The sequence below is a fragment of the Streptomyces sp. CNH189 genome, assembly GCF_000527195.1.
The window spans coordinates 1-56,607 of the sequence record NZ_AZUS01000002.1 but is presented as its reverse complement, the minus strand read 5'-3'; the positions used below and the strand labels follow the sequence as shown (position 1 = coordinate 56,607).

The 56,607-nt window shown below is 73.0% G+C and carries 53 protein-coding genes, 1 rRNA gene and 3 pseudogenes; 27 read left to right on the top strand and 30 right to left on the bottom strand.

Annotated features, from left to right (window positions below; translation table 11 throughout):
- Positions 1–13 precede the first annotated feature (13 nt).
- A complete protein-coding gene (locus tag B100_RS0103050; protein WP_024883001.1) occupies positions 14–469 on the top strand; it encodes a MarR family transcriptional regulator in 456 nt (151 codons plus the stop codon).
- Between the two features lie 50 nt (positions 470–519).
- Here the strand turns inward: B100_RS0103050 and B100_RS0103045 are convergent, their stop codons facing one another.
- Positions 520–2,463, bottom strand: a complete 1,944-nt coding sequence (locus B100_RS0103045; RefSeq protein ID WP_024883000.1) for an AfsR/SARP family transcriptional regulator — start codon at positions 2,461–2,463, stop codon at positions 520–522.
- Positions 2,464–2,574: 111 nt separating this feature from the next.
- On the opposite strand from B100_RS0103045, the gene B100_RS0103040 reads away from it, so the two are divergent.
- The 4 genes from B100_RS0103040 to B100_RS0103025 all read left to right on the top strand — a co-directional run bounded on the left by B100_RS0103040 (position 2,575) and on the right by B100_RS0103025 (position 6,772).
- The gene (locus B100_RS0103040) at positions 2,575–3,453 is read left to right on the top strand and encodes an alpha/beta fold hydrolase (RefSeq protein WP_024882999.1); all 879 of its coding nucleotides are present in this window, start codon (positions 2,575–2,577) and stop codon (positions 3,451–3,453) included.
- Positions 3,454–3,558: 105 nt separating this feature from the next.
- Positions 3,559–4,041 carry a DUF4396 domain-containing protein gene (locus B100_RS0103035; protein ID WP_024882998.1) on the top strand — a complete coding sequence of 161 codons (483 nt, stop codon included), beginning with the start codon at positions 3,559–3,561 and terminating at the stop codon, positions 4,039–4,041.
- 469 nt (positions 4,042–4,510) lie between these two features.
- Entirely contained in the window at positions 4,511–6,022 is a 1,512-nt protein-coding gene (locus tag B100_RS0103030) for a SulP family inorganic anion transporter (protein ID WP_024882997.1), read from the top strand.
- Positions 6,023–6,154: 132 nt separating this feature from the next.
- Positions 6,155–6,772 carry a VOC family protein gene (locus B100_RS0103025; RefSeq protein WP_024882996.1) on the top strand — a complete coding sequence of 206 codons (618 nt, stop codon included), beginning with the start codon at positions 6,155–6,157 and terminating at the stop codon, positions 6,770–6,772.
- Positions 6,773–6,892: 120 nt separating this feature from the next.
- On the opposite strand, the pseudogene B100_RS37450 reads toward B100_RS0103025, so the two are convergent.
- The 9 genes and pseudogenes from B100_RS37450 to B100_RS0102990 all read right to left on the bottom strand — a co-directional run.
- Positions 6,893–7,123 (bottom strand): annotated as a pseudogene (locus tag B100_RS37450) (CAP domain-containing protein); the annotation flags it as partial.
- An 83-nt stretch (positions 7,124–7,206) separates the two neighbouring features.
- Positions 7,207–7,284: pseudogene (locus B100_RS37445) on the bottom strand (hypothetical protein); the annotation flags it as partial.
- Positions 7,285–7,496: 212 nt separating this feature from the next.
- Positions 7,497–8,204, bottom strand: coding sequence for an AAA family ATPase (locus B100_RS0103020; protein WP_024882995.1), 708 nt, complete (start codon positions 8,202–8,204; stop codon positions 7,497–7,499).
- Positions 8,205–8,248: 44 nt separating this feature from the next.
- On the bottom strand, positions 8,249–9,514 hold the full coding sequence (locus B100_RS0103015; RefSeq protein ID WP_024882994.1) for an ArgE/DapE family deacylase: 1,266 nt from the start codon (positions 9,512–9,514) through the stop codon (positions 8,249–8,251).
- 74 nt (positions 9,515–9,588) lie between these two features.
- The gene (locus tag B100_RS0103010) at positions 9,589–11,037 is read right to left on the bottom strand and encodes a sensor histidine kinase (RefSeq protein WP_024882993.1); all 1,449 of its coding nucleotides are present in this window, start codon (positions 11,035–11,037) and stop codon (positions 9,589–9,591) included.
- The gene (locus B100_RS0103005) at positions 11,038–11,757 is read right to left on the bottom strand and encodes a response regulator transcription factor (protein WP_024882992.1); all 720 of its coding nucleotides are present in this window, start codon (positions 11,755–11,757) and stop codon (positions 11,038–11,040) included.
- A gap of 385 nt (positions 11,758–12,142) precedes the next feature.
- Positions 12,143–12,712 (bottom strand): annotated as a pseudogene (locus tag B100_RS0103000) (CE1759 family FMN reductase); the annotation flags it as partial.
- Entirely contained in the window at positions 12,709–13,827 is a 1,119-nt protein-coding gene (locus B100_RS0102995) for an LLM class flavin-dependent oxidoreductase (RefSeq protein WP_024882990.1), read from the bottom strand. The gene B100_RS0102995 and the pseudogene B100_RS0103000, both read right to left, overlap by 4 nt.
- A gap of 64 nt (positions 13,828–13,891) precedes the next feature.
- Entirely contained in the window at positions 13,892–14,389 is a 498-nt protein-coding gene (locus tag B100_RS0102990; RefSeq protein ID WP_037722408.1) for a MarR family winged helix-turn-helix transcriptional regulator, read from the bottom strand.
- A 114-nt stretch (positions 14,390–14,503) separates the two neighbouring features.
- Here B100_RS0102990 and B100_RS0102985 point away from each other — a divergent pair, with 114 nt between their 5' ends.
- The 4 genes from B100_RS0102985 (at position 14,504) to B100_RS0102970 (ending at position 16,569) form a co-directional block, all read left to right on the top strand.
- On the top strand, positions 14,504–14,839 hold the full coding sequence (locus tag B100_RS0102985; RefSeq protein WP_024882988.1) for a YnfA family protein: 336 nt from the start codon (positions 14,504–14,506) through the stop codon (positions 14,837–14,839).
- 152 nt (positions 14,840–14,991) lie between these two features.
- Positions 14,992–15,768, top strand: coding sequence for an SDR family NAD(P)-dependent oxidoreductase (locus tag B100_RS0102980; RefSeq protein WP_024882987.1), 777 nt, complete (start codon positions 14,992–14,994; stop codon positions 15,766–15,768).
- A complete protein-coding gene (locus B100_RS0102975) occupies positions 15,768–15,956 on the top strand; it encodes a hypothetical protein (RefSeq protein WP_024882986.1) in 189 nt (62 codons plus the stop codon). The genes B100_RS0102980 and B100_RS0102975 overlap by 1 nt, the downstream gene beginning before the upstream one ends.
- Before the next feature lie 49 nt (positions 15,957–16,005).
- Positions 16,006–16,569 (top strand): dihydrofolate reductase family protein, encoded by a 564-nt coding sequence (locus B100_RS0102970; protein ID WP_024882985.1) that lies wholly within the window; start codon positions 16,006–16,008, stop codon positions 16,567–16,569.
- A 19-nt stretch (positions 16,570–16,588) separates the two neighbouring features.
- Here the strand turns inward: B100_RS0102970 and B100_RS0102965 are convergent, their stop codons facing one another.
- Positions 16,589–17,782: an RtcB family protein gene (locus tag B100_RS0102965; protein WP_024882984.1), complete on the bottom strand. Its 1,194-nt coding sequence runs from the start codon at positions 17,780–17,782 to the stop codon at positions 16,589–16,591.
- A gap of 215 nt (positions 17,783–17,997) precedes the next feature.
- Between B100_RS0102965 and B100_RS0102960 the strand changes: the two genes are divergently transcribed.
- The 3 genes from B100_RS0102960 to B100_RS0102950 all read left to right on the top strand — a co-directional run bounded on the left by B100_RS0102960 (position 17,998) and on the right by B100_RS0102950 (position 21,161).
- Complete coding sequence (locus B100_RS0102960; protein WP_024882983.1) at positions 17,998–18,822, top strand: DUF3558 domain-containing protein; 825 nt, start codon at positions 17,998–18,000, stop codon at positions 18,820–18,822.
- 133 nt (positions 18,823–18,955) lie between these two features.
- Positions 18,956–19,783, top strand: a complete 828-nt coding sequence (locus B100_RS0102955; RefSeq protein WP_486585583.1) for a DUF3558 family protein — start codon at positions 18,956–18,958, stop codon at positions 19,781–19,783.
- An 88-nt stretch (positions 19,784–19,871) separates the two neighbouring features.
- Complete coding sequence (locus tag B100_RS0102950) at positions 19,872–21,161, top strand: DUF2637 domain-containing protein (RefSeq protein WP_024882981.1); 1,290 nt, start codon at positions 19,872–19,874, stop codon at positions 21,159–21,161.
- Positions 21,162–21,277: 116 nt separating this feature from the next.
- On the opposite strand, the gene lysS is transcribed toward B100_RS0102950, so the two are convergent.
- A complete protein-coding gene (lysS, locus tag B100_RS0102945) occupies positions 21,278–23,038 on the bottom strand; it encodes a lysine--tRNA ligase (RefSeq protein ID WP_024882980.1) in 1,761 nt (586 codons plus the stop codon).
- A gap of 234 nt (positions 23,039–23,272) precedes the next feature.
- Between lysS and argS the strand changes: the two genes are divergently transcribed.
- The gene (argS, locus tag B100_RS0102940) at positions 23,273–25,030 is read left to right on the top strand and encodes an arginine--tRNA ligase (RefSeq protein ID WP_024882979.1); all 1,758 of its coding nucleotides are present in this window, start codon (positions 23,273–23,275) and stop codon (positions 25,028–25,030) included.
- A 168-nt stretch (positions 25,031–25,198) separates the two neighbouring features.
- Here the strand turns inward: argS and B100_RS0102935 are convergent, their stop codons facing one another.
- Complete coding sequence (locus tag B100_RS0102935) at positions 25,199–26,410, bottom strand: aminotransferase-like domain-containing protein (protein WP_024882978.1); 1,212 nt, start codon at positions 26,408–26,410, stop codon at positions 25,199–25,201.
- A 105-nt stretch (positions 26,411–26,515) separates the two neighbouring features.
- A complete protein-coding gene (locus B100_RS0102930; protein ID WP_024882977.1) occupies positions 26,516–27,994 on the bottom strand; it encodes a transcriptional regulator in 1,479 nt (492 codons plus the stop codon).
- A gap of 212 nt (positions 27,995–28,206) precedes the next feature.
- On the opposite strand from B100_RS0102930, the gene B100_RS0102925 reads away from it, so the two are divergent.
- Entirely contained in the window at positions 28,207–28,962 is a 756-nt protein-coding gene (locus B100_RS0102925) for a DUF4232 domain-containing protein (protein ID WP_024882976.1), read from the top strand.
- Between the two features lie 13 nt (positions 28,963–28,975).
- On the opposite strand, the gene hemB is transcribed toward B100_RS0102925, so the two are convergent.
- The gene (gene hemB, locus B100_RS0102920; RefSeq protein WP_024882975.1) at positions 28,976–29,977 is read right to left on the bottom strand and encodes a porphobilinogen synthase; all 1,002 of its coding nucleotides are present in this window, start codon (positions 29,975–29,977) and stop codon (positions 28,976–28,978) included.
- 512 nt (positions 29,978–30,489) lie between these two features.
- Here hemB and B100_RS0102915 point away from each other — a divergent pair.
- The 8 genes from B100_RS0102915 (at position 30,490) to B100_RS0102880 (ending at position 37,393) form a co-directional block, all read left to right on the top strand.
- A complete protein-coding gene (locus B100_RS0102915) occupies positions 30,490–30,723 on the top strand; it encodes a hypothetical protein (RefSeq protein WP_024882974.1) in 234 nt (77 codons plus the stop codon).
- Positions 30,724–30,832: 109 nt separating this feature from the next.
- The gene (locus tag B100_RS0102910) at positions 30,833–31,792 is read left to right on the top strand and encodes a D-2-hydroxyacid dehydrogenase family protein (protein WP_024882973.1); all 960 of its coding nucleotides are present in this window, start codon (positions 30,833–30,835) and stop codon (positions 31,790–31,792) included.
- Positions 31,793–31,891: 99 nt separating this feature from the next.
- Positions 31,892–32,497 (top strand): LysE family translocator, encoded by a 606-nt coding sequence (locus B100_RS0102905; RefSeq protein ID WP_024882972.1) that lies wholly within the window; start codon positions 31,892–31,894, stop codon positions 32,495–32,497.
- On the top strand, positions 32,497–33,213 hold the full coding sequence (locus tag B100_RS0102900; RefSeq protein ID WP_024882971.1) for a phenylalanine--tRNA ligase beta subunit-related protein: 717 nt from the start codon (positions 32,497–32,499) through the stop codon (positions 33,211–33,213). Before B100_RS0102905 ends, B100_RS0102900 begins: the two co-directional genes overlap by 1 nt.
- A 14-nt stretch (positions 33,214–33,227) precedes the next feature.
- Complete coding sequence (gene pdxR / locus B100_RS0102895; protein ID WP_024882970.1) at positions 33,228–34,718, top strand: MocR-like pyridoxine biosynthesis transcription factor PdxR; 1,491 nt, start codon at positions 33,228–33,230, stop codon at positions 34,716–34,718.
- A 77-nt stretch (positions 34,719–34,795) separates the two neighbouring features.
- Entirely contained in the window at positions 34,796–36,025 is a 1,230-nt protein-coding gene (locus tag B100_RS0102890) for an MFS transporter (protein WP_024882969.1), read from the top strand.
- Between the two features lie 126 nt (positions 36,026–36,151).
- Positions 36,152–36,817: a DUF4232 domain-containing protein gene (locus B100_RS34760; protein ID WP_024882968.1), complete on the top strand. Its 666-nt coding sequence runs from the start codon at positions 36,152–36,154 to the stop codon at positions 36,815–36,817.
- 48 nt (positions 36,818–36,865) lie between these two features.
- On the top strand, positions 36,866–37,393 hold the full coding sequence (locus B100_RS0102880; RefSeq protein WP_024882967.1) for a hypothetical protein: 528 nt from the start codon (positions 36,866–36,868) through the stop codon (positions 37,391–37,393).
- A gap of 48 nt (positions 37,394–37,441) precedes the next feature.
- Here B100_RS0102880 and B100_RS0102875 read toward each other — a convergent pair whose 3' ends face one another.
- On the bottom strand, positions 37,442–38,350 hold the full coding sequence (locus B100_RS0102875) for a helix-turn-helix domain-containing protein (protein WP_486585582.1): 909 nt from the start codon (positions 38,348–38,350) through the stop codon (positions 37,442–37,444).
- A 589-nt stretch (positions 38,351–38,939) separates the two neighbouring features.
- On the opposite strand from B100_RS0102875, the gene B100_RS0102870 reads away from it, so the two are divergent.
- Together B100_RS0102870 and B100_RS0102865 are read left to right on the top strand one after the other, a co-directional pair.
- A complete protein-coding gene (locus B100_RS0102870; RefSeq protein WP_024882965.1) occupies positions 38,940–39,551 on the top strand; it encodes a DUF4232 domain-containing protein in 612 nt (203 codons plus the stop codon).
- A gap of 60 nt (positions 39,552–39,611) precedes the next feature.
- On the top strand, positions 39,612–39,809 hold the full coding sequence (locus tag B100_RS0102865; RefSeq protein ID WP_024882964.1) for a DUF397 domain-containing protein: 198 nt from the start codon (positions 39,612–39,614) through the stop codon (positions 39,807–39,809).
- Between the two features lie 225 nt (positions 39,810–40,034).
- Here the strand turns inward: B100_RS0102865 and B100_RS0102860 are convergent, their stop codons facing one another.
- The 5 genes from B100_RS0102860 to B100_RS0102840 all read right to left on the bottom strand — a co-directional run bounded on the left by B100_RS0102860 (position 40,035) and on the right by B100_RS0102840 (position 45,734).
- Positions 40,035–41,741: a bifunctional uroporphyrinogen-III C-methyltransferase/uroporphyrinogen-III synthase gene (locus B100_RS0102860; protein WP_024882963.1), complete on the bottom strand. Its 1,707-nt coding sequence runs from the start codon at positions 41,739–41,741 to the stop codon at positions 40,035–40,037.
- On the bottom strand, positions 41,738–42,697 hold the full coding sequence (hemC, locus tag B100_RS0102855) for a hydroxymethylbilane synthase (protein WP_024882962.1): 960 nt from the start codon (positions 42,695–42,697) through the stop codon (positions 41,738–41,740). The genes B100_RS0102860 and hemC overlap by 4 nt, the downstream gene beginning before the upstream one ends.
- Positions 42,694–44,403 (bottom strand): glutamyl-tRNA reductase, encoded by a 1,710-nt coding sequence (locus B100_RS0102850; protein ID WP_024882961.1) that lies wholly within the window; start codon positions 44,401–44,403, stop codon positions 42,694–42,696. The genes hemC and B100_RS0102850 overlap by 4 nt, the downstream gene beginning before the upstream one ends.
- Positions 44,400–45,173, bottom strand: coding sequence for a redox-sensing transcriptional repressor Rex (locus B100_RS0102845; protein WP_024882960.1), 774 nt, complete (start codon positions 45,171–45,173; stop codon positions 44,400–44,402). The genes B100_RS0102850 and B100_RS0102845 overlap by 4 nt, the downstream gene beginning before the upstream one ends.
- Before the next feature lie 288 nt (positions 45,174–45,461).
- Entirely contained in the window at positions 45,462–45,734 is a 273-nt protein-coding gene (locus B100_RS0102840; protein WP_024882959.1) for a glutaredoxin family protein, read from the bottom strand.
- Between the two features lie 116 nt (positions 45,735–45,850).
- Here B100_RS0102840 and B100_RS0102835 point away from each other — a divergent pair, with 116 nt between their 5' ends.
- From B100_RS0102835 to B100_RS0102825, 3 genes are all read left to right on the top strand, one after another.
- Positions 45,851–46,762: an HAD family hydrolase gene (locus B100_RS0102835; RefSeq protein ID WP_051489918.1), complete on the top strand. Its 912-nt coding sequence runs from the start codon at positions 45,851–45,853 to the stop codon at positions 46,760–46,762.
- A gap of 356 nt (positions 46,763–47,118) precedes the next feature.
- Positions 47,119–47,898, top strand: coding sequence for an ECF subfamily RNA polymerase sigma factor, BldN family (locus B100_RS0102830; RefSeq protein WP_024882957.1), 780 nt, complete (start codon positions 47,119–47,121; stop codon positions 47,896–47,898).
- Between the two features lie 247 nt (positions 47,899–48,145).
- Positions 48,146–49,387 carry a DUF5667 domain-containing protein gene (locus B100_RS0102825; RefSeq protein ID WP_024882956.1) on the top strand — a complete coding sequence of 414 codons (1,242 nt, stop codon included), beginning with the start codon at positions 48,146–48,148 and terminating at the stop codon, positions 49,385–49,387.
- A 62-nt stretch (positions 49,388–49,449) separates the two neighbouring features.
- Here the strand turns inward: B100_RS0102825 and B100_RS0102820 are convergent, their stop codons facing one another.
- From B100_RS0102820 to rrf, 9 genes are all read right to left on the bottom strand, one after another.
- Positions 49,450–50,511 carry a lysophospholipid acyltransferase family protein gene (locus B100_RS0102820; RefSeq protein WP_024882955.1) on the bottom strand — a complete coding sequence of 354 codons (1,062 nt, stop codon included), beginning with the start codon at positions 50,509–50,511 and terminating at the stop codon, positions 49,450–49,452.
- Between the two features lie 14 nt (positions 50,512–50,525).
- On the bottom strand, positions 50,526–51,587 hold the full coding sequence (locus tag B100_RS0102815) for an NAD-dependent epimerase/dehydratase family protein (protein WP_024882954.1): 1,062 nt from the start codon (positions 51,585–51,587) through the stop codon (positions 50,526–50,528).
- A 210-nt stretch (positions 51,588–51,797) separates the two neighbouring features.
- Entirely contained in the window at positions 51,798–51,896 is a 99-nt protein-coding gene (locus B100_RS35195) for a 30S ribosomal protein bS22 (protein WP_003948845.1), read from the bottom strand.
- Between the two features lie 154 nt (positions 51,897–52,050).
- Complete coding sequence (locus B100_RS0102805) at positions 52,051–52,263, bottom strand: helix-turn-helix domain-containing protein (protein WP_004984898.1); 213 nt, start codon at positions 52,261–52,263, stop codon at positions 52,051–52,053.
- Positions 52,264–52,392: 129 nt separating this feature from the next.
- Complete coding sequence (locus B100_RS0102800) at positions 52,393–53,208, bottom strand: phosphatase (protein ID WP_024882953.1); 816 nt, start codon at positions 53,206–53,208, stop codon at positions 52,393–52,395.
- Between the two features lie 92 nt (positions 53,209–53,300).
- Positions 53,301–54,473: an acetoin utilization protein AcuC gene (locus B100_RS0102795; RefSeq protein WP_064751461.1), complete on the bottom strand. Its 1,173-nt coding sequence runs from the start codon at positions 54,471–54,473 to the stop codon at positions 53,301–53,303.
- Positions 54,424–55,689, bottom strand: a complete 1,266-nt coding sequence (locus B100_RS0102790; protein ID WP_024882951.1) for an MFS transporter — start codon at positions 55,687–55,689, stop codon at positions 54,424–54,426. Before B100_RS0102790 ends, B100_RS0102795 begins: the two co-directional genes overlap by 50 nt.
- 60 nt (positions 55,690–55,749) lie before the next feature.
- Positions 55,750–56,415, bottom strand: a complete 666-nt coding sequence (locus B100_RS0102785) for an HAD family hydrolase (RefSeq protein WP_024882950.1) — start codon at positions 56,413–56,415, stop codon at positions 55,750–55,752.
- A gap of 63 nt (positions 56,416–56,478) precedes the next feature.
- Positions 56,479–56,595 (bottom strand): 5S ribosomal RNA (gene rrf, locus B100_RS0102780).
- Positions 56,596–56,607 lie beyond the last annotated feature (12 nt).

Here is a 56,607-nt window from a genome sequence, read left to right as displayed (position 1 = left end):
CGAGGGAGTGCGCATGGACGAGCGGGGTCCGGCCATGGAACTGGTGCATCTGCTGCGGGCGGTGACCGTGGAGTTCGACCTGCTGGGGGCCGAGTTCGCCGCGCGCCACGGTCTGCATCCCACCGATGTGCGCGCGCTGATCCACCTGCTGGACGCGGCACGGTCCGGCACCCGGGCCACGCCCGGCCGGCTCGGCGAGCAGCTGCGCCTCAACTCGGCGGGGACCACGGCGCTGGTGGACCGTCTGGAGCGGCTGGAACTGGTCCGGCGCAGCAGGGACACCGTCGATCGCCGGCGCGTGCTGCTGGAGGTGGAGGAGAAGGCCACCCGGCTCGGGTGGGCGTTCTTCGGCCCGGTGATCGACGAGGTGGTGGCGGCCTCGGACGACTTCGACGCGGGCGAACTGGCCACGGTGCGCCGCTTCCTGACCTCGGTGCTGGAGTCCGTCCGGGCCACACGTACGCCCTGACGTGGGCCAGGCCGGCCACACTCCCGTCGGGTGAACGGTCGTGGAGCGGGTCAGGCTGGTGGCCCCGCGCAGTCCCGCGCCTCGGCCAGGTAGGACGTCACCGGGCCGAGGGTGAGCAGACCGGAGGCGCCGCCCGCCTGTTCGGGGCGGGCGTGCGCGAGGGCCTCGGCGACGCGGGCCGCGGTGGTGCGCTCGCCCAGGCGGGCGGCGGCGCGGGCGGTGAGGCACCACAGGGCTTCCTGGAGGTGGTCGGGCGGTGGGGCGGGCGCCGCGGCGAGGGCGGCGCGGGCCTCGTCGGCGCGGCCCGCGTCGAGGAGGAGCAGGGGCTCCGCCCAGGGGCGGTACGGGCCCCAGTCGAGGCGGGGGTCGGCGGGCGCGGGCCGGCCGTGCAGCAGGCGCAGGCCCAGCAGGGCGAGCGGGAGCAGGCCGCGGTGCAGCCCCGGCATCCCGGCCGTCCGCAGGACCTCGTCGGCGTCCCGGTACCGCGCGGCGACCGTGGCGGCGGACGGTCCGCCCGGCTCGGTGCTGCGGGTGGCCGCGGCCCGGGCCCGGTACCAGCGGGTGAGGACGGGCACGAGGGGCGCCTCGGTGGTGGCGGCGAGCCGTTCGGCTTCCTCGGCGTGCGCGAGCGCGGCGTCCAGGTCGCCGAGGGCGGAGGCGGACTGCAGCCGTACGAGCCGGCCGAGCACGGCGAAGGCCGGCAGCCCGTGCCGGGTGGACAGGTCGAGGATCTCGGCGCCGACACCGTCGCGTTCCGCCGCGCCTCCGGGGCGGGTGAAGGACTGCAGGAACACGCCGTTGAGGGCGAACACCAGCAGGGCGGGGTCGCCCAGGTCACGGGCCAGCGCCTCGGCCCGCCGTGCCGCGTCCCGCGCGCGTTGCCGCTGCGGCCCGGACACGTCGGCGCTGCGGCTCTCGACCGCGACCGTGGCCAGGAGGCGGGCCGTCAGGTCGGCGGGGCCGTCGGGGCCGAGCGCGGCAAGGATGCGCTCGGCGGCCGCGACGACCTCCCGGGACTGCGCGGGGTCGTCGGCCCGGCTCCACAGGGCGGGCACGTCGTAGGCGCCGATGATCCGCGCGGTGAGGGTGAGGTCACCGGTGCGTTCCGCCGCGCGGACGGCGGCGAGGCGGTCGTGCCGGGCGCGGACCAGCGCGTCGCCGCCCGCCAGGGCGAGGGTGCGGGCCAGGTCCACGGTGGTGCGCGGGCCGAGCCGCACGCCGGGGCCGGTCCAGGTGGTGGCGGTGGCGCCGGACGGGGCGGCCCCGCCCAGGATGTCCGTCTCCAGGCGCCGGAGCTCGTCGCCGGGGTCGAGTCCGAGCCGGTCGGCGAGCATCACGCGGGCGCGGCGCAGGGTGTCCAGGGCGTCGGCCCGGCGGCCCGCGCGGTGCAGGGCGCGGGCGAGGAGCGTCCAGGCGGGCTCGCGCCACGGGTGCGCGGCGGCATGGTCGCCCAGCTCGGCGACGAGGCCGGCGCCCTCGCCGTGGTCGAGGAGGGCGCGGGCGTGCAGTTCCACCGCCTCCGCCCGCAGCTCCTCCAGCCGTACGCGCTCGCGCTCCGCCCACGCGGCGCCGGTCACGTCGGCGTAGGCGGGTCCGCGCCAGGCCGTGAGCGCCTCACCGAGTGCGGTCACCGCGCCGGGGGTGTGCCGGGCGCGGGCCAGGGCGTCCTCGAAGCGGTGGACGTCCACGTCCTCGCGCGGCAGGCGCAGGGCGTAGCCGGGACCTTCGGTGACCAGGACGCGCGACGGGGTGCGGGGCGTGCGGCCGGGTTCGAGGGCCCGGCGCAGCGCGGCGACGAACGTGCGCAGGGCGCCCACGGCGCGGGCCGGCGGCTCGTCGCCCCACAGGTCGTCGACGAGGGTGCCGGTAGTGACCATCCGTCCCTCGGCGGCGACGAGCCGGGCCAGGACCTCGCGGTGGCGGGGCCCGCCCAGGGCGGCCGGGGCGCCGTCGTCGCCGAAGGCCCGTACGGCACCCAGCACGTCGATTCGCATGCCCCCATCCTCGCGGCCCGGGCCGGTCCGGCCCAGCCGTACTGATCGGCTGCTGATCGCGGTGGCCGACGCTTCCCGGGTCAGTGCCCCACCAGGAAAGACGGCTCCGCCATGACCCTCTCCCTCCCCGGCTTCGACCACGTCCGCCTGCCCGGCGCGGACGGCGTGGAACTGGCCGCCGCCGTCGGCGGCGCCGGCGGCCCGGTCGTGCTCCTGCACGGCTTCCCCCAGACGCACCTGATGTGGCGGCACGTCGCCGAGCGGCTGGCCGCCGAGCACACGGTGATCTGCCCCGACCTGCGGGGCTACGGCGCCAGCGGCAAACCGGCCGCCGACACCTCCGACGTCTACGCCAAGCGCACCATGGCGGCGGACGTCGTCGCCGTGGCGGCGGCGCTCGGTCACGACCGCTTCGCCCTCGTCGGCCACGACCGGGGCGCCCTGGTCGCCTTCCGGGCCGGTCTCGACCACCCGGACACCATCACCCACCTGGGCATTCTCGACGTCGTGCCGACGCTCGACATGTGGAACGTCCTGCACGGCGTCTCGGCGGCGGTCGGCTACCACCTCTTCCTCATGGCCCAGCCGCCCGGTCTGCCGGAGGCGATGATCGCGGGCAGCGCGGACGCGTTCTTCGGTTCGTTCCTCGACGCCTGGGCTGCCGACCCCGCCGCTCTGCCGCCGGAGGTGCGGGCCGAATATCTACGGGCGAGCGCGGCGGCGGTGCCGTCGATCGTCGCGGACTACCGGGCCTCGGCGGGCATCGACATCGCGCACGACCGGGCCGACCTGGACGCGGGATCGCAGCTCGCCATGCCCGTCACGGTCGTCCAGCAGGACTGGGGCGCGCAGCTGGGCTACGACGCGGCCGAGGTGTGGCGGGCCTGGGCACCGGACCTGGACCACCGGCTGACCCGGGCGGGGCACTTCATGGCGGAGGAGGCGCCCGACGAGGTCACGGCGGCAATCCGGGACCTGCTGGCCCGCTGAGTCCACCGGAAAGCCCCCACGACGGAATACCCCTGGGGGGTATATTGTTGCGGCGCGTGGGGGCACACGGTCCCCGTGGCAGCACCTCGAAGGGGGATGAGGTTCATGGACCACGCCATGCACCACCCGGGGCACCACTCCGGCACCGCGCACGGCGCCACCTGGACGATGGCGGTGCGGGCCACGCTGCACTGCCTGCTCGGGTGCGCCCTCGGCGAGATCCTCGGCATGGCCATCGGCACATCGCTGATGTGGGGGAACGTCCCGACGATGGTCCTGGCCATCGCCCTGGCCTTCGTCTTCGGTTACTCCTTCACCCTCTTCGCCGTGGTGCGCGCCGGGGTGTCGCCGAGGGCGGCGGTCAAGATCGCGCTGGCCGCCGACACCGTCTCCATCGCGGTGATGGAGCTGGTCGACAACGCGATCATCGCGCTCACCCCGGGCGCGATGGACGCGCAGCTGTCCGAGGGGCTGTTCTGGTACGCGCTGCTCGGCGGGTTCGCCGTGGCGTTCCTGATCACCACCCCGGTCAACAAGTGGATGATCGGCCGGGGCAAGGGCCACGCGGTGGTCCACGCCCACCACTGAGCCGTCGGGCGCCCCTGCCCGTCCGGGCGCCCGCTTCCGTCCGTGCCCACCGGACGTCCGGTGGGCACGGCGGCCGGCCGTGGGCAGGCCGAGGGTAAAGTGGGCGGGTCTGCCGGGTCGGGGCCGACGAAGCCCCCGGCGAAGACCGCAGTCGATCCGCAGTCCGTTCCGGCATCCGGTCAGCAGTCCCTTCCGGAGTCCGGTCAGGAGTCCGAACCGGAGTCCGGGCAGGAGTCCTGTCCGCAGTCGCAGTCCGCAGGAGAGAGCGTGCGCATGTCCGTCAGGCCGGGCGCCGCCGCCTTCCCCCCGTGACCCTCCGTCCCCGGGCGGCATCCGGCGTACGTCCGCGCCGCCTCACCGTGGTCCACGGGACCCGCGGCCACCGGACCCGTACGGGACTGCCGCGCCCAGCCCCCTCCGCGAGCCCGCCCGAACAGGGCGCGCCCGAGCACGACAGGTTGCCCTTCTCTTGTCCACGCCCTCCGTCCCGTCCCCGTCCGCCTGGCTGCGCGGCTCCCGGCGCCCGTCCTGGCTGTCCGACCCGAAGGTGCTGCGCACCGAGGTGCTCGGCGGCCTGGTCGTCGCGCTGGCGCTGATCCCCGAGGCGATCTCCTTCTCGATCATCGCCGGGGTCGACCCGGCGGTCGGTCTTTTCGCCTCGTTCACAATGGCGGTGACCATCGCGGTCGTCGGCGGCCGGCCCGCCATGATCTCCGCGGCGACCGGCGCCGTCGCGCTCGTCATCGCGCCGCTCAACCGGGAGCACGGCTTCGGGTACCTGGTCGCCGCGGTGATCCTCGCCGGGGTGTTCCAGATCGTGCTGGGCGCGATCGGCGTGGCCAAGCTGATGCGGTTCGTGCCGCGCAGCGTGATGGTCGGGTTCGTGAACTCGCTGGCGATCCTGATCTTCATGGCGCAGGTGCCGGAGATGACGGACGTGCCCTGGCCGGTCTACCCGATGATCGCCGCCGGGCTGGCGCTGATGGTGTTCTTCCCCAAGCTCACCACCGTGGTCCCGGCGCCGCTGGTGTCGATCGTGATCCTCACCGTGATCACGGTCGCGGCCGGGATCGCCGTGCCCACCGTGGGCGACAAGGGCGACCTGCCGTCCTCGCTGCCGGTGCCGGGACTGCCGGACGTGCCGTTCACGCTGGACACGCTCACCACCGTCGCGCCGTACGCCTTCGCCATGGCGCTGGTCGGGCTGATGGAGTCGCTGATGACGGCCAAGCTGGTCGACGACATCACCGACACCCGCTCCTCCAAGACCCGCGAGTCGCTGGGTCAGGGCGTCGCCAACATCGTCACCGGCTTCTTCGGCGGCATGGGCGGCTGCGCGATGATCGGCCAGACGATGATCAACGTGCGGGTGTCGGGCGCCCGGACGCGGCTGTCGACGTTCCTGGCGGGCGCGTTCCTGATGGTGCTGTGCATCGTGTTCGGGCCGGTCGTCTCGGACATCCCGATGGCGGCGCTGGTCGCGGTCATGGTGATGGTGTCGGTGGCCACGTTCGACTGGCACTCGATCGCCCCGAGGACGCTCCGGCGGATGCCGCTCGGGGAGACCGTCGTCATGCTGGTCACGGTCGCCTGCGTGGTCGCCACCCACAACCTCGCCGTCGGTGTCGTCGTCGGCTCGGTCGCCGCGATGGTCGTCTTCGCCCGCCGCGTCGCCCATCTGGCCGAGGTCACCGCGGTCACCGACCCCGACGGCGGCACGGTGGTCTACCGGGTCACCGGCGAGCTGTTCTTCGCCTCCTCCAACGACCTGGTCGGCCGGTTCGCCTACGCCACCGACCCCGGCCGGGTGGTGATCGACCTGTCCGCCGCCCACATCTGGGACGCCTCCTCGGTGGCCGCGCTCGACGCCATCGAGACCAAGTACGCCCAGCGCGGCACGACCGTCGAGATCGTCGGGCTGAACGAGCCCAGCGCCCGCATCCACAAGACGCTCAGCGGCGAACTCACCGGCGGTCACTGAGACGCCGGGGCGGCCGGAGGGGCGCCCCGGCGGACTTGTCAGGCCGCCCCGGTGCCGGTCGGCGGGACGCGCCCCGGCACCGGTCAGTTTCCGAGAAGCGCGGGCGGCCCGTGCGCCCCTACCGTCGTCGGCATGAACTCCATCGACTCCGTCACGCTGGAAGTGGACGACCCCACGGCCGCCGCCCGCTTCTACTCCGACGCCTTCGGCCTCGGCGGGGACCGGGTGCGCCTGCGCGCGTCCGCCGAGCCCACGAGCGGCTTCCGCGGTTTCACCCTGTCCCTGATCACGTCCCAGCCCGGTGACGTGGACGCGCTGCACCGGGCCGCCCTCGACGCGGGCGCCACCCCGCTGAAGCCCGCCGAGAAGTCGCTGTGGGGCTACGGGGGCGTCGTCCAGGCCCCCGACGGCACGGTCTGGCAGCTCGCGACGTCGTCGAAGAAGGACACCGGCCCCGTCACCCGGACGGTCGACGAGATCGTGCTGCTGATCGGCGTCGAGGACGTGAAGGCGACCAAGCGGTTCTACGTCGAGCGCGGCCTCACCGTCGGCAAGAGCTTCGGCGGCCGGTACGTCGAGTTCGCCTCCGACCCCGGCACCGTCAAGCTGTCGCTGTACAAGCGCCGGGCGCTGGCGAAGGTGGCGGGGGTGTCCGCCGACGGCACCGGTTCCCACCGCGTCGTCCTGAGCAGCCCCGTCGGCCCCTTCACCGACCCGGACGGCTTCGTCTGGGAGGCGCCCGGTCGGTAGCCGAGGGGGACACGGCGCCCGGTCAGTACCCGAACGGGACACGCCCGGTCGGTAGCCGAAGACCTGGGTCCAGGTCCAGTCCTTGCTGACCACGCCGACGCCCGGGCTGGTCAGCGAGCAGTTCAGGATGTTGGCGCGGTGACCGGGCGAGTTCATCCAGGCCTCCATGACGCCCGCCGCGGAGCCCTGGCCCCGGGCGATGTTCTCCGCACCCGGGCTCCGATGTCCCTGCGCCTGGGCGCGGTCCACGAACGTGCTGCCGTCGCGCCCGGTGTGGGAGAAGCAGCCGTTCGCCCACATGTCCTCGCTGTGCGCCTGGGCCGCCCTGGCGAGCCGGTCGTCGAGTTCCACGGGAGCGCGGCCCGCCTGGGCCCGCTGCGGACCAGCCAGGACCTGAAGCGGGCCGGATCGTCCAGCGACCCGAGGGAGCCCAGGACGCGCAGCATGGTCTCCCGCACCACGTCGTCGACGTCGGGGTGTCCGTCGAGGGCCCGGCCGACGACGTTGTACACCAACGGCAGGCAGGCGGCGACCAGTTCGTCCTGCACCCGCCGGTCACCGCGCCGTGCCGCCTCGACCGTCCCGCGGCTCGGGTCGCCGCCCCGTCCCCCGCCGGGTGCTGTGCTCGCGGCCACGCTCGTCCACGCTCCTTCTCGGTCCGGGCCGTCCGCCCGTCATGGCAGGAGAGCCACCGCCCGGGTCCGGATAACGGAAGGTCCGGACGTCAGTCCAGGACGTGCCGGAGGTAGGCGGCCGGGTCGGTGAGGTAGCGGCGCCAGTGGTCGACCAGGGCGAGGTCCTGCCAGGCGGTGCGCCGCAGTCCGTGGTCGCCGACCTCGACGATGTCCGCGCCGGGAAGGGCGGTCAGCAGCGGGGAGTGGGTGGCGCACACGATCTGCGCGCCGGCCCGGGCCAACTGGTCGATGTGACCGAGGAGTTCCAGGCAGGAGGAGAAGGACAGGGCGGCCTCCGGCTCGTCCAGGACGTACAGGCCGGGCCGCAGGAACTTGTCGCGGAACGCCGCGAGGAAGCCCTCGCCGTGGCTGCGCTCGCCGGGGGCGAGCCCCTCCCGGTCGAGGGCGTCCAGGGCGGTCTCGGCGCGCAGGAAGAAGCCCTGGCGGGCGGACCAGGAGGCGAGCATCCGGCGGCCGCCGGGGGCCGCGTCGAAGCGGATGTGCTCGCCGAGCACCGACTTGGCGCGATGGCTCGCGTAACGCCACTCGTGGGAGCCGCCCCACGAGTCCAGGCCGAAGCCCTCGGCGAGCGCCTCGACCAGGGTCGACTTGCCGGAGCCGTTCTCACCGACGACGAAGGTCACCGGCGCGGTGAAGCGCAGGCCGCCGTCGAGGAGCGCGCGGACGCAGGGCACGGACCAGGGCCACTCCCCCGCGTCGTACACGCCCACATGTGCGTACGCACGTTCGATGATCACGGGTCGAGTGTGTCACGCCCTCCCCGCGCGGGCAGCCGGGCGGATCACTTCGTCCCCACCGTCCGCAGCACCGTCAGCACGAGGGTCCGCGCGGCCTCCACCACCTCCCGCACGCTCACGTGCTCCCGCTCGCTGTGGGCCACCGCGATGTCGCCCGGACCGTACTGCAGGGCCGGTATCCCGGCGCCGGTGTAGTGCCTGAGGTCGCTGCCGTACGTCGCCCCGCGCCGCCGGGGTGCCGGGCCGCCCGTCGCGTCGGTGTGCGCGCCGGCGACCGCGTCGGCGAGCGGGTGGCCCTCCGGCAGCATGCCGCTCGCGAACTGCCCGCCCGGCCAGGTCACCGTGGCCGGATGTCCGCGCAGCCAGGGGTCGGCGGCGCACGCCTCGGCCACGCACCGCTCCAGCGCGGCCCGCGCCCGCGCGGGGTGCTCGCCGAGCCGCACGCCGAACCTCCCCTCGGCGACCAGCAGGTCGGGCACGCTGCTGGCCCAGTCCCCGGCCCGCAGCGTGCCCACCGACAGGCCGTACGGGATCGGGTACTCGGCGAGCAGCGGGTCCGGGTCCCGGTTCCGTTCGGTCTCCAGCGCGGCCAGCGCCCGGTGCAGCGGGAGGTAGGCGTCCACGGCGCTCACCCCCTGCTCCCGGGAGCTGCCGTGCGCGGCCTTCCCGGGCACGGCGAGCCGGAACGTCAGCGCGCCCGCGTTGGCGGTGATCAGGGTGCCGGCGGTGGGTTCGGCGATGACGCAGGCGTCACCGCCGTGGCCGCGCCGCAGCGTGCCGAACGCGCCGAGGCCGCCGTCCTCCTCGCCGACCACGAAGTGCGCGGCGACCCGGCCGCGCAGCCGGATCCCCGCCGCCCGTATCGCGGCGAGCGCGGCGAGGTGCGCCGCGAGCCCGGCCTTCATGTCGCACGCCCCGCGCCCGTGCACCACGTCCCCCGTCACCCGCGGCACGTACGGGTCCCCGGCCCACGCGGCCAGGTCTCCCGGCGGTACGACGTCGACGTGCCCCTGGAGGATCAGCGTGGGCCCGTCGCCCCCGTCGGGCGTGGTGCCGACCAGCCCCCAGGCCTCCTCGCGCGGCGCCTCCGTGCCGGGGAACTCCGGGTCGGCGCGCAGCGCGGGCAGGTCCATCGACCACAGGTCGACGTCCATCCCCAGCCACTCCAGCCGCCCGGCGAGCTGATGCTGCAGCTCGGACTCGGCGGCGCTCCCCGTGACGCTCGGTACGGAGATCAGTTCCTTCAGCGTCCGCGCCGTGGCCGCCTCGTCGACCGCCGACAGTGCCGCGGCCTCGTCGTCCGTGAGCATGCGCCCCTCCCCTTCCTCCCCCGGGGCGACCCGTCACCGCCCCCGCATCCATACCTGCGCCGGGCGCGGACCGGCTACGCCTCCGAGTGCACCCGGTCCGCCGTCGCCCCGGCGACCGTGAACCCGGTGACCGTGCCGCCGCCCTCCCGCCGGAAGGCGTACGGCGCGCCGCCGTGGGCGAGGGCGACCTCGCGGACGATGGACAGGCCGAGACCCGAGCCGGGCAGGGAACGGGCGTCGGCGGCGCGGTAGAAGCGGTCGAAGACGCGGGTCAGGTCGTCGTCGGCGATGCCCGGCCCCCGGTCGCGCACCTCCACCCGGACCGTGCCCGGGCGGGCCGGGCCCGCGATGCGGATCTCGACCGGGGCGCGGCCCTCCCGGTCGAACTTCACCGCGTTCTCGACCAGGTTGGACAGCGCCCGGGTGAGCATCCCGGGCCGCCCGTCGGTCGTGGTGTCGCCGCTGGCGTGCACCACGACCTCCCGGCCCGTGCGCCGCCGCGCGGTGCCCGCCACGTCCTCGGCGACGTCCGTGAGGTCGACCCGCTGCGGCGGCTCGGTGTCGGACTGCCCGGCGGCGAGGTCGACCAGCTCGTTGACCAGGTCGGTCAGCTCGCGGGCCTCCTCGGCGAGGTCCGTGACGAGTTCCTCGCGGCTGTCCGGCGGGAGTTCGTCGATGCGGCGCAGCAGCGAGATGTTGGTGCGCAGCGAGGTGAGCGGGGTGCGCAGCTCGTGCCCCGCGTCCTGGACCAGCCGGCGCTGGTCCTCCTCGGACTGGGCGAGCCGGCCCAGCATCCGGTCGAAGGCGCGGCCGAGGCGCCCCACCTCGTCGTAGCCGGCCACCGGCACCTGGATGCCGAGCCGGCGGGTGCGGGCGACGGCCTCGGCGGTGTGGGTGAGCACCACCAGGCGGCGGGTGATGCGCCGGGCCAGCCACCAGCCGAACAGGCCCGCGCCGACCACCACGGCCGCCATCAGCAGCAGCGTGCGCCGCTGCAGCGCCCGCAGCAGGTCCTCGGTGTCGCTGAACTCCTGCGCGACCTGCACCGCGCCCCTGCCGCCGCCCAGGGAGACGGTCGCGACCCGGTAGACGTCGTCGCCGACGTCGACACCCGCGTGCACGACCACGTCCCCGGCGTCGGCGGAGCCCGCGATGCGGCGGTCGGCGTCGACCACCGGCAGCCCGGGGTCGCCCGGGTCGACGATCCCGCCGTCCGGCCCGAGCACCTGCACGTCGGTCCGCGCCGGGCGCACCAGGTCGTGGCCGGGCGCGGCGGAGGAGAAGTCGTGCGGCGACATCCGGTTCGTCCGGACCTCGCCCCGCAGGTCCCGCACCACCTCGTCGAACACGGACTGCTGGTCCACCCGCACCAGCCGCGCGGCCGCGTTGTACGACAGGAAGCCGATGAGCAGCGTGACGGTGGCGGTCACCGCGGCGAACGCGACCGCGAAGGTGGTGCCGAGCGACAGCAGGCGCAGCCGGTGGCGCGGGACGGCCGGTCCGCGCGCACCGCCGGCGGTCACTCAGCCCTCCCGCAGGACGTAGCCCACGCCGCGGACCGTGTGGATCAGCTGGGGGGCGCCGGGCTCGTCGAGCTTGCGGCGCAGGTAGCCGACGTAGACGGCGAGGTTCTTGGAGCCGGGGCCGAAGTCGTAGCCCCAGATGCGGTCGTAGATGGTGGAGTGCTCGAGGACGACGCCGGCGTTGCGGATCAGCAGCTCCAGCAGCTCGAACTCGGTGCGGGTCAGCTCCAGCTCGCGGTCGCCGCGCCAGACCCGGCGCGCCTGCGGGTCCATACGCAGCCCGGCCGCCTCCAGGCAGCGCCCGGAGGGTGCCGGTCCGGGGGCCTCCGGCTGCTCGGGCTCCGCGGTCACGGGCGCCGCGCGGCGCAGCAGGGCGCGCAGCCGGGCGAAGACCTCCTCGACGTCGAAGGGCTTGACGACGTAGTCGTCGGCGCCCGCGTCGAGTCCGGCGATCCGGTCGGCGGTCTCCACCAGCGCGGTCAGTATCAGCACCGGGGTGCGGTCGCCCTCGGCGCGCAGCACCCGGCACACCTGGAGGCCGTCGATGCCCGGCATCATCACGTCGAGCACCAGGACGTCGGGCCGGGTGCGGTGGGCCTGCGCGAGGGCCTCGACGCCGTCGGCGACGGCCGTGACGTGGTAGCCCTCCAGGGTCAGCGCGCGCTCCAGCGCGTTGCGGATGGCGCGGTCGTCTTCGGCGAGCAGAACGGTGTGCGGCACCCGCACAGTGTGCCAAGCCGCCGGGGCCGGGCGGCCCCGGCGGCGGCCGGGTGGCGTGCTTCTTACCGCTGTCTCACCCGCCGGGACGCAGCGCGGCGAGCCGCTCCTCGAAGGGGGTCACGCTCTCGAACGTGTCCTTCCTGGGCACCGGAGCACCCGCCCCGCCCCCCTGCCGCCCCGGCCCCCGGCCGGTGGGCGGTCCCTGCCGGGACCCCGCGTCACCGGGGCCGGCGGCCGCCCCCGCCGACGGCTGACCCTCGGCGGTTTCCGACCCGGCCCCCGCCGACGGGTGACCGTCAACGGTTCCCGACCCAGCCGGGCCCCGGCCCACCGGCGCCTGCGGGAACCTCGGGCCGCCGGGGACGGGCGACGGACGGCCCGCCGCAGGCGTCTGGCGCGGGAAGGAACGGGCCGCCGAGGTGGCCGACATCAGCGCGGCCAGTTCACCGGCCGCCCGTTCGATCCGCCCGTCGAGACCCTCGGCGCCCCAGTCCTCGGAGGCCGCGTAGACCCCGGTCGGGACGACGACGGCCCGCAGGTAGGCGAAGAGCGGCCGCAGCGCGTGGTCCAGCACCAGCGAGTGCCGTGCGCTGCCGCCGGTCGCCGCGATCAGCACCGGCGTGCCCGCCAGGGCGTCGGCGTCGGTGGAGCTCAGCGCGTCGAAGAAGGACTTGAACAGCCCGCTGTACGACGCGGAGAACACCGGGGTGACCACGATCAGCCCGTCGGCCCCGGTCACCGCGTCGAACGCCTCCGCGAGCGCCGGGCCGGGGAAGCCGTTGGTGAAGGTGTGCGCGATCTCCACGGCGAGGTCCCGCAGCTCGATCACGCGGACGTCGGCGCGGCCCGGCTCGGGGGCGGTCGCGGCCGGGGCGGCGACCGCGGCGAGCCGGTCGCCGAGCAGCCGTGTGGAGGACGGCACGCTCAGCCCGGCCGACACGACGACGATCCTCATGTCCGCGCTCCTTCCCGGTCCTTCGCGGTGTCCTCGGCGGTGTTCCTCCCGCCGGCGAGCAGCGAGGCGTGGGTGGGCGCCTCGGGCACGTCCGCCGGGCGGTCCTTCGCGAACTCCTTCCGCAGCACCGGCACGACTTCCTCGCCCAGCAGGTCGAGCTGCTCCAGCACCGTCTTCAGCGGCAGACCGGCGTGGTCCATCAGGAACAGCTGGCGCTGGTAGTCGCCGGCGTAGTCGCGGAAGGACAGCGTCTTCTCGATGACCTGCTGCGGGGAGCCCACGGTCAGCGGGGTCTGCGCGGTGAACTCCTCCAGCGACGGCCCGTGCCCGTAGACCGGGGCGACGTCGAAGTAGGGGCGGAACTCGCGCACCGCGTCCTGGGAGTTCTTCCGCATGAACACCTGACCGCCGAGGCCGACGATCGCCTGCTCGGGGGTGCCGTGCCCGTAGTGGGCGTAACGGGCCCGGTACAGCTCGACCATGCGCTTGGTGTGGTCGGCCGGCCAGAAGATGTTGTTGTGGAAGAAGCCGTCGCCGTAGTACGCGGCCTGCTCGGCGATCTCCGGCGAGCGGATGGAGCCGTGCCAGACGAACGGCGGCACGCCGTCCAGCGGGCGGGGCGTGGAGGTGAAGCCCTGCAACGGAGTGCGGAACTTCCCCTCCCAGTCGACGACGTCCTCGCGCCACAGGCGGTGCAGCAGGGCGTAGTTCTCGACGGCGAGGTTGATGCCCTGGCGGATGTCCTGGCCGAACCAGGGGTAGACCGGGCCGGTGTTGCCCCGGCCCATCATCAGGTCCACCCGGCCGTCGGCCAGGTGCTGGAGCATCGCGAAGTCCTCGGCGATCTTCACCGGGTCGTTGGTGGTGATCAGCGTGGTGGAGGTGGAGAGGATCAGCCGCTCGGTGCGGGCCGCGATGTAGCCGAGCATGGTGGTCGGTGAGGACGGCACGAACGGCGGGTTGTGGTGCTCACCGGTCGCGAAGACGTCCAGGCCCACCTCCTCGGCCTTCAGCGCGATGGCGACCATGGCCTTGATCCGCTCGCGCTCGGTCGGCGTGCGCCCCGTCGTCGGGTCGGGGGTGACGTCCCCGACGCTGAAGATTCCGAACTGCATGGCCGCTCACCCTCCAGGTTGTTTACGCTTCAACTATACCCCTGGAACGACACCCCGGCCCGTCCTATTCCATCCGTCGCGGCTCCCCCGCCCGCAGCCGGGCCGCCTGCTCGGCGCCGTACTCCGTCGTGCGCCGCATGTGCTCCACGAACAGCTCCAGCTCACCGTCGTCCAGGTCGTCGAACAGCGCGAACCAGCCGTCCCCGACCCGCTCCCACATCCGCCCCACCTCGGCGGCCCGCTCCGGCACCGGCGCGACCAGCACCAGCCGCCGGTCGGCCGCGTCCCGCTCCCGGACCACGTACCCCGCCCGCTCCAGCCGGTCCACCAGCCGCGTCGCCGACCCGGTGGTCAGACCCGTCAGCTCCGCGATCCGGCCCGTGGTCACCGGGCCGCGCTCCAGGGTGAGCAGGTTCAGACACTGCAGGTCCGTCGGATGCAGCCCCAGACGGTCGGCGAGGGCCTGGTTGAACAGGGCGTACGACGCCATGTACCGCCGGGCCACCACGCCGAGCTCCGCCAGCAGCCGCGACCGCGCGTCCGTGGGCGACCCCGTCCCCATGACACCCCTCACCCGTCCGTCCGCTCCGTCCGTCACGGGGCATGTATCCCCGGCGCACCCGGTCCCAGGCACCCTCCAACAGGTGACACGGTCCGGACGTGCGAGGCTGCGGCCATGCTGATCCTCCGCTCCGCCGCCCTGTTCGTCCTCGCCGCGATCCTGGAGATCGGCGGCGCCTGGCTGGTCTGGCAGGGCGTCCGCGACCACCGCGGGTGGATGTGGGCGGCCGGCGGGGTCCTCGCCCTCGGCGCCTACGGCTTCGTGGCCACCTTCCAGCCCGACGGGCAGTTCGGCCGGGTGCTCGCCGCGTACGGCGGCATCTTCGTCGCCGGCTCGATCCTGTGGGGCGTGGTCGCCGACGGCTACCGCCCGGACCGCTGGGACATCACCGGCGCCCTGGTGTGCCTCGCCGGGATGGCCGTCATCATGTGGGCCCCGCGGAGCGGCTGAACCGGCTCGCGCACGGGCTCCGCGCACCGCCCCCGAGGACTCCCCGGCCCCCGCTTATGCTGGCCGGGCGACGGCCCCGCCCGCGCCCGCTGCGCGCCCGCGCCGGCCGTCCGCCCGTCCGCCCTCACCACCGCTCGCCCGAGGAGCAGCCCATGGCCACCGCCGTACCGCCCGCCGCGTCCCGTATCGCCGTCGTCACGGGAGCGAGCAGCGGGATCGGTGCCGCCACGGCGCGCCGGCTCGCCGAGGCCGGGTACCGCGTCGTCCTCACCGCCCGCCGCAAGGACCGCATCGAGGCGCTCGCCGAGGAGCTGACCGCGGCCGGCCACTCGGCGACGGCGTACCCCCTCGACGTCACCGACCGCGCCGCCGTGGACGAGTTCGCCACCGCGTTCAAGACCGTCGGCGTGCTGGTCAACAACGCGGGCGGCGCCCTCGGCGCGGACCCGGTCGCCACCGGCGACCCGCAGGACTGGCGCACGATGTACGAGACCAACGTCATCGGCACCCTCAACCTCACCCAGGCCCTGCTGCCCAAGCTGGACGCGAGCGGCGACGGCACGGTCGTGGTCGTCTCCTCCACCGCCGGCCACGCCACCTACGAGGGCGGCGCGGGCTACGTCGCCGCCAAGCACGGCGCGCACGTCCTCGCCGAGACCCTGCGCCTGGAGATCGTCGGCCGCCCGGTGCGCGTCATCGAGATCGCGCCCGGCATGGTGAAGACCGAGGAGTTCGCCCTGACCCGGTTCGGCGGCGACGCCGAGAAGGCCGCCAAGGTCTACCAGGGGGTCGCCGAGCCCCTCACCGCGGACGACGTGGCCGAGACCGTCACCTGGGCGGTGACCCGCCCGCCGCACGTCAACATCGACCTGCTGGTCGTCCGCCCGCGGGCCCAGGCGTCCAACACCAAGGTGCACCGGGAGGCGTGATGACCACGGACGGCGGGACGGCCGAGGGCGCCGCCCCGGACGGCGGCGGGACCACGGACGGCGAGCGCCGCCGCCTCGCCCTGGAGAAGAAGCGTGAGCGCTACGTCTGGTACTACCTCGGCTACTTCCTCTTCGGCATCCACATCGTGGCGTTCGTGATGATCTACGCGGTGAAGCACGCCAAGTAGGCCCATCCTGTACGGGTACGGGGGACCCCGACACCGAGGAGGACGGGCCATGCGCGACGTGACCTACGCGATGAGCATCTCGCTCGACGGCTACATCACCGGGCCGGACGGCGGCCTCGACTGGTCGGCGCCCGACCCGGACGTCTTCCGCTTCTGGATCGACGAGACCCGAAAGCTCGGCGTCCATCTGCTCGGCCGGCGGCTCTACGAGACGATGCTCTACTGGGAGACCGCCGCCGACGACCCGTCACTCGGTGACGCGGAGCGCGAGTGGACCGACGTGTGGAACCCCCTGCCCAAGGTGGTCTTCTCCCGCACGCTGACAGAAGTGAGGGGCAACGCCCGCCTGGCCTCCGGCAGCGTCGCCGAGGAGATCGCACGACTGCGGAAGGAGCCGGGCGAGGGCGAGATCGCGATCGGCGGACCGACCCTCGCCGCCGAGGCCGCCGCGGCGGACCTGATCGACGAGTACCGCACGGTGGTCCACCCGGTCCTGGTCGGCGGCGGCACCCGTTACTTCCCCCACGACGAACGCCGCGTCACCCTCGACCTCGTCGAGACCCGCGCCCTCACCCCGAACGTGCTGTACACGCGCCACCGCGTGCGGAGGTGACCCCGCACGCGGCGGACGCTCAGCCCTTGACGCACACAACCTGCTTCAGCTTCGCGACGACCTCCACGAGGTCCCGCTGCTGGTCGATGACCTGCTCGATCGGCTTGTAGGCGGCCGGGATCTCGTCGACCACGCCGGAGTCCTTACGGCACTCCACGCCCCGCGTCTGCTCCTCCAGGTCCTTCGCCGTGAAGCGCCGCTTCGCCGCGTTGCGGCTCATGCGCCGACCCGCGCCGTGCGACGCGGAGTTGAAGGACGCCGTGTTCCCCAGACCCTTCACGATGTACGAGCCGGTGCCCATCGAGCCCGGGATGATCCCGTACTCGCCGGACCCCGCGCGGATCGCGCCCTTGCGGGTGACGAGCAGGTCCATGCCGTCGTAGCGCTCCTCGGCCACGTAGTTGTGGTGCGCGCTGATCTCCTGCTCGAAGGTCGGCTTCGCCTTCTTGAACTCCTTGCGGACCACGTCCTTCAGGAGCGCCATCATGATCGAGCGGTTGTACTTCGCGTACTCCTGGGCCCAGAACAGGTCGTTACGGTACGCCGCCATCTGCGGGGTGTCCGCGACGAAGACCGCGAGGTCGCGGTCGACGAGGTTCTGGTTGTGCGGGAGATTCTGGGCGACCCCTATGTGGTGCTCGGCCAGTTCCTTGCCGATGTTGCGGGAACCGGAGTGCAGCATCAGCCAGACGGAACCGACCGTATCGGTGCACACCTCGACGAAATGATTCCCGGACCCCAGTGTTCCCATCTGCTTCGTCGCCCGCTCCTCGCGGAACTTCACCGCGTCCGCGACCCCGCCGAAGCGGGTCCAGAAGTCGTCCCAGCCGCCCGTCGCGAAGCCGTGCAGCCGGCCCGGGTCGACCGGGTCGCCGTGCATACCCCGGCCGACCGGGATGGCCTGCTCGATCCGCGAGCGCAGCCGGGACAGGTCGCCCGGCAGGTCGTTCGCCGTCAGGGAGGTCTTCACCGCGGACATGCCGCAGCCGATGTCGACGCCCACCGCCGCCGGGCACACCGCGCCCCGCATCGCGATGACCGAGCCGACCGTCGCACCCTTGCCGTAGTGCACGTCCGGCATGACGGCCAGGCCCTCGATCCAGGGCAGGGTGGCGACGTTGCGCAGCTGCTGGAGCGCGCCCTCCTCCACCGTCGCCGGGTCCGTCCACATGCGGATCGGCACCTTCGCACCCGGCAGTTCCACGTACGACATGAGGTCCCCATTCCCCCGGAAAATGTACAGAAGTCGAAAACCGCAAAACCGGCGCCAAGGTCGACGAAAAGGGATGACGGACCGGCGTCCACGGCAGTGCGTGCGATACACATTGTCTGCGAACGGCGCCCCCCTGCGGCAAGCGATTAACCAGCGGGGACACTGGACAGACCCGGCGGGCCGCGGCCCGCACCCACCGTCGAGAGGACCCGACCGTGCAGCGGAAGGCGTACGTACCCGGCGTCGCCGCGCTCCTGATGGCCGTACTGGCCGGCTGCACCGGAAGTTCCGACAGCGGAGGGCAGTCGGACAACTCCAACCCCGGCAGCGCCGGTACGGCGTCGCAGGCGGCGCAGCCCGGCAGGTACGCCACCCTTCCCGAGCCGTGCGGCGCGGTCGACGCCCGGACGCTGGAGGAACTCCTGCCCGGCCTCACGGAGTTGACGGACGAGCAGCTGCGGGAGAAGGCGTACGGGGGCGAGGCGACGCTCACCTACGACACCGACCGCAAGGTGGGCTGCCGTTGGAAGGTGGAGTCGACGGCGGCGACCGACCGGCTGCTGGTCGACCTGGAGCGGGTCGTGTCCTACGACAACGCGGTGAGCGACGACGCCCAGGCCGAGGAGCTGTTCGCGCGGATGCAGACGGCGGCGCGGCTGCCCGTGCCGACGGTGACGGGGTCGGGCTCGCCCTCCCCGTCGGCGACCGGTCCGACGGGCCCGGCCGCCACCGGCACGCCCGCGGCGCCCGGTTCGTCCCCGGCCTCCTCGACCGCCTCGCCGTCCGTCGCGCCGTCCGATCTCCAGCCGCGGGTGCTGGAGGACCTGGGCGACGAGGCGTTCCTCGACGACGCCCTCGACAGCTCCGGTTCGACCGCTCAGGAGCGCACCGTGACTGTGGCGTTCCGCACGTCCAACGTCATCGTCACCATCGAGTACGCGGAGCAGCCGGTGACCGTCGGCGCGGTGCCGGACAGCAAGGAAATGCAGGACAGAGCCCGGAAACTGGCCGCCGAGCTGTCCGACTCGCTGGGCGGCTGAGCCTCGTTCACCGCCCCTTCACCCTCTGCGCGAAGCCCCCGAAGTACGGCCGTACGGGTGACGGGGCGCGTACCGTGACCCCTCGGACACCGTTCCGACCGCAGGGAACACGAGCGTCATGAGTGAAGGAACCATGCAGCGACGAGCACAGCGAGAGCAGCCCGAGCGAGCCAAGCGCCTGACCCGCGTCCTTGTCTGCGCGGCAGCCGTCCCCGTGATGCTGGTCGCCTCCGGCTGCTCCTCGGACTCCGGCTCCGAAGGCGGCGGGGACAAGGCCGCGAGCGCCTCCGCGTCGGCGAGCCCGTCCCCGACCGTGCAGGCGGCGGCGTACCGGACGCTGCCCGAGGCGTGCGGCGTGCTGACGAAGAAGACCCTCAAGGATCTGGCGCCGAAGGCCAAGTCGGGCAAGGAGGGCGGCTCCGACGACGTGGCCTCGCGGGCCAGCTGCTCCTGGAGCAGCCTGGACAACAACGGGGTCAAGGGGTCGCAGTTCCGCTGGCTGAACGTGTCGCTGATGCGTTTCGAGTCGGACACCACGCGCGGCCCGGGCGAGAAGCTGGCCGAGGAGTACTACGACAAGCAGGTGCGTGCCGCCCGGGTGGTGGAGGGCGCGAAGGGCGTCCGCGCGGTGCCGGTGGCCGGCACCGGGGACGAGGCGACCTCGGTGAGCTACGACCTGAAGAAGAAGGAAGGCACCTTCAAGCAGCAGACGGTCGTGGCGCGCGTGGAGAACGTGGTCGTCACCCTCGACTACAACGGCGCGGGTCTGGCCGGCGACAAGACGCCGGACGCGGCGGCGCTGCTGTCGGACGCCAAGAAGGCGGCCAGGGAGGCCGTCCTCTCGGTGACGAGGGCGAACGGCTCGGCGTCGGCGAGTGGTTCGCCGTCCGCGCCGGCGTCGGGGAAGCCGTCCGCACCGGCCTCCGGGTCGGCCTCGGCGTCGACCGCCGGCAAGAGCTGAGCCGCCTCATCAGGAACCGGCCACCCGTTCCCCGCACACATGTGCCACTCTGTTGCGCGCAACAACATGCACTGGGAGGGGAGTACGGGTGGCCGCGCCACTGCAGCTGACACGGATGCACCGGGTTCTCATCGGCGTGGTCGTCACCGGTGCCGTCGTCATCGCCGGGATCGGCTTCGCCGGTTCGTACGCGGCGGTCCGTGAACTGGCCCTGCAAAAGGGCTTCGGCAACTTCAGCTACGTCTTTCCGATCGGCATCGACGCGGGTATCTGCGTGCTGCTGGCGCTGGATCTGCTGCTGACGTGGATCCGTATCCCGTTCCCGCTGCTGCGGCAGACGGCGTGGCTGCTGACGGCCGCGACGATCGCGTTCAACGGTGCCGCCGCCTGGCCGGATCCGCTCGGTGTGGGCATGCACGGCGTGATCCCGGTGCTGTTCGTGGTCTCCGTGGAGGCGGCCCGGCACGCCATCGGCCGGATCGCCGACATCACCGCCGACAAGCACATGGAGGGCGTCCGGCTGACCCGCTGGCTGCTCTCGCCGGTGCCGACGTTCCTGCTGTGGCGCCGTATGAAGCTGTGGGAGCTGCGCTCCTACGAGCAGGTGATCAAGCTGGAGCAGGAGCGGCTGGTCTATCAGGCCCGGCTGCGGTCCCGTTTCGGCCGCGCCTGGCGGCGCAAGGCCCCGGTCGAGTCCCTGATGCCGCTCCGCCTCGCCAAGTACGGCGTCCCCCTGGCCGAGACGGCCCCGGCGGGCCTGGCGGCGGCGGGCATCGAGCCGGCGCTGCTGCCTCCGGCGCCCGAGCGGTCCGAGCGGTCCGAGCAGGCCCGGTCCGGTGTCCCCGCGGAGCCCGCCCGCGCGGCGACACCTCCCGGCGAGCAGCGCCTGGAGCTGGAGGGGAACCAGCGCCCCGGGGACGAGGAGGCGGCCCCCAACAACCCGTGGCTGCACGCCCGCGACCCGCAGACGGTCGAGTACCACGGCGGCTACGACCCCTCGTACGACCCGGACGAGGAGTACGTCCGCTGGATGGCGGAGCAGCAGCAGGCCGAGCAGTACGCGGACCAGTTCCAGGAGGAGCCCCCGCTCCAGGAGCCCGCTCCGGAGGAGACCGGCACGTTCCCGATCCCGGTGATCCCGGGCGGCCGCACCCGGGAGCTCGGGGAGGGCGGCAACCCGTCCGCCGACCCGGACGAGGAGGAGTACTACCAGGTGTTCCGCCAGTCCATAGACGGCAGTTACCCCACTCCCCGCGTCCTCGGTGACAACATCCAGACGACCTACGGCACGTCGCTGGCCCCCGGCGTCCTGAAGGACCTGGTGGAACGTTTCCAGAAGCGCCACATGGCGGAGCTGGAGGAGGACCACATCGCCTGATGTCAGGAGCCGGGCCGGCCGTACGGCCCGGCGGCTCGCAGCGCGAAGGGGGCGCCCGGCATGTCGCCGGGCGCCCCCTTCGTCGTCGGTGCGTGGTCCGCGTCCGCGCGTCCCCGTCAGTCCCCGAGGAGGGTCCGCACCCGCTCCTGGCCCACGGCGAGGAGCAGCGTGGGCAGACGCGGGCCGGTGTCGCGGCTCACCAGGAGCTGGTAGAGCAGCGCGAAGAAGGACCGCTGGGCGGTCTTGATCTCCGGCGGCAGCTCCTTGGGCGTGGCGTCGGCGGGGAAGCCCGCCTGGACCTTCGGGACGCCGTAGACGAGGTGGGTCAGACCGTCCAGGGACCAGTTGGCGGCGAGGCCCTCGAGCAGCAGCCGCAGGGACTGCCGCGCCTGCTCGTCGAGCGACTTCAGCAGTTCCGCGTCGGGCTCGTCGCGGACGATGGTGCGCTGGTCGGCGGGGACGTGGGTGTTGATCCACGCCTCGGCCTTGTCGTAGCGCGGGCGGGCCTCGTCGAGCGTGCCGAGCGGGTTCGCCGGGTCGAGGTCGCTGAGGATGCGCAGCGCCTGGTCCTCGTGGCCGGCGGTGATGTCGGCCACCGAGGCCAGCGTGCGGTACGGCAGCGGCCGGGGCGTGCGCGGCAGCTCACCGCTCGCCGTGCGCACCGCGCGGGAGTGCGCGGCGGCGTCGGCGGGCAGCACGGAGCCGTCGGCCACCTTGGCGTCCAGGCGGTCCCACTCGTCGTAGAGGCGCTGGATCTCCTGGTCGAAGGCGATCTTGAAGGACTGGTTCGGCCGGCGGCGGGCGTACAGCCAGCGCAGCAGCTGCGGCTCCATGATCTTCAGGGCGTCGGCCGGGGTCGGCACACCGCCCTTGGACGACGACATCTTCGCCATGCCGCTGATCCCGACGAAGGCGTACATCGGGCCGATCGGCTGCTTGCCGCCGAAGATCCCGACGATCTGCCCGCCCACCTGGAAGGACGAGCCCGGCGAGGAGTGGTCCACGCCGCTGGGCTCGAAGATCACGCCCTCGTAGGCCCAGCGCATCGGCCAGTCGACCTTCCAGACCAGCTTGCCGCGGTTGAACTCGCTCAGCCGGACCGTCTCCGAGAAGCCGCAGGCGGTGCAGGAGTAGGTCAGCTCGGTGGAGTCGTCGTCGTAGGAGGTGACGGTGGTGAGGTCCTTCTCGCAGTTGCCGCAGTACGGCTTGTACGGGAAGTATCCGGCGGAGCCGGAGCTGCCGTCGTCCTCGGCGGCGGCGCCGGAGCCCTCGGCGGCCTCCAGCTCGGCCTCGTCGGCCGGCTTCTGCTGCTTCTTCGCCGGGGCCTTCTTGGTGCGGTACTGGGCGAGGATCGCGTCGATGTCGCCGCGGTGCCGCATGGCGTGCAGGATCTGCTCGCGATAGGTGCCGGAGGTGTACTGCTCGGTCTGGCTGATCCCGTCGAACTCCACGCCCAGCTCGGCCAGCGACGCGACCATCGCGGCCTTGAAGTGCTCGGCCCAGTTCGGGTGCGGGGAGCCCTTCGGGGCGGGGACGGAGGTCAGCGGCTTGCCGATGTGCTCGGCCCACGACTCGTCCACGCCGGGGACGCCCGCCGGGACCTTGCGGTAGCGGTCGTAGTCGTCCCAGGAGATCAGATGGCGGACCTGGTGGCCGCGGCGGCGGATCTCGTCGGCGACCAGGTGCGGGGTCATGACCTCACGCAGGTTGCCCAGGTGGATGGGGCCGGAGGGGGACAGCCCGGACGCGACGACCACCGGAGCGGCAGCGCCCGATGTTTTCGCGCCCGGGGCCCGACGCTCCGACTCCTCGATGACCTCATCCGCGAAACGGGAGACCCAGTCGGTGGTCTCGGTGCTCTGAGCCACGATCGGCACGTCCTTCTTTCTGCTCGGGCAGCCGGTACGGTCGCACGGCTGACCGTGCCATTCTCCCAGCTCCCCCGGCCACCGCGAAAACGCGCCTTTTCACCGGCCCGCGCGGCGCCCGCACAGGGCACCGCGCCACGCGGCGCCCCCGGTCGGCGCCCTCGCGCACGGAAAAACCGCTTTACCCCCCATGGGATACTGGCCGTGTCTATCTGAACCCACGAGGAGAACGGCACCCACTCCATGGCCTCGGTCACATCGCTCACCGATCTCGTCAGCAAGCAGCTCACGTCCGCCCTCTCCGCCACCCGGCCGGAGGCGTCCGCGGACCCGCTGCTGCGACGCAGCGACAGGGCGGACTTCCAGGCCAACGGCATCCTCGCGCTGGCGAAGAAGGCGAAGGCGAACCCGCGGGAGCTGGCGACCGAGGTCGTCTCGCACCTCACCACCGGCGACGTGATCAAGGACGTCGAGGTCTCCGGCCCCGGCTTCCTCAACATCACGATCGCCGACCGGGCGATCACCGGGAACCTGGCCGCGCGGTACGCGGACGACACGGACCGCCTCGGCGTGCCGCTCGCCGCCGAGCCGGGCACCACGGTGATCGACTACGCCCAGCCGAACGTGGCCAAGGAGATGCACGTCGGCCACCTGCGCTCCGCGGTGATCGGCGACGCCCTGCGCGGCATCCTCGACTTCACCGGTGAGAAGACGATCGGCCGGCACCACATCGGCGACTGGGGCACCCAGTTCGGCATGCTCATCCAGTACCTGCTGGAGCACCCGGGCGAGCTGCGGCCGGCGTCCGAGGTCGACGGCGAGCAGGCCATGTCGAACCTCAACCGGGTCTACAAGTCCTCGCGGGCGCTGTTCGACGCCGACGAGGAGTTCAAGGAGCGGGCACGCAAGCGGGTCGTCGCCCTGCAGTCCGGCGACAAGGAGACCCTCGAGCTGTGGCAGCAGTTCGTGGACGAGTCGAAGGTCTATTTCTACTCCGTCTTCGAGAAGCTGGACATGGAGATCCGCGACGACGAGATCGTCGGCGAGTCCGCGTACAACGAGGGCATGCCTCAGACCGCGCGGATGCTGGAGGAGATGGGCGTCGCGGTCCGCTCCGAGGGCGCGCTGGTGGTGTTCTTCGACGACATCCGCGGCAAGGACGACCAGCCGGTCCCGCTGATCGTGCAGAAGGCCGACGGCGGCTTCGGCTACGCGGCCTCCGACCTCACCGCGATCCGAAACCGGGTCTTCGACCTGCGCGCGACGACCCTGCTGTACGTGGTCGACGTGCGGCAGTCCCTGCACTTCAAGATGGTCTTCGAGACGGCCCGCCGGGCCGGCTGGCTGGGCGACGACGTCACCGCGCACAACATGGGCTACGGCACGGTGCTGGGCGCGGACGGCAAGCCGTTCAAGACCCGTGAGGGCGAGACCGTACGGCTGGAGGACCTGCTGGACGAGGCCGTGCAGCGGGCGGCCGAGGTCGTGCGGGAGAAGGCCAGGGACCTCACCGAGGACGAGATCCAGGAGCGGGCCGCGCAGGTCGGCATCGGCGCCGTGAAGTACGCGGACCTGTCGACGTCGCCGAACCGCGACTACAAGTTCGACCTGGACCAGATGGTCTCGCTGAACGGCGACACCTCGGTGTACCTGCAGTACGCGTACGCCCGTATCCAGTCGATCCTGCGCAAGGCCGGGGACGTGCGGCCCGCGGCCCACGAGGAACTCGAACTGCACGAGGCGGAGCGGGCGCTGGGGCTGCACCTGGACGCGTTCGGGGACACGGTGTTCGAGGCCGCCGCGGAGTACGCGCCGCACAAGCTGACGGCGTACCTGTACCAGCTGGCGTCGCTGTACACGTCGTTCTACGACAAGTGCCCCGTACTGAAGGCGGATTCGCCGGCGCAGGTGGAGAACCGCCTGTTCCTGTGCGACCTCACGGCCCGCACGCTCACCAAGGGCATGGCCCTGCTGGGCATCAGGACGCCCGAGCGCCTCTGACGACGGCACGGCACGACGCGACCGCGGCCCGTCCACTCCCTCGGGGGGAGCGGACGGGCCGCGGTCGTCGAGTCACCACTCCTCGGCGGAGCAGACAGCGGTTCCTGACCTTGCCGTCCAGGCCGCCCGCCGTCGGCGCCGAACCTCTCCGGCCGAAGCAGCAGGCGGTTACACCGTCCGTTCCCGCAGCGCCGCCCCCAGCCTCCGCAGTCCCTCCGCGATCTCCTCCGGGGTCTGGGTGACGAAGCACAGGCGGAGGGTGGAGCGGTCGGGTTCGCCGGCGTGGAAGGGGGCGCCGGGAACGTATGCCACGTCGTGCCGGACCACCTCGGGGAGCAGGGCCGTGGTGTCGTACGCCTCCGGGAGCCGCGCCCAGAGGAACATGCCGCCCTCGGGGCGGGTCCAGGACGAGCCGTCGGGGAGGGCGCCCGGGAGGCCGGTCAGCATGGCGTCCCGGCGCTCGCCGTACACGGCCGCCACCCGCCGGACGTGGGCGTCCAGGTCGCGGTCCGCGAGGTAGCGGGCCGCGGCGAGCTGGTTGACGGTCGGGGTGTGCAGGTCGGCGGCCTGCTTGGCGACGGCGCAGGCGCGGCGCAGCCCCTCGGGTGCGCGCAGCCAGCCCAGCCGCAGCCCGGGCGCCATGATCTTGGAGAGGCTGCTCAAAAGCACCGTGCGGTCCCCGGCCCCCGGGTGGGCGGCGATCCACGGCACCCGTTCGCCCTCGTAGCGCAGTTCGCCGTAGGGGTCGTCCTCGACGATCCACAGGCCGCGGCGGGCGGCGACCTCGGCGACGGCGGCCCGGCGGGCGGCGGGCATGGTGCGGCCGGTGGGGTTCTGGAAGGTGGGCACGGTGTAGAGCAGCTTGGGCCGCTCCCGCACCACCAGCTCCTCCAACGCCTCGGGGTCCAGCCCGTGTTCGTCGCCGGGGACGGCGACCACCCGTGCCCCGGCCAGCCCGAACGCCTGAAGTGCCGCGAGATAGCAGGGGTCTTCGACGAGGACCGTGTCGCCGGGTTCGAGCAGCGCGGTGGCGAGCAGGGACAGCGCCTGCTGGGAGCCGGTGGTGACGAGCAGGTCGTCCGGGTCGGTGGGCAGCCCGCGCACGGTGGTGCGTCCGGCGAGGGCGGCCCGCAGCGCCGGTTCGCCCTCGGTCGTGGAGTACTGCAGGGCCCGCTCGGGTGTCTCGGCGAGCACCGCCCGGTACGCGGCCGCGATGCCGTCGGCGTCGAACAGCTCCGGTGCCGGGAGACCGCCCGCGAAGTTGATCACCTCGGGGCGGGCGGTGACGGCCAGGATGTCCCGTACGGGCGAGCCGCCGACCGCGGAGGCCCGGGCGGCGAGCCTCGGGGTGGGGGCGAGGGCGGGCTCGGTGAGGGACATGACACGGCTCCTTCGGCTGGGACGGCGCGAGCCCGCAGCCTAGGAAAAAACGTGCGGTACACATGCGCCTTTCCGCGATCCGGACGTGCCGCCCTGCCGGTCGCGCTACTCGAGCTTGGTGGTCCCCTCCGGCACCCATCCGTCGCCGCCGACCGGGAACTCGTACGCCGGGCGGCCCTTGTTCCCGCTGGTGCGGAAGGGGCGGCCTTCGTCGTCGACGGTCAGCGTGCCGCTGCGGTCGCCGCTGGACCACTTCAGCTCCAGGTACCAGTCGACGTCGTACGCGGAGACCGAGGCGGTGATGTGGTACACCTCCGGGTCGGACTCGCTCACCTTGAACGGGAAGTCCTCGTTCCCCGGCTCCGGGGTGAGGGACGGCCGCGCCGAGTCCAGCGAGACGCCGAACGCCCGCGTCCGGACGCCGCCTCCACAGCCCACGCCGGGATAGGCCATGGTGTAGTCGTTCCAGGCGAGCGGCGCCCGCTTGCCCGCCACCCGCACGGTGAGGCCGTCGACGACCACCGTCTCGGGGCCGGTGCCCTGCACGGTGAGCCGCAGGTACTGCTGTCCCGAGGACACCGCGCCGTGCGCCGCCACCCAGCCCGCGGCACCCTCCTCGACCGGCGGGGGCTTCATCTCGCCCGCCGGCTTGTCGACCAGGTACCGCTGCGAGCAGGGGCTCTCCCAGGCGTACGGGTCCGCCCGCACGCTGACCGGCACTCCGCTCCTCTCCTCACCCTTGTCCGGCACCCCGGCGGGCGCGGAACCGGCGGGCGTCCTGGCCAGGTCCTTGTCCCGGCCCGAGGGGGACACGGAAGTGGTCGCACTGGGGGTGGAGGACGGCGAGGACGACGCGGGGGCGGTCTCCTCGGCGGTCACCCCGGCCGCGCCGACCGGGCGGTGGCGGCCACCGTCCCCGTCCCCGTCCTGGCCGCCGCCCGGCAGCCCGACGGCGAAGGTGACCCCGGCGGCCACGGCGGCCACCGCGATCCCGGCGAGGACGGCGGTACGGGTGCGGCGCCGGGCGGGGGCCGGGCTCGCCGTGCCGGGCGCATCGGCGTCCGTGGGGGCGCTCGACGGCGCCCCTGCTCCGGAGGGGCTGGTATGCGTTGGGCCGACCGGGGCAACGGGGGGCGCATCGGCCGGAGGCGTAACGGCTGAAGGCGTACCGGCTGAAGGAGCCTCAGCCGGAGGGGCTTCAGCCGGAGCAGCCTCGGCCGGGGGCGCGGCCTCGGAAGCCGCCTCCCCAGGTGCCGGACGCGCCTCCCCAGGTGCCGGGCCCGCCTCCCCCGGGGGCGTCTCGGCGGCAGCCGCCCCCGACGCCCCCTTCCGCCCCCGCGCCGCGTCCGCCAGCACCCACCGCCGGTGCAGCTCGACCAGTTCCTCGGGGCGTGCCTTGCACAGCCGGGCCAGCCGCTCCACCGGCGCGTAGTCGGCCGGCACCGCGTCGCCGTTGCAGTACCGGTGCAGGGTGGACGTACTCATGTGGAGCCGCTTGGCGAGGACGCCGTAACTGAGCCCCGACCGGTCCTTCAACTCCCGCAGAAGCGCCGCGAACTCCCCCGCCGCCGTCTCTTCCGCCACCGTTCCTCCATCCCCCGTGTCCCGTTCCACCGTTCCAGGGCAGGTCCGTTTCCCCTGGTCACAGCGCTGTGAGCATTCCAGCGTCCCACGTTGCCCGTCGACTGTGGCGGCCGGGACGGATCACGCCGCACGCTTCTGTCATCCAAGCACGCCGCTCCCGCCGACCGGTCGAGCGGCCGCGTCAGATCCCTTTCGACGACAAGGAATTCGCCATGCGCACGTCTCGCCTTCACCTGCTCGCCGCGGCCGGAGTCACCGTCGCCACGCTCGCCCTGACGGCCTGCCAGGACAGCACCGGCACCCGCGACGAAGGGGCCTCCGCCTCGCAGCCCGCCGCGAGCACGGGCACCTCCTCGCAGTCGCCCGCCGGGTCGTCCTCGGACGGCTCCGGCACCGACGCGAACGGCGGCTCCGCGAACGAGGCATCCGCGAACGGCGGCTCCGAGGCCGGCGCGGACACGTCCGGGAAGGGCGACTCCGGCGGCGGCAAGAGCGGCCAGGGCAGGAAGGAGGAGAAGGGCTCCGGCGACGCCAGCGCGTCCTTCACCTCCTGCAACGGCTCGAACACCGCCGTCTCCGCCCAGCCGGTCTCCCGCCCCGTCAACCACATGCTGATCACGGTGGAGAACACCGGTTCGAAGAACTGCAACCTCACCTACTACCCGGTGCTGCGGTTCGACGAGATGCAGTGGGTGCCGCAGCCGATCGAGGAGTCCAAGCCGCAGGCCGTGGTCACCCTGGCGCCGGGCGAGTCGGCGTACGCGGGGGTCCTGCTGTCGGCCGCCGACGGCAGCGGCTCGGGCGGTGCCACCGGCAAGAAGCTCGCCGTCGGCTTCCAGGGCCGCACGCCGAACTCCAGCGGCGGCCCCTCCGCGATCCCCGGCCTGCCGGCCAAGGGCGTGTACTACGACAGCAGCCTGACGGTGACGTACTGGCAGTACTCGATGGACGACGCCCTCGCCTACTGAGCGACGGCCGGCGTCACCGTGCGGCGTTCAGCTTCTGGGCCACTTCGGTGGCCCAGTAGGTGAGCACGGTGCGCGCGCCGGCCCGGCGGATGCCGGTCAGCGACTCGAGGATCGCCCGGTCCCGGTCGATCCAGCCCTTCTCGGCGGCGGCCTCGATCATCGAGTACTCGCCGGAGATCTGGTAGGCGACCACGGGCACGTCCACCGCGTCCGCGACCTTGGCGAGGACGTCCAGGTAGGGGCCGGCCGGCTTGACCATGACCATGTCGGCGCCCTCCTCCAGGTCGAGCGCCAGCTCGCGCATCGACTCGCGGAGGTTGGCCGGGTCCTGCTGGTAGGTGCGGCGGTCACCCTGCAGCGAGGAGCCGACGGCCTCCCGGAACGGCCCGTAGAAGGCGGACGCGTACTTGGCGGTGTAGGCGAGGATCGCGACGTCGTCCCGGCCGATCTGGTCGAGGGCGTCGCGGATGACGCCGATCTGCCCGTCCATCATTCCGCTCGGCCCGACCACGTGGGCGCCCGCGTCGGCCTGGACCTGCGCCATCTCGGCGTAGCGCTCCAGGGTGGCGTCGTTGTCGACCCGGCCCTGCGCGTCGAGGACCCCGCAGTGTCCGTGGTCGGTGAACTCGTCGAGGCACAGGTCGGACATGACGAGCAGGTCGTCGCCGACCTCGGCCCGCACGTCCCGCAGGGCCACCTGGAGGATGCCGTCCGGGTCGGTGCCCGCCGTGCCGGCACCGTCCTTCTTCGCGTCCTCGGGCACGCCGAACAGCATGATCCCGGAGACCCCGGCGGCGGCGGCCTCGGCCGCGGCCTTCTTCAGGCTGTCTCGGGTGTGCTGCACGACCCCCGGCATCGCCGAGATCGGCACCGGTTCCGCAGCGCCCTCGCGCACGAAGGCCGGGAGGATGAAGTCGGCGGGGTGCAGCCGGGTCTCGGCGACCATGCGCCGCATCACCGGGGAGGTACGCAGACGCCGCGGGCGCGTGCCGGGGAAGGATCCGTACGTCGTCATACCACCTACGCTACGCCCGCCCCACCCGTGCCTTTGCCGACGCCCAGTCGGCGCCCGACCGGTGCATCGACGCCCGGTCGGTGACCGGCCGGTGTGCCGCTGACGGCGCCCGGCCGGTGCCCGCCCCCAGCCGGTGCCGACGCCCGGTCGGCCCCCGGTCCGCGCCCGGCCCATGTGCGGCCGGTCATCCTCGGCCGGCGCGCGGCCCGGCCGGTGTGCCACCGGTGGTGCCCGGCAGGTCTCCGTGGCCCGCCGTGCCGGTCCCGCGCCCGGGGACCATGCCGGAGGAAGGACCCGGCGAGGGGCCCCGGACCATCGAGGTCCCGCGGCGCCGCCGCCGTCCCTCCGTACGCGCGCCGCGGAGGCCGTGATGACCACCCTGCACCACACGCCCGACCTGTTCGCCCTGGCGGAGATCCGCGGACCCGTGCTGCGCCCCGGCGACGACGGCTACGCCCGCGCGCACGCCGGACGCGATCTGCGCCCGCGACGCGGCCCATCTCCTGCAGTCGGTGGCGGTCGTCGCCACCCCGCCCGACGCACGGGCCGTCGAACGCGCCACGTCCGCCCTGCACACCGCGATGTCGCCGTACGGCACGGGCCGCACGATGGTCAACATCCACGGCACCCCGGGCGGGCCCGCCGACCGCGCCCGCGCCTGGACCCCGGAGGTCCATGACGACCTGCGGCGCCTCAAGGACACCTACGACCCCGACGGGCTCCTGCGTTTCGGCCACACACCCTGAGTCTCGCCCCCCTGAGCCTCGCTGCCCCCGTCACGCTCCCGTGCCGGACAATTCCCTGGTGTCCGCCCGAGCGGGGGCGGGGGCGCCGGCTTCACGGGAAAGGACCGCCATGCGACTGCGCTGTGCCGTGCTCGACGACTTCCAGGACGTCGCCACCACGATCGCCGACTGGAGCCCCGTACGGGACCGGGTGGACGTCACCTCCTTCACCGAGCACTTCGCCACCGAGGACGAACTTGCCACCGCCATGGCCGACTTCGACATCGTGGTGACCCTGCGCGAACGCGTGCCGTTCCCCGCGTCGCTGCTGGACCGGCTGCCCCGGCTGAAGCTGGTCGTCGCGTCCGGCATGCGCAACTCGGTCATCGACTACGCCGCCGCCGAACGCAACGGCGTCACCGTCTGCGGCACCCGCAGCTTCCCCACCCCGCCGGTGGAGCTGACCTGGGCACTGCTGCTCGGGCTCGCCCGCGGTCTGGTCACCGAGAACAACTCCGTGCGGGCGGGCGGCGCCTGGCAGTCGACGGTCGGTGCCGACCTGCACGGCCGTCACCTCGGGCTGCTCGGTCTGGGCAAGATCGGCAGCCGGGTGGCGCGGGTGGGTCTCGCCTTCGGCATGGAGGTCACGGCGTGGAGCCCGCACCTCACCAAGGAACGCACGGACGAGGTGGGTGTGGAACTCGCGCAGTCCAAGGAGGAGTTGCTGCGCGGCAGCGACTACGTCTCCCTGCACCTCGTCCTCGGCGACACCACCCGGGGCCTGCTCGGCGCTCCCGAGCTGGCTCTGATGAAGCCCAGCGCCTACCTGGTCAACACCTCCCGCGCGGGACTCGTCGACCAGGACGCCCTGCTCACGGCGCTGCACGAGGGCCGTATCGCGGGGGCGGCGGTGGACGTCTTCGACACCGAGCCGCTTCCCGCCGGCCACCCGATGCGCACGGCCCCCCGCCTGCTGGCCACCCCGCACCTCGGGTACGTCTCCCAGCTCAACTACCGCACGTACTACGGCGAGGCGGTCGAGGACATCGCGGCCTACCTGTCCGGCGCGCCGGTCCGCCGTCTCCACTGAACACCGGTTGTGGACCTGTCGGCCCGGCCCTCTTTGGCTCTGTCCACCGGGCCATGACGACACCAGGCTGGGAGAACCGACGATCCCCCGGAGGTTCTCTTGAGTGTCGCGTTCCTGCTGGCCGCCCTGGTCGTGGTGGTCACCCCCGGCACCGGCGTGGTCTACACGCTCGCCGCCGGGCTGTCCCACGGCCGGCGCGCGGGCCTGGTGGCCGCCTTCGGCTGCACGCTCGCCGTCGTCCCCCACCTGCTGGCCACCATCACCGGCCTCGCCGCGCTGCTGCACTCCAGCTCCGTCGCCTACGCGGTGGTGAAGTACCTGGGCGCGGCCTACCTGCTGTACATGGCGTGGGCGATGCTGCGCGACAAGGAGGCGTTCACCGTCCGGTCGGAGTCCGAGCCGCGCCCGGCGCTGCGGGTGATCACCTCCGCGATCCTGATCAACGTGCTGAACCCCAAGCCGGCGCTGTTCTTCGTCGCGTTCCTGCCGCAGTTCGTCCCCGCCGGGTCGTCCGGATCCGTCGGTCTGATGCTGCGGCTCGGGGCGGTCTTCATGGCGCTGACCTTCGTGGTCTTCGCCGCGTACGGGGTGTGCGCCGCGGCCGTGCGGGACCGTCTGCTGACCAGTCCGAGGCTCACCACCGGCCTGCGCGGGCTGTTCACCGCCTGCTTCGTCGGGCTGAGCATCCGGATGGCGGTGGCGTGATGCGCTTCCGGCACGCCGACGCGATCTGGTCCGCCCACCCGCTGCTCGCGGCGGGCGCCCTCCACGCCGACGGCATCGACGGGACGGCGGACGTGCGGGTGCGGGTGGAGGAGTACACCGCCCGCGCCCGGGAGCGGCTCGCCGGCGGCTCCGAGAGCCAGATCCCCGAAGTGCTCGCCTGGCGGCGGGCGTTCGCGCGGATGGGGCTGCGGCCGACGCGGTACCGGTGCGCATCCGAGTCGCTGCTGCGCCGGCTGCGCAAGGAGGGCACGCTGCCGCGCATCCACCCGGTCGTCGACCTGTGCAACGCGATCTCCGTCGCGTACGCCGTCCCCGTCGCCGTTCTCGACGCCGACCGGATCACCGGCCCGCTCCTCGAAGTACGGCCCGCCCATGGCGACGAGGAGTACACGACCTTCGACGGCCGCACCGAGCACCCGGTCCCGGGCGAGGTGACGTACGCCGACTCCGCGGGACGCGCGCACGCCCGCCGCTGGACCAGCCGGCAGAGCGGCCACTCCGCGGTCGGCGACCGCACCCGCCGCGTCCTCGTGGTGACGGAGGCCCTGCACGACGGCGCGGCGGACACCGTCGCACGGACCCTGGAGACGATCGCCCGGGAGCTTGCCGCCCACTGGCCGGTCACCCCCGAGACCGCGCTGATCAATGCTCTCGACAGGGAGTTCACGCTCGAAGAAGCCCCCCAGGTGTCCTAGCGGTGCGTGGCAGCATGAGTGCGGTGACCGACAGGGACCAGACGGCGCACGGCCCGGCCGCCGCTCCGCACGGCTCGGACTTCCTCCAGCTGCGGGCCGACGACGTCCCCGCCGACGGCAAGGCCGACTGGCTCGCGCGGCGGCTGCGGGAGGCGATCACCGACCGCCGGGTGACCGTGGGCAGCAGACTGCCGGCCACCCGGCTGCTCGCCGCCGAACTGCGCGTCTCCCGGGGCGTGGTCACCGAGGCGTACCGGCGGCTCGCGGAGGACGGCCATGTCGAGGGCCGCAGGCGCGGCGGCACGGTGGTGGTCGGGGCGCCCCCGCCTCCCCCACCACCCCGTGCCCAACACGCCCCCGTGGACTCCCCGTTCGCGCACGCGCCCGACCCCCGTGTCTTCGACGCGCTGCGCGCCACCGACGCACGCATCGACCTCACCCCGGGCCGTCCGGACCTCTCCGCCTTCCCCCGCACGGCGTGGCTGCGCGCCGAGCGGGCCGTGCTCGCCGAACTGTCCAGCGCCGACCTCGGATACGGCGACCCGCGTGGCGCCCCCCGGCTGCGCCGTGCCGTCGCCGACTGGCTGGCGCGCAGCCGTGGGATCGCCGTGGAACCGGACGGCATCCTGATCGTCGCCGGCATCGCCCAGGCGCTCGCCCTGCTGCACCCGGTGCTGCGGGCGGACGGCGTCACGGCCGTCGCGGTGGAGGAACCCGGCTCGCTCGGCACCCGCCAGCACCTGGCGAGCGGCGGACTGGCCACCCCGCCGGTACCGGTCGACACGCACGGCCCGGACGTCGGCGCGCTGCGCGCCACCGGCGCCCCCGCGGTCCTCCTCACCCCCGCGCACCAGTTCCCCACCGGCGTGGTGACCAGCGGGGAGCGCCGCCGCGAACTGGTGCGGTGGGCGGCGGACGGCGGGCTGATCCTGGAGGACGACTACGACGCGGAGCACCGCTACGACCGCCCGCCGGTGCCCGCGCTGCGCTCCCTGCTCGCCGACCGGCTCTGCTACATGGGCAGCGTCTCCAAACTGCTCGCCCCCGCCCTGCGGATCGGCTGGATGATCCCGCCGCACCGCCACCTGGGGGCGCTGACCGACGCCAAACGCTTCACCGACCTGGGCAGCGCCGTACTCCCCCAACTGGTCCTCGCCCACCTGATGGAGTCGGGCCACCTGGAGCGCCACCTGCGGCTGCTGCGCGCCCGCCACGTCCGCCGCCGGGACGCGATGACCGCCGCGGTCACCGCCCACCTCCCGGGCGCGGTGGTCCACGGCGCGGCGGCGGGCCTGCACCTGACGGTGACGTACGACGCCCCGGACGTCCCCGACACCGAACTGGCCTCCGCGGCCCTGTCGTTGGGCGTCAAGTGCCACCCCCTGTCCTGGCACCGCCAACTCCCCGGCCGCCCCGGCCTGGTCCTCGGCTACGCCGCCGACCCCCCGGACACCCTCACAGAAGGAGTCACCCTCCTCGCCGATGCCCTCCGGTCCCTGACCTGACGAACCCGACCCGGACCCGCTATGATCCCTCCGTCAGCCTTCGGCGCCCACAACAGGGCAGCGCGAAGGCTTTTTTCATGCCCAACGACAACGCCATGGACGCCCCCGACCCCACGCCCGGCTACCGCGCCCTCCTCCGCAACGGGGAGTTCGCCGGTCTGTACGCCGGCTTCACCCTCACCGTCGCCGCGAGCACCCTCTCCGGCTTCGCGCTCGGCACGCTCGTCGACCGGTCGACCGGCTCGCCGTTCCTGACCGCCGTCAGCATGTACGGCGCGACCTTCGCGACCGTGCTCGGCGCGACGACGCTGATGTCGGTCGCGGACGGCGACCACCCCCGCCGCACCCTCGTCGCGCTCCAGTTCATCGCGCTGGCGGGCGCCTGCGCCCAGGCGGTCCCGGGGATGCCGCTGGCCGCCCGGTTCGGCCTGCTCCTGCTGCTCGGCTTCTTCCAGTCCCTGAACACCGGCACGCGCATGGGCCTGCTCGCCGAGGTGGTGCCCGCCTCGGCGTACGTCCCTGCGCGGTCGCTGATGAACATCACCGCGGGCGGCACCGCCGTCCTCGGCTTCACCCTCGGCGCCCTCCTGCTGCGTCACCTCACCCCACAGGGCCTCTTCGTCACGGCTGCCTCCCTGACCGCGGCCGCTCTGGCCGTCACCGCGGCGACCGTCCGCGAACGCTCCATCCGCCCGCCCCGCCGCCCAGGGCTGCGCGAGACGTGGACGACCAACGCCGCCCTCCTCTCCCGCTCCGGCCCCCGCGCCCTGCTGCTCAACCTGTGGGTCCCCAACGGCCTGATCGTCGGCTGCGAGGCCCTGTTCATCCCCTACGCCCAGGACCACGCCGGTGTCCTGCTGGCCGCCGCGTCGGCGGGGATGCTGCTCGGTGACCTGACCGTCGGCCGGCTGCTCACCGCGAGGTGGCGGCGCCGCAGCGCGTTCGCCCTGCGGCTGCTGCTCGCCGCGCCGTACCTCCTCTTCGCCCTGCACCCGTCGACCCCCGTGGCGGCGGTCGCGGTGTTCCTCGCCAGTGCCGGTTTCGCCGCCACGCTGCCCCTCCAGGAACGGCTCCTCGCCCTCACCCCGGAGCAGGTGCGCGGCCAGGTGCAGGGCGTCGAGTCCGCCGGCCGGATGACGTGGCAGGGCATCGGGGCCGCGCTCGCCGGCGCCACCGCCCAGTTCCTCTCCCCCGCCACGACGATCACCGCCCTGGCCGCGCTCTCCGTCGCCGTGACCGTCCTTTCCCGCCCGTACGTGGACCGCGCCCGCCCCCTGCCCGTCGCGCCACGGTCACCGCGACGGTGACCGTGCGACGGGTGTGTATACGCCCGGTAACAACACGGGCGGGCGAGGGTTCACCTCGGGCCGTGGGCCGCAGACTCCCCTTGACCGCACCACACCGCGTAGCGGTCCGACCACGGGGGAGACATCATGAACACCACTACCCGCAGCACCCGCAGCACCCGCAGAGCCCGGCACGGCCTGCGGTCGTACGCCGTCGGCGCGGCGGTGGCCGCCGCCCTGCTGGCCACCACGGCATGTGAGCCCGGCGGCGGGGACGTCGCGGAGGCCCCCGCGCCCTCGAACCCGCCCGCCGCGTCTAGCCCGGCGACCTCCGCAGCACCCGGTGACGGCGACGCGGCCGACTCGGACGGCACCGCCCTCTGCACCCACCAGGACCTGTCCTTCTCCGCCACGCGCTACGGCGCACCGGACGAGGAGCTGCGCCACATCATGGTCGTCGCCACCAACAAGGGCGGCACGCCGTGCGAGGTGCGGAACGCCCCCGAGATCATGCTCGGCGACGCCCAGGCCCCGGCACAGGTCATGGACGGCACCACCTCCGACGAGCCCGTCACCCTCGCCCCCGACGAGAAGGCGTACGCCGGTCTGCTCGCGACCGGCGGCCATCGGGACACCTACGAGGTGACGTCCATGACCATCACCCTCGGCAGCCCCGGCGGCGAGGCCGAGGCGGAGGAGCCGGTCGACCTGCCCATGCCGGTCGAGTCGTCCTTCCAGGCCGACGACGGCCAGCGCGTCACCGGCTGGCAGCCCACCGAGGGCCTCGCCATGCGCCCGGTCACCCAGTCCTGACGGCCCTCACCGTCACCGGCTGTCGGTGCGTGCGGCTAGGTTGCGCGCATGAACGCCATCGCCGGTGACGACCGCCGCCTGCCGCCCGCCCTCGCCGAACTGGCCCGCACGGAGATCGACTACGCCGACGGGGAGGGCATCGACTTCGAGCCCTACGACGCATTCGACTCGGCCGAGGCAACCACCGAGTGGCTGCGCCAGTGGACGGGGAACCCCGAGCTGAACGGCGATGCCTTCCGAGTGTTCGGCCAGGACGGCACCGGTGGTCTCGCCGCCCTCTGGCGGGTGCGCACCGGCCGGCCCCTCACCGAGCAGCCCGTGGTCTTCTTGGGCTCGGAGGGCGAACGCGGGGTCGTCGCCGGCAGCCTGTCCGACTTCCTGTGGGTGCTGGCGGAGGGCATCGGCCCGCTGGAGTCCGTTCTGTACGACGAGCATTCCCCGCGTCCCGACGGCGCCCTTCCCGCCCTGGCCGCCCGCCACGCCACGACCCCCCGCCGCCCGGCCCGCACGATCATCGCCGAGGCGCGCACCGAGTTCCCGGCTTTCGCCGAGTACATCGACGCCCTGTGCCGCTGACCTCCTCCGCACGCCCGTCAGGCCGACTCGCGAGCGTCACGGTCCGGTTCAGGCCGCGCTCGCCGTTCCGCCCGCTGTCACCTGGTCGTGTCGGCAGTCGCGGCAGCGGCCCGGTTCCGGGGCGCGGAAGACCCGTTCGCAGCCGTCGCAGTCCTGCAAGGGGTGCGGGCGGTGGGCACCGGCCACGGGTGGTGGAGGTTCCTGGGCGGCGGGAAGCGGCGGGGGCAGCAGTTCACGCAGGCGGTAGGCGAGCACACCCGCCGGATGCTTCATGACGACGGGCAGGTCGGCGGTCAGGGTGTGGCGCAACGCCACCGGGCCGACCCCCCGTTCGAGCCAGTCGACGACTGCCGGGGCCAGTCGGTACACCTCCCGCAGCGACAGCGTCAGGCGCTCGTCGGCGCGGCGCAGCCCCGCGAGGAGCGCGACCGCCTTCTCGTGCAGCGGTCCGGGGCGAGCGGGCTCGTGCGGTGGCGGCAGCTCGGGGGCGGTGGAGACGGGCGCCTCAGGTACCGGCGCCTCCGGCACCGTACGGGCTGTCGGACCGGCAACCGGGACGACCGGCTCGGCGACGGCTTGGTCGTCCTCCTGGGGTGTCTCGCCGCCCACGTCCTCCACCGTGGGCCGCGTACGGGCACGAGCCGACCCCGAACGCCGTCCCACCGGCCGCACGGGGTCCGCGACGGCGGCGGCCGCCGCGTCCACCGGCGTGTGGTGGGCGTAGGTCCGCGTGACCAGCCGCCCGTCCTCCGTGTGCTCACGGACCCGCCGCAGATAGCCGTGCGCCTCCAACTCCCGCAGGGCGAAGGCGATCCGGTCCCGCCCTTCGGGGAAGCGCTCGGCGAGGCTTCGGATGTCGACCGGGGTGCTTTCGGGCACCGAGAAGATGTGGGTCGCCAGTCCGATCGCGGTCAGCGACAGCTCACGGTGCTGGGCGAGGTGGTTGCCGACGACCACGTACTGCCCGGATAGGCACGTGCGTACGTGGGTGACACCGGACGGGGTGGCGGATCGTCGAACGCCCTGAATCGGGCGCGGGGCAGCACTAGGCTTCTGTTCAGCCATGGGGAAGGGGCTTCTTCCTCTTTGGTCAGGCCCTCGCCCGGGAGTCCTACGTCCCGGCGGGGGCCGACGTCTGTACGGGGGTGGGGGCGGCCCGAGTTGGTCCGCCCCTCTGAGCTGAGAGTGCCCGCCCGCACCACCGCCGCGCCAGCCAGTTCGACACGTTTCACCCGGCCGAGTGATCAACACCGGGTTTGGTCGGGTTGGTTGGTATTTACCCTAGGTACTTAGGTCTTTTACGGCCCGCGGCCCCGCCGGCCCACCCACCGAAACCCGCCCCGCCCGGCTCCGGTCCGCGGCACACCGGGGACCGTGCCCGTGCCGGGTCCGGAACGGATGTCACCGCGCAGGCCCCCGTCCGTAACAGGCGTGTCCGGGCGGGGAGTCGGGCGAAACGGCGTGCTGTCGGAACTGCTCTTGTGGTGCGGAACGGCCGTACTGGCGGTCCGTCACACCGCCCGGCACCGACACCGAGGAACACACCATGCGCGTCAACAAGCTCACCATCGCCGCCCTGGCCGTCGTCGCGGGCCTCTCGCTCACCGCCTGCCAGAACGAGGACATCGCCGCCGACCCCAAGCCGGCCAACTCCGCGCCCACCGCGAACGGCAGCGACACGGACCAGGGCGGCCAGGAGGGCACGGTCGCCGGGTCCGGCGGCAACGAGGACGGCAAGGTGGACGACTGCCGTACCGACGAGCTGGAGGTCACCGCCTCGGACGTCACCATCGACGGCGACACCATCGGCACGGTCGCGGTGGACTTCACCAACGGCGGTGGCCGTGACTGCGCCCTCACCGGTTACGCGGGCGTCGACCTGAAGACCGGTGCGGGCTCCCTCTCCGCCGAGCGCACCGGCGAGGAGGCCCCCTCGGTCGTCCTCAAGGACGGTGAGACGGTGTCGTTCGCCGTCACCTACCCGGTCAACGACTCCGGCGGCTCCGGCGTCCGCGTCACGGGCCTGGTCGTGACCCCGCCCGACGAGACCAAGTCCGTCACCCTCGACTGGCCGGGCAGCTCCTCCCTCCCGGTCACGGACGGCTCCGGCACCCCGGTGAAGGTCGGCCCGATCGGCAGCGCGGGCCAGGGCGGCTGACCACCCGGACCACAGTCCGCGAGCATCACTGGCCCTCATCGAGAAAGTGCTGGGAGAGACATGACCCTCAAGGCCGACACCCACACCATGTGGACGAAGAGCAGCTACAGCACGGACGAGGGCCCCGACTGCGTCGAAGTCGCCGCCACCCCCGCCCACATCCTCGTCCGCGACAGCAAAACCCCCGAGGGCCCCCGCCTCACCCTCGCCCTCACCACCTGGACGAGCTTCCTCCCGTACGCCTCCGCGACACGGTGACCACTCGCTTCCCGCTGGACGAGCAACTGGCCGCGCTGCAGAGCATCCTGAGCCGCAACGACACGTTGCCCAAGGCGCTCCGCCGGACGGCGTCCCGCGCGATGGCGTCGGCAGTGGCCGGAGCTGACCGTGCTGGAGTTGGCCCACGGCCTGACAGGACCCCCGCACGCACGACGGCGGGGCGTGCCCGAAGGCACGCCCCGCCGTCACGAACCGCGGCTCACCTCACGTCGTCGAGCGACGCCTCCGCGCCCCCGGCCGCCGCTCGCTGGGCCGGGTGACCGGGTCGCCCGCCTCCAGCGCCGCCAGCCGGCGCCGCGTACCGAAGTCGGCCAGAGCCTCGGCCAGCTTGTGGACCGACGGCTCGGGAGCCATCACGTCCACCCGCAGCCCGTGCTCCTCGGCCGTCTTCGCCGTGGCCGGGCCGATGCACGCGATCACCGTCACGTTGTGCGGCTTGCCCGCGATACCGACCAGGTTCCGCACCGTCGACGACGAGGTGAACAGCACCGCGTCGAAGCCGCCGCCCTTGATCGCCTCACGGGTCTCCGCCGGCGGCGGCGACGCGCGCACGGTGCGGTACGCCGTGACGTCGTCGACCTCCCAGCCCAGCTCGATCAGACCCGCGACCAGCGTCTCGGTGGCGATGTCGGCGCGCGGCAGGAAGACACGGTCGATCGGGTCGAAGACCGGGTCGTACGGCGGCCAGTCCTCCAGCAGACCGGCGGCCGACTGCTCGCCGCTCGGCACCAGGTCCGGCTTCACGCCGAAGGCGATCAGCGCGTTGGCGGTCTGCTCGCCCACCGCCGCGACCTTGATCCCGGCGAACGCGCGGGCGTCGAGCCCGTACTCCTCGAACTTCTCCCGCACCGCCTTGACCGCGTTGACCGACGTGAAGGCGATCCACTCGTAGCGGCCGGTGACCAGGCCCTTGACCGCGCGCTCCATCTGCTGGGGCGTGCGCGGCGGCTCGACCGCGATGGTCGGCACCTCGTGCGGCACGGCCCCGTAGGACCGCAGCTGGTCGGAGAGCGACGCCGCCTGCTCCTTGGTGCGCGGCACGAGCACCTTCCAGCCGAACAGCGGCTTGGACTCGAACCACGCCAGCCGGTCCCGCTGGGCGGCGGCGGAACGCTCACCGACCACGGCTATCACCGGCCGGCCGCCCTCCGGGGAGGGCAGCACCTTCGCCTGCTTCAGCGTCTGCGCGATCGTGCCGAGCGTCGCCGTCCAGGTGCGCTGGCGGGTCGTGGTGCCCGCGACGGTCACCGTCAGAGGGGTGTCGGGCTTACGTCCGGCGGACACCAGTTCGCCCGCGGCGGCGGCCACCGCGTCCAGCGTGGTGGAGACGACCACCGTGCCGTCGGAGGCGCCGACCTCCGTCCAGCACCGGTCGGACGCCGTCCGCGCGTCGACGAACCGCACGTCGGTGCCCTGGGCGTCCCGCAGCGGCACACCGGCGTACGCGGGCACGCCGACCGCGGTGGCGACACCGGGCACGACCTCGAACGGCACCCCGGCCGAGGCGCACGCCAGCATCTCCTCGGCGGCGTACGCGTCGAGGCCGGGATCGCCGGACACCGCACGGACGACCCGCTTGCCGCCCCGCGCGGCCTCCATGACAAGATGTGCGGCATCCCTCATCGAGGGAATTCCGGCGGTTGTTGACGCGCCGTCAACGACCGTCAGCTGGGGCGTGCCCGTGCCCGGCGTGGACGACGCAGACGTGTCCGCGTCCGTGTGCACCTCGGAGACGCCCTGCCTGGCGTGCGTCCGTACGACATCGAGCACGTCGTGCTCGGCGACGAGGACATCCGCGTTCGCCAGGGCCTCCACGGCGCGCAGGGTCAGCAGTCCCGGATCCCCGGGTCCGGCACCGAGGAAGGTGACGTGCCCTTGTTCCGGAGGGGCGGGAAGAGTGGTGGGGCTCAAAGTGCTCGCTCCCCCATCAGACCGGCCGCGCCCTGCGCCAGCATCTCGGTGGCGAGTCCGCGACCGAGCGCCATCGCCGCCTCGTGCGTCTCGGGCACGGGACCGGTGGTGGACAGCTGCACCAGCGTGGAACCGTCGGTCGAGCCGACGACGCCCCGCAGGCGCATTTCCTTGACAATCTGCCCGTCAACCAGAAGGTCGGCGAGCGCCCCCACGGGTGCGCTGCAGCCGGCCTCCAGGGCGGCGAGCAGTGACCGCTCGGCCGTCACGGCGGCCCGCGTGAGCGGGTCGTCGAGCTGGGCGAGCGCGGCGATGAGCTCCGCGTTGTCCGCGGTGGTCTCGACCGCCAGTGCCCCCTGGCCGGGGGCGGGCAGAACCGTGTCGACCGACAGGAAGTCGGTCACCTCGTCACTGCGGCCGACCCGGTTGAGCCCGGCGGCCGCCAGCACCACCGCGTCCAGGTCGCCCTTGGTGACGTACCCGATGCGGGTGTCGACGTTGCCCCGGATCGGGACCGTCTCGAAGTCCAGGCCGTGGGTGCGCGCGTACGCGTTCAGCTGCGCCATGCGGCGCGGCGAACCGGTACCGATGCGCGCCCCGCGCGGCAGATCGGTGAGCTTCAGCGCGTCCCGCGCGATGATCACGTCCCGCGGGTCCTCCCGTACCGGGATCGCCGCCACGACCAGCTCGTCGGGCTGCGTGGTCGGCAGGTCCTTCAGGGAGTGCACCGCGAAGTCCACCTCGCCGCGTGCCAGCGCCTCCCGCAGGGCGGCGACGAAGACGCCCGTGCCGCCGATCTGCGCGAGGTGCTCGCGCGAGACGTCGCCGTACGTGGTGATCTCGACGAGCTCGACGGGCCGTCCGGTCACCTGGCTCACGGCATCCGCCACCTGCCCGGACTGGGCCATGGCGAGCTTGCTGCGCCTGGTCCCCAGCCTCAGTGCCTTCTCAGTCATCCCGGCCCTCGGTTCTCTGCGTTCTTCTCGGTGCTTTCCTCGGCGCGGGAGACGGAGGCCACCGTCTCGGGGTCGAGGTCGAACAGGGTGCGCAGCGCGTCCGCGTACCCGGCTCCGCCGGGCTCGGCCGCGAGCTGCTTGACCCGGACCGTCGGGGCGTGCAGCAGCTTGTCGACCACCCGTCGCACGGTCTGGGTGATCTCCGCGCGGTGTTTGTCGTCCAGGCCGGGCAGCCGCCCCTCCAGGCGGGCGATCTCACCGGCCACCACGTCGGCCGCCATGGTCCGCAGGGCGACGACGGTCGGCGTGATGTGCGCCGCCCGCTGTGCCGCGCCGAACGCGGCGACCTCGTCGGAGACGATACGCCGGACCTGGTCCACATCGGCAGCCATCGGAGCGTCCGCGGACGCCTCCGCGAGCGATTCGATGTCCACCAGTCGCACGCCGGGCAGGCGGTGCGCCGCCGCGTCGACGTCCCGCGGCATGGCGAGGTCCAGCAGGAACAGTACGGGCTCGGGGCGCTGCGGCACGTCGACCGCCTCGGGCCGCCGGCGCTCGGGGATCCGGCCGATCGCGGTCGCGGCCGCGGCGAGCGCGCCGATGACCTCGGCGTCCGCCTCGGGTCCGGTGCCGCGGGCGGCGTCCCGGCGGTCGACGGCGGAGCCCGCCGCCCACGCGCCGTGCTGCTCCAGCGTGGCCGCGTCCATCCCGGCGACGGCCGCCTCCCCCATCACGGAGAAGCCGGGCCGCACCGTGGGCAGGTCCACCGGGCAGCCGTCCTCGGCGGGAGCAGGCGCGGGCGGGGCGCTCTCGCGGGCGTCCTCGTCGGCGACGGCGTCGAGGTCGACGACCGGCGCCGTCCCGACGCGTCCCTCGACGCCCGCGGCCACCATGTCGGCGGTCAGGACCAGGCCCGTCGCGCCCGTGCAGGAAACGACCACATCGGCACGTGTCAGCTCGAACGGCACCGATGTCATCGGGACCGCGCGGGCCGCCACGTCCGTGTCGTCCCCCTCGGTGAGGATCCGCACCAGCCGCTCGGCGCGGTCGGGCGTGCGGTTGGCGACGACGACCTCGGCGACCCCGGCACGCGCGAGCGTGGCCGCGGACAGCGAGGACATCGAGCCGGCGCCTATGACCAGGGCCTTCTTGCCGCGGGCCCAGGACTCAACGGGGGTGCCGAGCGCGAGCTGCTCCAGGCCGAAGGTGACCAGGGACTGCCCGGCGCGGTCGATGCCGGTCTCGGAGTGGGCGCGCTTGCCGACCCGCAGCGCCTGCTGGAACAGGTCGTTCAGCAGACGTCCGGCGGTGTGCGTCTCCTGCGCCCGGGCGAGCGAGTCCTTGATCTGGCCGAGGATCTGCCCCTCGCCCACGACCATCGAGTCCAGTCCGCAGGCCACCGAGAACAGGTGGTGCACGGCCCGGTCCTCGTAGTGCACATAAAGATAAGGAGTGAGCTCCTCCAGGCCGACCCCGCTGTGCTGGGCGAGCAGCGTGGACAGCTCGGCGACACCGGCGTGGAACTTGTCCACGTCGGCGTACAGCTCGATGCGGTTGCAGGTGGCGAGGACCGCGCCCTCGGAAGCCGGCTCCGCGGCGACCGTGTCCTGGAGCAGCTTGGTCTGCGCGTCCACGCTCAGCGACGCCCGCTCCAGCAGGCTGACCGGGGCGCTGCGGTGGCTCAGTCCGACGACGAGGACGCTCATGCCGGCATCACGGCGGGTACGTCCCCGTCGGGTCCCTGGTCGGTGGCGGACGTCTCACGCGCGGCGGCGGCGCCGGCGGCGGCCTGGGCGGCCACCTCGGCGGCCTCCTCACCGGCCTTGCGCTGCTCGTGAAAGGCGAGGATCTGCAGCTCGATGGAGAGGTCCACCTTGCGCACGTCGACCCCGTCCGGGACGGTCAGCACGGTCGGCGCGAAGTTCAGGATGGAGGTGACACCGGCGGCCACGAGCCGGTCGCAGACCTGCTGGGCGGCACCGGCGGGGGTGGCGATGACACCGATGGACACGCCGTTGTCCCGGATGATCGCCTCGAGCTCGTCGGTGTGCTGCACCGGGATTCCGGCGACGGGCTTCCCGGCCATCGCGGGGTCGGCGTCGATCAGCGCGGCGACCCGGAAACCACGGGAGGCGAACCCGCCGTAGTTGGCCAGGGCGGCGCCGAGGTTACCGATACCGACGATCACAACCGGCCAGTCCTGGGTGAGGCCCAGTTCCCGGGAGATCTGGTACACGAGATACTCGACGTCGTAGCCGACGCCCCGGGTGCCGTAGGAGCCCAGGTAGGAGAAGTCCTTGCGCAGCTTCGCGGAGTTGACCCCCGCCGCGGCCGCCAGCTCCTCGGAGGAGACCGTGGGCACCGAGCGCTCGGAGAGCGCGGTCAGGGCACGGAGGTACAGCGGAAGCCGGGCGACGGTGGCCTCGGGAATCCCTCGGCTACGGGTCGCCGGTCGGTGAGTTCGGCCAGTTGCCACGGTGCTCCTGCGGGTAGAGCGGGGCTTCAGGCGGTCATACGTCCCCGGACCGCCCCGTCGAATGCAGGCTATGTCTTTGTGAACGCGTGCACAAAGATTGTGTCCGATTTGCCCGGCCAACGTGACCGGGGTCACGCGCCCCCGGCGCACGTGGACGGAACCGGCGCACCCGCACCGCCGTTCCTTGTCTTCTAGGGGCAAAACATCCACTTCCCTCTGTGAATCCCGCCCCCGAGACCAAGTCACCATCGATCCTAAGCGACTTTCCGGCCAGTTTGGACTGGCCGGTCAGTCACTCAGCGCCGCGCGGAGCCGGGATTCGTTCACGCGCCAGAAGGTGTGCTGACGGCCGTCGACGAGCACCACCGGGATCTGCTCCCAGTACCGGTCGTACAGCTCCCGGTCCTCGGTGATGTCCTTCGACTCCCACGGGACGCCGAGGTCGGCGCACACCTTCTCCACCACCACCTGCGCGTCGTCGCACAGATGGCAGCCGGGTTTGCGCACCAGGGTCACGAGCCGGTCCCCCTCGGGCCGGGCGCGACGGAAGAGTGGACTCATACGGGCCATTCTCCCGCGCGGCAGGAGGCCGGGGACAACCGTCGGGACACACAGAGTTCACGACGTCCGTACCTCTCGGCTCCGGATCGGCCCCGCACACTGGCTATGCTCACGCCATGGCCGCTCTCGGATGGCTCACTCCCCGTAGGCGCTCCGCCACGGCGCGGAGCGTGTTGGCAGGCGAGGCCTCGGCGGAGGCCGCACGCAAGTCCACCCAGGAAGTTTCCGAACGCGAACCCGCGTTCCCGGTTCCCGGTGACGAGCGGGCCGCCGCGTTCTTCGACCTGGACAACACCGTGATGCAGGGCGCCGCCCTGTTCCACTTCGGGCGGGGCCTGTACAAGCGGAAGTTCTTCGACACCCGCGAGCTCGCCCGGTTCGCCTGGCAGCAGGCATGGTTCCGGCTGGCCGGCGTCGAGGACCCCGAGCACATGCAGGAGGCCCGCGACTCGGCGCTCTCCATCGTCCAGGGCCACCGCGTCTCCGAGCTGCAGTCCATCGGCGAGGAGATCTACGACGAGTACATGGCGGAGCGGATCTGGCCCGGCACCCGGGCGCTGGCCCAGGCGCACCTCGACGCGGGCCAGCGGGTGTGGCTGGTCACCGCCGCCCCGGTGGAGATCGCCACGGTGATCGCCCGCCGGCTCGGCCTGACCGGCGCCCTGGGCACGGTCGCCGAGTCCGTCGACGGCGTGTACACGGGCAAACTGGTCGGCGAGCCGCTGCACGGCCCGGCGAAGGCGGAGGCGGTCCGCGCGCTGGCCCTGGCGGAGGGGCTGGACCTCAGTCGCTGCGCCGCCTACAGCGACTCGCACAACGACATCCCGATGCTGTCGCTGGTGGGCCACCCCTACGCGATCAACCCCGATTCCAAGCTGCGCAAGCACGCCCGCCGGATGGACTGGCGGCTGCGCGACTACCGCACCGGCCGCAAGGCCGCCAAGGTCGGCATCCCGGCGGCGGCCGGCGTGGGAGCGGTGGCCGGGGGCACGGCCGCCGCCATCGCCCTGCACCGCAAGCGCCGCTGACGTCCCGCGGCGGGCCCGCGCGTGCCCACCGTGAGCGGGCCGGGCCGCGACACGCCCAATCCGACTGCCGTACCCAGCAACCGCCCCCAGCAGTCCTCTTGGCTGCACACGGCCACAACTCGCCCGGGACTTAACCCGAAAGCGAAAGCATCCGGTCACCAATCGGTCAACAGGCCACCCCTGAACATGCGTCAACCGGTTACGGAAGCGACGTAATCGATGATTTGAGCAACTGGGTGTAGCAGGGCCTGTACGAAGCGTTATTCTCCTCAGACGCATTCCGGGACCATCCCTTCGCCACGACGGGTGAACGGCCCCGCACTGCACGTGATGGAAGCTCTGCCTCTGGGAGTCCCGTGTACCCACACGTCGGGGTTGACGCCTCGGGCCTGGCTACGCTGCGCGCGACAGTCGTCGCGACAGCCCGAGACATGTTGCGCGGAATCGTCCCCCCCGCGTACGCCGTCCCCGCATTCGCCACCGCCCCCGCCGGCCCGTGCTACGCCCTTGCCGAGGGCACGGCCGCGGTCGGCAGACGGGGACGCCCGTCCGCCGCCACCACCACCCGCCGTCCGGCCGCCGACAGCGACAGCGCCCGGATGATGGACCTCGTGGAGCGCGCCCAGGCGGGCGAGGCGGAGGCGTTCGGCCGGCTCTACGACCAGTACAGCGACACCGTCTACCGCTACATCTACTACCGGGTCGGCGGGAAGGCGACCGCCGAGGACCTCACCAGCGAGACCTTTCTGCGGGCCCTGCGCCGCATCGGCACCTTCACCTGGCAGGGCCGTGACTTCGGCGCCTGGCTGGTGACCATCGCCCGCAACCTCGTCGCCGACCACTTCAAGTCCAGCCGCTTCCGTCTCGAGGTCACCACCGGCGAGATGCTCGACGCCAACGAGGTCGAGCGCTCCCCCGAGGATTCCGTTCTCGAGTCCCTGTCCAACGCCGCCCTCCTCGATGCCGTACGACGTCTCAACCCCCAACAGCAGGAGTGCGTCACGCTCCGGTTCCTCCAGGGGCTGTCCGTCGCCGAGACCGCCCGCGTCATGGGCAAGAACGAGGGCGCGATCAAGACCCTCCAGTACCGGGCCGTCCGCACACTCGCCCGACTGCTCCCGGACGACGCCCGCTGACTCACCCTCCACCGGGCGGCACGCTCGGCGACATCCAACTCACCGTGAGTGAAACTGGGTTGGTTTCCTGATTCGGGCATCCGATGTCCGTAACCCAAGTGCCGCGCCCGTCGTTGTGCGGGATACAGGCTCCCTGTGGTCACCCCCTGACCGGCTCCGCTCACCCGATCGTGTGGCGTCGGCCGGCCCGGGGAACCCTCAGGACCCCCTGGGGAGTCGACCGTCATGACGAGAGGAGGTGCCGCCAGTGATCGCGAACGTATCGGCGCACCGGCGGGCGAACGCCTTCGCCCAGGCCCTGGAGGAGCAGTCCGACCGGGGCACGGCGGCCGAGCGAACCGAAGGACCGGCACCGGCCCCGGCCGCCGCCGAGGCCGAACGGGACCAGCTGCTCACGCTGGCCTCCGGTCTGGGCACGCTGCCCAAACCGGAACTGGACCCCGAGGTGAAGGTCGTCCAGCGGGCCCAGCTGGTGGCCGCGTTCGAGGCCATGCTCCAGGAGGGCACCGCCGCGGGCGAGGCGACGGACCGGGCCGTCCCCGGACAGCGCTCACGCCGGGCCAAGGGCGCCCACCGGGCGACCCCGCTGGGCAAACTGCGGCCCCGGTCGCGGCTGGCCAAAGGACTCACCGCGGGCGGACTCACCGTCGGCGTCGCAGCCGGCGCCCTCGGCGGAGTGGCCGCCGCCAGCTCCGACGCCCTCCCCGGTGACTCCCTCTACGGACTCAAGCGCGGCATCGAGGACGTCAAGCTCGGATTCGCCGACGGCGACGACGAGCGCGGCCGCGTCTACCTCGACCACGCCTCCACCCGGCTGAGCGAGGCCCGCCGCCTCATGGAGCGCGACCGCGGCGGCTCCCTCGACCACGAGGACCTGAGCGAGATCCGCCGCACGCTCTCCGGCATGCGGCACGACGCCGCGGAGGGCCACCGGCTGCTGCGCGAGGCCTACGAGCGCAACCCCGACTCGCTCAGCCCCATGCAGGCGCTGTCCTCCTTCTCGCAGGCCCACCGCGACACCTGGGGCAGCCTGCGCGACCGGCTCCCCGTGCAGCTGGGCGACGTGAGTGAGCAGGTCTCGTCGGTGTTCGACGCCATAGACGAAGACGTGGCCCCGCTGCGGTCCCTGCTCCCCCAGCCGGCGGACGACAAGCAGGGCGAAGGGGCGCGGCGCGACGGCACCGCCTCGGCCTCCGGCACCCCGTCCGAGCCCGGCCCCTCGCAGTCCCCCGGCACCGGCCGGGACACCGCCGAGGAGCGCGACGCGGACAGTGCGGGACCGACCGGATCCGCCGACACCGGCCGCGAGAAGGACGGACTGCTCGGCGGCAACACCGGCGGCCTCCTCGACCCGCCGAAGGAGAGCGGCCAGAGCACCCCGCCGGCCACCGGCACGGCCACCCGGCCTCCCGCCCCCGACGTCACCCTCCCGCCGCTCCTCCCCGGGCTCCTCCCGGGGCTGGGCATCGACGCGGAGGACCGGAACTAGCCCGCTGGGGGCGCCCCTCACCCGAGGGCCGCCCCCAGCCCCTCCTGCCGCGCGCGAGGCCCTCAGAAGAACACCGACCGCCGCTGCACCAGCAGCTTGTACAGCGTGTGCTGGATCTGCTCGCGGACCAGGTCGGTCAGGTTGAACATCAGCATCGGGTCCTCCGCCGCCTCCGGCGGATACCCGTCCGTGGGGATCGGCTCCCCGAACTGGATCGTCCACTTCGTCGGCAGCGGGATCGCCCCGAGCGGCCCCAGCCAGGGGAACGTCGGCGTGAGCGGGAAGTACGGGAAGCCCAGCAGCCGCGCCAGCGTCTTGGCGTTGCCGATCATCGGGTAGATCTCCTCCGCCCCGACGACCGAGCACGGCACGATCGGCACACCGTGCCGCAGCGCCGTCGACACGAACCCGCCCCGGCCGAACCGCTGCAGCTTGTACCGCTCGGAGAACGGCTTCCCGATGCCCTTGAAGCCCTCCGGCATCACGCCGACCAACTCGCCCTGCGCCAGCAACCGTTCGGCGTCCTCCGCACAGGCCAGCGTGTGCCCCAGCTTCCGCGCCAGCTCGTTCACCACCGGCAGCACGAACACCAGGTCCGCCGCCAGCAACCGCAGATGCCGCTCAGCGGGATGGTGGTCGTGCACGGCGACCTGCATCATCAGCCCGTCCACCGGGAGCGTCCCCGAATGGTTGGCGACGATCAGCGCGCCGCCCTCCGACGGGATGTTCTCGACACCCTTCACCTCGACCCGGAAGTACTTCTCGTACATCGGGCGCAGCAGGGACATCAGGACCTGGTCGGTGAGCTCCTCGTCGTAGCCGAAGTCGTCGACCTCGTAGTCCCCGGTGAGCCGGCGGCGCAGGAACGCCAGCCCGCTCGCGAGGCGCTGCTCCAGACCGCCGTCGCCGTCACGGTCAGCGGCCGGCTCCCTCGGCTGCTCCTCGTCACCGGTCACGGGCTCATCCTGCCGCACCGGCACCGCCCCCGGCAGGGGCTGGACCTCCCCCACCGCGGCGGGCCGCCCGCCGCCCGTGCGCCGGCCGGCCGCAGCACGGCGACGCGACGCGGCACCCCCGCGGGAGCGGTGGTCGTCGTCGAACGGAATGACCTTGGCGTCCGCCATCGTTGCTGCGCTCCTCAGTTGGCGCTCTGCGTCGGCACATGACCGCTGCCCGGCAGGGGCAGCGCGGCGACCCGGTCGACAGCCCTCGCGACGGTCTCCGGCGGCAGCAGCCCGGGACCACGGCTGCGCACGAAGTCCGCAAACGTTTCAGCAGTCGAGTACTTGGGGGTGAAACCGAGCGTCTCCCGCATCTGGTCCGTCGCCACCACCCGTCCGTGCGTCAGCAGCCGGATCTGCTCGGGCGAGAAGTCGGACATCCCCAGCGTACGCACGAGGGAGCCCGCCCAGGTGACCGCGGGAAGCAGCAGCGGCACCGTCGGCCGGCCCAGCCGCCGCGAGCACTGCGACAGCAGCAGCACCCCGTCGCCGGCGATGTTGAACGTCCCGCTGTTGAGCGTTCCGCGCCGCGGCTCGTGCGCGCCGATCCGCAGCACCTCCACCACGTCGTCCTCGTGCACGAACTGAAGCCGCGGATCGTAGCCGAGCACCGTCGGCAGCACCGGCAGCGCGAAGTACGACGCGAGCGGGGTGTCCGCGGCCGGGCCCAGGATGTTGGCGAACCGCAGCACGCACACCGCCACGTCCGGGCGGCGCCGGGCGAAGCCGCGCACATAGCCCTCGACCTCCACCGTGTCCTTGGCGAAGCCGCCACTGGGCAGCGACTTGGGCGGGGTCGACTCGGTGAACACCGCCGGGTCGCGCGGCGCCGAACCGTAGACGTTGGTGCTGGACTTCACCACCAGCCGCCTGATGCTCGGCGACTTCTGGCAGGCGCCCAGCAGCTGCATGGTGCCGATGACGTTGGTCTCCTTCAGCGACGCCCGGCTGCCGCTGACCAGCGGCGTGCCCGTCACGTCGAGGTGGACGACCGTGTCGGCGCCCGACTCGGCCAGCACCCGCGCGATGGTGGGCTGCCGGATGTCCGCCTGGACGAAGTCGGCGCCGCCCAGATGGTGCTCGGGCCGCACCGCGTCCACCGCGACGACCCGGTCGACTTCGGGATCCCGCTGGATCCGCCGCACGAAACGGCCCCCCAGCTGCCGGGCCACCCCGGTCACCAGCACGACCTTCCCCAAGATCAGCGCCCTTCTCTCACCCTGCTGCCGACGGCCAACCTATCGGGTTCCCGTAGCCCAGCGACGCCGAGCGGATACGTGAAGTGACAACATCCCCGGGACGTACCACCGCACGCGCCGCCCGCACCGGACCCACCGGGCGTATCACAAGGCAGTGGCCCCCCACCGAATCGCGGTGGGGGGCCACTGGACACGCTCTCGCGCTGTCGCTTACTTCTTGTTGCGACGCTGGACGCGCGTGCGCTTGAGCAGCTTGCGGTGCTTCTTCTTGGCCATCCGCTTGCGCCGCTTCTTGATAACAGAGCCCACGACTACCCTCGCTCACTTCTCATCACTCGGTGTTTGGGCGCCATGGGCCCACACGACCTACGAGGGGCTAGCCTACCCGCCCGAGCGCTGAGGTCGTAATCGAGGTGACCGGGAAGGCCCATGAGTGCCCGATACGGACCTTCCCGGATCGCCGTCAGGCGGTTTCCACCCCCACATAGCTCTCGCGGAGGTACTCGTGCACCGCTTGCTCCGGGACGCGGAAGGACCGCCCCACACGGATCGCGGGCAGATGACCGCTGTGCACCAGCCGGTACACGGTCATCTTCGACACTCGCATCACCGAGGCGACTTCCGCCACGGTAAGGAACTGAACCTCGTTCAGAGGCCTCTCGCCAGCTGCAGCCATGACACACCTGAACCTTCCGCACTCGACGGCCACCGGCTTCCCCTTCCGGTGACTCTTCGTCGTTGCGTGCTCACTCCCCAATGTAGGGGCGGGTGATGCGAGTGGGGAAGAGGTGCACCCATCGGCGGCCTACTGTGACAGACACGCTCGATTGAGTACGTAGCGGGTCAGCGGCAGGTAGTAATCGGACCGCACGCCGTCGTCAACCGGAACGACCACGGACACCGCCCCCTCGGCCTGCCCGACGAACGGCGCCGGGTCGTTCACATCGGCCAGCCCGACACTCTCGAACCCCAGCTGACCTGCCCCGCAGAGCCAGCCGTGGTCACCGATCACCAGCCCGGGCAGCGGCCCGCCGGCGTCCGCCGCCGCGGCCAGCGCGACCCGAACCGGGAGGGGGGAGTGCGTGTGCGCGCCCGGCTCACAACCGGGGCGCCGCGAGGTCGCGCCCCGGACCAGCCCGACCCCCCGGACGTAGTCGAGATTGCCCGTGCGTAGACCGAACCGGGTCGTTATGTCGACACAGCGACCCTGCGCCGGGGTGAGAACGCTACATCCCGCCGCCGACAACGCGTCTGCGAGCGCGGCGTAGAAACCGAGCAGCCGATGCGGGTGACCGGTGCCCAGCAGCACCGGAACCCGGTGGAGCGCGGCCTCCGCCAGCAGCCCCGCACAGGCGTCCAGGGCGGACAGCGTACGCTCCGGATCGATCCTCTCGGGCCCGGAGGTGACCCCCGGGTCGGCCGAGACCCCGCACCGGTCCGCCATCAGCGCCAGGACCTCCCGCTCACCCCACGCCCCGACGGGGTCGAGACCGATCAGCACACGCGGGTCCCGCGCGGCGAACAGCCGGTAACTGCGCAGACTCTCCTCCCGGGCGGTACCCACCACCCCGGCGAGCCCGGCCCTCAGAAGATGCGCCCGCAGGCGCTCCACGGTCCCCACCCGAGCGATGGTGCGCCACCCGGCCGCGCCCCGTGACCGGAACCCGGACCACACCCCACGGTCGGCGTAACGCCCCGCCCCCGGGGGGGCGGTCAGGGCAGCAGCCCGCGCAGCGGGAACACCGCCCGCCGCGACGCGCGGATCGCCTGGTCCAGCCGGTCCGCCGGGTCGTACCCGTCGTCCCACGCGGCCCAGGACACCGGCCACCGGCCGTCCGTCATCCGGCGCGGGCCGGGCTGCCGGGTCCGCGCGTACACCTCCTGACGCCACCCCTCCGGGATCATCGTCGTGGGCTCCACCGGCCGCTCCGCCGCGATGCCCACCAGATGCGACCACGACCTCGGCACGACCTCGATCACCGCGTAGCCCCCACCGCCCAGCGCCACCCAGCGGCCGTCGGAGTGCTCGTGCGCCAGCTCGTGGCACGCCATCTGCACCGCCCGCTGCGCGTCGAGCGACACCGCCAGGTGCGCCAGCGGGTCCTCGAAATGCGTGTCGGCCCCGTGCTGCGTCACCAGCACCTGCGGCCGGAAGTCCGCGACCAGCTCCGGCACGACCGCGTGGAACGCCCGCAGCCACCCCGCGTCCCCGGTCCCGGCCGGCAGCGCCACGTTCACCGCGCTGCCCTCGGCGCTCGGCGCGCCCGTCTCCTCGGGCCACCCGGTCTGCGGAAACAACGTCCGGGGATGCTCGTGCAGCGAGATCGTCAGCACCCGCGGGTCCTCCCAGAACGCCGCCTGCACCCCGTCCCCGTGGTGCACGTCGACGTCGATGTACGCGACCCGCTCCGCACCGAGCTCCAGCAGCCGGGCGATCGCCAGCGCGGCGTCGTTGTACACGCAGAAGCCGGAGGCGGCGCCCGGCATCGCGTGGTGCAGCCCGCCCGCGAAGTTCACCGCGTGCAGCGCGTCGCCCCGCCACACGGCCTCCGCCGCGCCCACCGACTGGCCCGCGATCAGCGCCGACACCTCGTGCATCCCGGCGAACGCCGGATCGTCGATCGTCCCCAGCCCGTACGACTGGTCCGCCGCCCCGGGGTCGGCCGACGCGGACCGCACCGCGTCGATGTAGTCCTCCCGGTGGACGAGCCGCAGCGTCGACTCCCCCGCCGCCTTCGCCGCGACCACGTCGACGTCACGGTCCAGACCGAGGGCGCCGACCAGGCTCCGGGTCAGCGCCAGCCGGACCGGGTCCATCGGGTGGTCCCGCCCGAAGTCATAGCCCGTTACTGCTTCGTCCCACATCAGCTGTGTGCGGCCGCTCATGCCCGCCACCGTATCGGTCGGCCCCCGGCGCGAACGAACGGGCGTGCACGAGCGTCACCAGCACCAACACCATCGGCACCAGCATCGCCCCGCGGTAGCTCCAGGCATCGCCCAACGCCCCCACCAGCGGCGAACCGATCAGGAACCCCACGTAGTTGAAGACGTTCAGCCGCGCCACGGCCGCGTCCGACGCCCCAGGACGCCCCGACTCGTCCGCCCGCCGCCCCGCCGCCGCGAACGTCTGCGGCACCAGGACGCACAGCCCGAGCCCCAGCAGCGTGAACCCCAGCATCCCCGCCCACACCCCCGGCGCCGCGGCCACCACGGCGAACCCCACCGCCGCCACCACGGCCCCCGACCGCACCACCGCCACGGCCCCGAACCGGCGCACCCCGACGTCCCCGATCGTCCGCCCCAGCAGCGTCGTCACCATGTAGACGTTGTACGGGACGGTCGCCGTCTGCTCGGAGCTGCCCAGCACGTCCTGGAGGTACTTCGCCGACCAGTTGGACACCGTCGAGTCCCCGATGTACGCCACCGTCATCACCAGGCACAGCGGCAGCAGCCACTTCAGCCCGCCGCCCGCGCCCCCGCCGACCGCCGCGCCTTTCCCCTCCGGCGCCTTCTCCTCCCGAGCCTTCTCCTCCGGCGCCTGGGCCTCGCCGTCGACGTACCACCGGCTGCCCACCAGCGCGGCCGGCAGCAGCACCAGCACCACCGGCAGATACGACACCCACAGCGCCAGCTCCCAGTGCGCCCCCACCCAGGCGAGCGACGCCCCGACGATCCCGCCCAGGCTGTACGCCGCGTGGAAACTCAGCATGATGCTGCGCCCGTACGCCCGCTGCAGACTCACCCCGAGCATGTTCATCGAGGCGTCCAGCGCCCCCACGGCCAGCCCGAACGCCGCCAGCGCCACGGCCAGCACGGCCATCTGCCGCCCGGCGCCGACCCCCAGCAGTGCCAGCAGCACCACCGGCTGGGACCATCGCAGCACCCGGCTGGGCGGCACCCGCTTCACCAGCCGCTCCGTGGAGACACTGCCGATGCCGGCCAGGATGGGCACGGCGGCCAGGAAGACGGGCAGCAGCGCGTCGGAGACCCCGTACCGGTTCTGGATGCCCGGGATGCGCGTCACGAGCAGAGCGAAGGCGACGCCCTGCACCAGGAAGCTGAACGCCAGCGAGGCCCTGCCGCGCCGCAGCACATCAGTCATGGCGGCGAGCGTAAGGCTCGGGGGTACCGGTGGGTAGATCCGGTCAAAGATGAATTGTGCTCAGTTCTCGGCGCGTGCGGCGTCCGTGAGCAGGGGCAGCAATTCCCCCATCGCGTCGAAGAGTCGGGCGGCGCCGTTCAGCTTTTCCGCCGGCGTCATCGCGGTGAACCCGTAGACGTCCATCCCGGCCGCGACGGCTGCCTGGACGCCGAGCGGGCTGTCCTCGACGACCACGCACCGCTCGGGAGGCGTGCCCATCCGCTCGGCCGCGTACAGGAACAGATCAGGGGCGGGCTTACCGCGGCCGACGTCCTGCGAGCTGAAGATCCGCCCGTCGTCGAAGAACCCGTCCAGCCCGGCCGCCCGGTGTCCGACCCGGATCCGCTCATGGCTCCCCGAGGATGCCACGCAGTACGGCACCCCGTCCGCCGTCAGCTTCTCCAACACGTCGGCGACTCCGGGCACGGACTTCAACTCCCGCTCGAACGCGGCGAAGACGCGCGCGTGGAAGACGTCGTCGAAGTCCGCCGGCAGCCGCTGCCCGGTCCGCTCCTCGACGAGATCGTGCACCCGATGCATCGCCGAGCCCATGTAGTCGCGGATGGAGTCCTCGTACGAGGTGGGGTGGCCGAGTTCGGTGAGGTAGGCGGCGAGGTGTCGGTTGGAGAGGGGCTCGCTGTCGACGAGGACGCCGTCGTTGTCGAAAATCACCAGGTCATAGCGCATGACCTCGACCCTAAACGCAGAAAGCCCCCGTGCCGAATGGCACGGGGGCTTTCTACAATGATTGTTCGGCGGCGTCCTACTCTCCCACAGGGTCCCCCCTGCAGTACCATCGGCGCTGTAAGGCTTAGCTTCCGGGTTCGAAATGTAACCGGGCGTTTCCCCTACGCTATGACCACCGAAACACTATGAAAC

Coding starts and splice junctions, on each gene's coding strand:
- B100_RS0103050 (WP_024883001.1), top strand. CDS start 14: ATGGACGAGCGGGGTCCGGCCATGGAACTGGTGCATCTGCTGCGGGCG.
- B100_RS0103045 (WP_024883000.1), bottom strand. CDS start 2,463: ATGCGAATCGACGTGCTGGGTGCCGTACGGGCCTTCGGCGACGACGGC.
- B100_RS0103040 (WP_024882999.1), top strand. CDS start 2,575: ATGACCCTCTCCCTCCCCGGCTTCGACCACGTCCGCCTGCCCGGCGCG.
- B100_RS0103035 (WP_024882998.1), top strand. CDS start 3,559: ATGGACCACGCCATGCACCACCCGGGGCACCACTCCGGCACCGCGCAC.
- B100_RS0103025 (WP_024882996.1), top strand. CDS start 6,155: ATGAACTCCATCGACTCCGTCACGCTGGAAGTGGACGACCCCACGGCC.
- B100_RS0103015 (WP_024882994.1), bottom strand. CDS start 9,514: ATGCTCACGGACGACGAGGCCGCGGCACTGTCGGCGGTCGACGAGGCG.
- B100_RS0102995 (WP_024882990.1), bottom strand. CDS start 13,827: ATGCAGTTCGGAATCTTCAGCGTCGGGGACGTCACCCCCGACCCGACG.
- B100_RS0102990 (WP_037722408.1), bottom strand. CDS start 14,389: ATGGGGACGGGGTCGCCCACGGACGCGCGGTCGCGGCTGCTGGCGGAG.
- B100_RS0102985 (WP_024882988.1), top strand. CDS start 14,504: ATGCTGATCCTCCGCTCCGCCGCCCTGTTCGTCCTCGCCGCGATCCTG.
- B100_RS0102980 (WP_024882987.1), top strand. CDS start 14,992: ATGGCCACCGCCGTACCGCCCGCCGCGTCCCGTATCGCCGTCGTCACG.
- B100_RS0102975 (WP_024882986.1), top strand. CDS start 15,768: ATGACCACGGACGGCGGGACGGCCGAGGGCGCCGCCCCGGACGGCGGC.
- B100_RS0102970 (WP_024882985.1), top strand. CDS start 16,006: ATGCGCGACGTGACCTACGCGATGAGCATCTCGCTCGACGGCTACATC.
- B100_RS0102965 (WP_024882984.1), bottom strand. CDS start 17,782: ATGTCGTACGTGGAACTGCCGGGTGCGAAGGTGCCGATCCGCATGTGG.
- B100_RS0102955 (WP_486585583.1), top strand. CDS start 18,956: ATGCAGCGACGAGCACAGCGAGAGCAGCCCGAGCGAGCCAAGCGCCTG.
- argS (WP_024882979.1), top strand. CDS start 23,273: ATGGCCTCGGTCACATCGCTCACCGATCTCGTCAGCAAGCAGCTCACG.
- B100_RS0102935 (WP_024882978.1), bottom strand. CDS start 26,410: ATGTCCCTCACCGAGCCCGCCCTCGCCCCCACCCCGAGGCTCGCCGCC.
- B100_RS0102925 (WP_024882976.1), top strand. CDS start 28,207: ATGCGCACGTCTCGCCTTCACCTGCTCGCCGCGGCCGGAGTCACCGTC.
- hemB (WP_024882975.1), bottom strand. CDS start 29,977: ATGACGACGTACGGATCCTTCCCCGGCACGCGCCCGCGGCGTCTGCGT.
- B100_RS0102910 (WP_024882973.1), top strand. CDS start 30,833: ATGCGACTGCGCTGTGCCGTGCTCGACGACTTCCAGGACGTCGCCACC.
- B100_RS0102900 (WP_024882971.1), top strand. CDS start 32,497: ATGCGCTTCCGGCACGCCGACGCGATCTGGTCCGCCCACCCGCTGCTC.
- pdxR (WP_024882970.1), top strand. CDS start 33,228: ATGAGTGCGGTGACCGACAGGGACCAGACGGCGCACGGCCCGGCCGCC.
- B100_RS0102890 (WP_024882969.1), top strand. CDS start 34,796: ATGCCCAACGACAACGCCATGGACGCCCCCGACCCCACGCCCGGCTAC.
- B100_RS34760 (WP_024882968.1), top strand. CDS start 36,152: ATGAACACCACTACCCGCAGCACCCGCAGCACCCGCAGAGCCCGGCAC.
- B100_RS0102880 (WP_024882967.1), top strand. CDS start 36,866: ATGAACGCCATCGCCGGTGACGACCGCCGCCTGCCGCCCGCCCTCGCC.
- B100_RS0102870 (WP_024882965.1), top strand. CDS start 38,940: ATGCGCGTCAACAAGCTCACCATCGCCGCCCTGGCCGTCGTCGCGGGC.
- B100_RS0102865 (WP_024882964.1), top strand. CDS start 39,612: ATGACCCTCAAGGCCGACACCCACACCATGTGGACGAAGAGCAGCTAC.
- hemC (WP_024882962.1), bottom strand. CDS start 42,697: ATGACTGAGAAGGCACTGAGGCTGGGGACCAGGCGCAGCAAGCTCGCC.
- B100_RS0102850 (WP_024882961.1), bottom strand. CDS start 44,403: ATGAGCGTCCTCGTCGTCGGACTGAGCCACCGCAGCGCCCCGGTCAGC.
- B100_RS0102840 (WP_024882959.1), bottom strand. CDS start 45,734: ATGAGTCCACTCTTCCGTCGCGCCCGGCCCGAGGGGGACCGGCTCGTG.
- B100_RS0102835 (WP_051489918.1), top strand. CDS start 45,851: ATGGCCGCTCTCGGATGGCTCACTCCCCGTAGGCGCTCCGCCACGGCG.
- B100_RS0102820 (WP_024882955.1), bottom strand. CDS start 50,511: ATGGCGGACGCCAAGGTCATTCCGTTCGACGACGACCACCGCTCCCGC.
- B100_RS0102805 (WP_004984898.1), bottom strand. CDS start 52,263: ATGGCTGCAGCTGGCGAGAGGCCTCTGAACGAGGTTCAGTTCCTTACC.
- B100_RS0102795 (WP_064751461.1), bottom strand. CDS start 54,473: ATGAGCGGCCGCACACAGCTGATGTGGGACGAAGCAGTAACGGGCTAT.
- B100_RS0102790 (WP_024882951.1), bottom strand. CDS start 55,689: ATGACTGATGTGCTGCGGCGCGGCAGGGCCTCGCTGGCGTTCAGCTTC.
- B100_RS0102785 (WP_024882950.1), bottom strand. CDS start 56,415: ATGCGCTATGACCTGGTGATTTTCGACAACGACGGCGTCCTCGTCGAC.